43 protein-coding genes (1 of these 43 running past the window's edge) are annotated in these 57,671 nt (G+C 35.4%); 26 read left to right on the forward strand and 17 right to left on the reverse strand.

What is annotated here, in order from left to right; genetic code table 11:
• Positions 1-357: 357 nt before the first annotated feature.
• Together BLP44_RS10350 and BLP44_RS10355 are read right to left on the reverse strand one after the other, a co-directional pair.
• Complete coding sequence (locus BLP44_RS10350; protein WP_008463328.1) at positions 358-744, reverse strand: DoxX family protein; 387 nt, start codon at positions 742-744, stop codon at positions 358-360.
• Positions 745-888: 144 nt separating this feature from the next.
• Positions 889-1,902: a zinc-binding alcohol dehydrogenase family protein gene (locus BLP44_RS10355; protein WP_091132551.1), complete on the reverse strand. Its 1,014-nt coding sequence runs from the start codon at positions 1,900-1,902 to the stop codon at positions 889-891.
• A 231-nt stretch (positions 1,903-2,133) separates the two neighbouring features.
• Here BLP44_RS10355 and BLP44_RS10360 point away from each other — a divergent pair, with 231 nt between their 5' ends.
• The 7 genes from BLP44_RS10360 to BLP44_RS10390 all read left to right on the forward strand — a co-directional run bounded on the left by BLP44_RS10360 (position 2,134) and on the right by BLP44_RS10390 (position 8,146).
• Entirely contained in the window at positions 2,134-2,694 is a 561-nt protein-coding gene (locus tag BLP44_RS10360; RefSeq protein ID WP_091132555.1) for a GNAT family N-acetyltransferase, read from the forward strand.
• Between the two features lie 51 nt (positions 2,695-2,745).
• Positions 2,746-3,618, forward strand: a complete 873-nt coding sequence (locus BLP44_RS10365) for a helix-turn-helix domain-containing protein (protein ID WP_091132558.1) — start codon at positions 2,746-2,748, stop codon at positions 3,616-3,618.
• A gap of 78 nt (positions 3,619-3,696) precedes the next feature.
• Positions 3,697-4,746, forward strand: coding sequence for an alpha/beta hydrolase (locus BLP44_RS10370; RefSeq protein WP_170830227.1), 1,050 nt, complete (start codon positions 3,697-3,699; stop codon positions 4,744-4,746).
• Positions 4,747-5,150: 404 nt separating this feature from the next.
• The gene (locus tag BLP44_RS10375) at positions 5,151-5,585 is read left to right on the forward strand and encodes a DoxX family membrane protein (protein ID WP_091132562.1); all 435 of its coding nucleotides are present in this window, start codon (positions 5,151-5,153) and stop codon (positions 5,583-5,585) included.
• A gap of 199 nt (positions 5,586-5,784) precedes the next feature.
• Positions 5,785-6,621: a sulfite exporter TauE/SafE family protein gene (locus BLP44_RS10380; protein ID WP_091132566.1), complete on the forward strand. Its 837-nt coding sequence runs from the start codon at positions 5,785-5,787 to the stop codon at positions 6,619-6,621.
• Entirely contained in the window at positions 6,608-7,015 is a 408-nt protein-coding gene (locus BLP44_RS10385; RefSeq protein ID WP_091132570.1) for a DUF1634 domain-containing protein, read from the forward strand. The genes BLP44_RS10380 and BLP44_RS10385 overlap by 14 nt, the downstream gene beginning before the upstream one ends.
• Before the next feature lie 108 nt (positions 7,016-7,123).
• The gene (locus BLP44_RS10390) at positions 7,124-8,146 is read left to right on the forward strand and encodes an LLM class flavin-dependent oxidoreductase (RefSeq protein WP_091132916.1); all 1,023 of its coding nucleotides are present in this window, start codon (positions 7,124-7,126) and stop codon (positions 8,144-8,146) included.
• Between the two features lie 265 nt (positions 8,147-8,411).
• Here BLP44_RS10390 and BLP44_RS10395 read toward each other — a convergent pair whose 3' ends face one another.
• Positions 8,412-10,850: a TonB-dependent receptor gene (locus tag BLP44_RS10395; RefSeq protein ID WP_091132575.1), complete on the reverse strand. Its 2,439-nt coding sequence runs from the start codon at positions 10,848-10,850 to the stop codon at positions 8,412-8,414.
• 238 nt (positions 10,851-11,088) lie between these two features.
• Here BLP44_RS10395 and BLP44_RS10400 point away from each other — a divergent pair, with 238 nt between their 5' ends.
• The 4 genes from BLP44_RS10400 to BLP44_RS10415 all read left to right on the forward strand — a co-directional run bounded on the left by BLP44_RS10400 (position 11,089) and on the right by BLP44_RS10415 (position 18,457).
• The gene (locus tag BLP44_RS10400) at positions 11,089-12,366 is read left to right on the forward strand and encodes an acetyl-CoA C-acetyltransferase (RefSeq protein WP_091132578.1); all 1,278 of its coding nucleotides are present in this window, start codon (positions 11,089-11,091) and stop codon (positions 12,364-12,366) included.
• A 341-nt stretch (positions 12,367-12,707) separates the two neighbouring features.
• On the forward strand, positions 12,708-15,623 hold the full coding sequence (locus tag BLP44_RS10405) for a PQQ-dependent sugar dehydrogenase (protein ID WP_091132581.1): 2,916 nt from the start codon (positions 12,708-12,710) through the stop codon (positions 15,621-15,623).
• Between the two features lie 91 nt (positions 15,624-15,714).
• Positions 15,715-17,625: a fumarate reductase/succinate dehydrogenase flavoprotein subunit gene (locus tag BLP44_RS10410; RefSeq protein WP_091132583.1), complete on the forward strand. Its 1,911-nt coding sequence runs from the start codon at positions 15,715-15,717 to the stop codon at positions 17,623-17,625.
• An 85-nt stretch (positions 17,626-17,710) separates the two neighbouring features.
• On the forward strand, positions 17,711-18,457 hold the full coding sequence (locus tag BLP44_RS10415; protein WP_066034940.1) for a succinate dehydrogenase/fumarate reductase iron-sulfur subunit: 747 nt from the start codon (positions 17,711-17,713) through the stop codon (positions 18,455-18,457).
• A gap of 211 nt (positions 18,458-18,668) precedes the next feature.
• Here BLP44_RS10415 and BLP44_RS10420 read toward each other — a convergent pair whose 3' ends face one another.
• On the reverse strand, positions 18,669-19,418 hold the full coding sequence (locus BLP44_RS10420) for a 4-hydroxy-tetrahydrodipicolinate reductase (protein WP_066035249.1): 750 nt from the start codon (positions 19,416-19,418) through the stop codon (positions 18,669-18,671).
• A 361-nt stretch (positions 19,419-19,779) separates the two neighbouring features.
• On the opposite strand from BLP44_RS10420, the gene BLP44_RS10425 reads away from it, so the two are divergent.
• The 10 genes from BLP44_RS10425 to BLP44_RS10470 all read left to right on the forward strand — a co-directional run bounded on the left by BLP44_RS10425 (position 19,780) and on the right by BLP44_RS10470 (position 33,743).
• Complete coding sequence (locus tag BLP44_RS10425) at positions 19,780-20,211, forward strand: DUF1810 domain-containing protein (protein WP_091132586.1); 432 nt, start codon at positions 19,780-19,782, stop codon at positions 20,209-20,211.
• Between the two features lie 320 nt (positions 20,212-20,531).
• Positions 20,532-21,131: an RNA polymerase sigma-70 factor gene (locus BLP44_RS10430; protein WP_091132590.1), complete on the forward strand. Its 600-nt coding sequence runs from the start codon at positions 20,532-20,534 to the stop codon at positions 21,129-21,131.
• Between the two features lie 67 nt (positions 21,132-21,198).
• Entirely contained in the window at positions 21,199-22,302 is a 1,104-nt protein-coding gene (locus BLP44_RS10435) for a FecR family protein (RefSeq protein WP_091132594.1), read from the forward strand.
• A gap of 10 nt (positions 22,303-22,312) precedes the next feature.
• A complete protein-coding gene (locus BLP44_RS10440) occupies positions 22,313-25,672 on the forward strand; it encodes a SusC/RagA family TonB-linked outer membrane protein (protein WP_091132597.1) in 3,360 nt (1,119 codons plus the stop codon).
• 4 nt (positions 25,673-25,676) lie between these two features.
• The gene (locus BLP44_RS10445; RefSeq protein WP_244511743.1) at positions 25,677-27,137 is read left to right on the forward strand and encodes a RagB/SusD family nutrient uptake outer membrane protein; all 1,461 of its coding nucleotides are present in this window, start codon (positions 25,677-25,679) and stop codon (positions 27,135-27,137) included.
• Complete coding sequence (locus BLP44_RS10450) at positions 27,124-28,587, forward strand: hypothetical protein (RefSeq protein WP_091132605.1); 1,464 nt, start codon at positions 27,124-27,126, stop codon at positions 28,585-28,587. The genes BLP44_RS10445 and BLP44_RS10450 overlap by 14 nt, the downstream gene beginning before the upstream one ends.
• Before the next feature lie 134 nt (positions 28,588-28,721).
• Positions 28,722-29,864 carry a cytochrome-c peroxidase gene (locus tag BLP44_RS10455; RefSeq protein WP_170830228.1) on the forward strand — a complete coding sequence of 381 codons (1,143 nt, stop codon included), beginning with the start codon at positions 28,722-28,724 and terminating at the stop codon, positions 29,862-29,864.
• 163 nt (positions 29,865-30,027) lie between these two features.
• Positions 30,028-31,482: a sulfatase family protein gene (locus BLP44_RS10460; protein ID WP_091132608.1), complete on the forward strand. Its 1,455-nt coding sequence runs from the start codon at positions 30,028-30,030 to the stop codon at positions 31,480-31,482.
• 264 nt (positions 31,483-31,746) lie between these two features.
• The gene (locus BLP44_RS10465) at positions 31,747-32,397 is read left to right on the forward strand and encodes a VOC family protein (RefSeq protein WP_091132611.1); all 651 of its coding nucleotides are present in this window, start codon (positions 31,747-31,749) and stop codon (positions 32,395-32,397) included.
• A 62-nt stretch (positions 32,398-32,459) separates the two neighbouring features.
• The gene (locus BLP44_RS10470; RefSeq protein ID WP_066034949.1) at positions 32,460-33,743 is read left to right on the forward strand and encodes a DUF6624 domain-containing protein; all 1,284 of its coding nucleotides are present in this window, start codon (positions 32,460-32,462) and stop codon (positions 33,741-33,743) included.
• A gap of 4 nt (positions 33,744-33,747) precedes the next feature.
• Here the strand turns inward: BLP44_RS10470 and BLP44_RS10475 are convergent, their stop codons facing one another.
• The 5 genes from BLP44_RS10475 to BLP44_RS10495 all read right to left on the reverse strand — a co-directional run bounded on the left by BLP44_RS10475 (position 33,748) and on the right by BLP44_RS10495 (position 42,253).
• On the reverse strand, positions 33,748-35,748 hold the full coding sequence (locus BLP44_RS10475) for a heavy metal translocating P-type ATPase (protein ID WP_211516879.1): 2,001 nt from the start codon (positions 35,746-35,748) through the stop codon (positions 33,748-33,750).
• Positions 35,749-36,023: 275 nt separating this feature from the next.
• Positions 36,024-37,301, reverse strand: a complete 1,278-nt coding sequence (locus BLP44_RS10480; protein WP_091132618.1) for an efflux RND transporter periplasmic adaptor subunit — start codon at positions 37,299-37,301, stop codon at positions 36,024-36,026.
• A gap of 2 nt (positions 37,302-37,303) precedes the next feature.
• Positions 37,304-38,545, reverse strand: coding sequence for a TolC family protein (locus tag BLP44_RS10485; RefSeq protein WP_091132923.1), 1,242 nt, complete (start codon positions 38,543-38,545; stop codon positions 37,304-37,306).
• A 145-nt stretch (positions 38,546-38,690) separates the two neighbouring features.
• A complete protein-coding gene (locus BLP44_RS10490) occupies positions 38,691-41,810 on the reverse strand; it encodes an efflux RND transporter permease subunit (protein WP_091132622.1) in 3,120 nt (1,039 codons plus the stop codon).
• A gap of 119 nt (positions 41,811-41,929) precedes the next feature.
• Positions 41,930-42,253: a DUF6660 family protein gene (locus tag BLP44_RS10495; RefSeq protein WP_123907014.1), complete on the reverse strand. Its 324-nt coding sequence runs from the start codon at positions 42,251-42,253 to the stop codon at positions 41,930-41,932.
• Between the two features lie 306 nt (positions 42,254-42,559).
• On the opposite strand from BLP44_RS10495, the gene BLP44_RS10500 reads away from it, so the two are divergent.
• Together BLP44_RS10500 and BLP44_RS10505 are read left to right on the forward strand one after the other, a co-directional pair.
• Positions 42,560-43,681, forward strand: coding sequence for a hypothetical protein (locus BLP44_RS10500; RefSeq protein ID WP_008463216.1), 1,122 nt, complete (start codon positions 42,560-42,562; stop codon positions 43,679-43,681).
• A 10-nt stretch (positions 43,682-43,691) separates the two neighbouring features.
• Positions 43,692-44,456: a porin family protein gene (locus BLP44_RS10505; protein WP_008463215.1), complete on the forward strand. Its 765-nt coding sequence runs from the start codon at positions 43,692-43,694 to the stop codon at positions 44,454-44,456.
• Positions 44,457-44,524: 68 nt separating this feature from the next.
• Here BLP44_RS10505 and BLP44_RS10510 read toward each other — a convergent pair whose 3' ends face one another.
• The 5 genes from BLP44_RS10510 to BLP44_RS10530 are packed head-to-tail and all read right to left on the reverse strand — an operon-like array spanning position 44,525 to position 51,095.
• Positions 44,525-45,118, reverse strand: coding sequence for a chemotaxis protein CheB (locus BLP44_RS10510; RefSeq protein ID WP_008463214.1), 594 nt, complete (start codon positions 45,116-45,118; stop codon positions 44,525-44,527).
• Positions 45,097-45,909 (reverse strand): CheR family methyltransferase, encoded by an 813-nt coding sequence (locus BLP44_RS10515; RefSeq protein WP_008463213.1) that lies wholly within the window; start codon positions 45,907-45,909, stop codon positions 45,097-45,099. The genes BLP44_RS10510 and BLP44_RS10515 overlap by 22 nt, the downstream gene beginning before the upstream one ends.
• Entirely contained in the window at positions 45,906-46,283 is a 378-nt protein-coding gene (locus BLP44_RS10520; protein ID WP_008463212.1) for a response regulator, read from the reverse strand. The genes BLP44_RS10515 and BLP44_RS10520 overlap by 4 nt, the downstream gene beginning before the upstream one ends.
• A gap of 17 nt (positions 46,284-46,300) precedes the next feature.
• Positions 46,301-49,864 (reverse strand): response regulator, encoded by a 3,564-nt coding sequence (locus BLP44_RS10525; protein WP_091132626.1) that lies wholly within the window; start codon positions 49,862-49,864, stop codon positions 46,301-46,303.
• 16 nt (positions 49,865-49,880) lie between these two features.
• The gene (locus tag BLP44_RS10530; RefSeq protein ID WP_008463209.1) at positions 49,881-51,095 is read right to left on the reverse strand and encodes a hybrid sensor histidine kinase/response regulator; all 1,215 of its coding nucleotides are present in this window, start codon (positions 51,093-51,095) and stop codon (positions 49,881-49,883) included.
• A gap of 389 nt (positions 51,096-51,484) precedes the next feature.
• On the opposite strand from BLP44_RS10530, the gene BLP44_RS10535 reads away from it, so the two are divergent.
• Together BLP44_RS10535 and BLP44_RS10540 are read left to right on the forward strand one after the other, a co-directional pair.
• Positions 51,485-52,330, forward strand: a complete 846-nt coding sequence (locus tag BLP44_RS10535; protein WP_008463207.1) for an SDR family oxidoreductase — start codon at positions 51,485-51,487, stop codon at positions 52,328-52,330.
• A 174-nt stretch (positions 52,331-52,504) separates the two neighbouring features.
• Positions 52,505-52,768 carry a SemiSWEET family sugar transporter gene (locus tag BLP44_RS10540; RefSeq protein ID WP_008463204.1) on the forward strand — a complete coding sequence of 88 codons (264 nt, stop codon included), beginning with the start codon at positions 52,505-52,507 and terminating at the stop codon, positions 52,766-52,768.
• Between the two features lie 71 nt (positions 52,769-52,839).
• On the opposite strand, the gene BLP44_RS10545 is transcribed toward BLP44_RS10540, so the two are convergent.
• A complete protein-coding gene (locus BLP44_RS10545; RefSeq protein WP_091132630.1) occupies positions 52,840-53,664 on the reverse strand; it encodes a hypothetical protein in 825 nt (274 codons plus the stop codon).
• A 375-nt stretch (positions 53,665-54,039) separates the two neighbouring features.
• Positions 54,040-54,381 (reverse strand): hypothetical protein, encoded by a 342-nt coding sequence (locus BLP44_RS10550; protein ID WP_091132634.1) that lies wholly within the window; start codon positions 54,379-54,381, stop codon positions 54,040-54,042.
• A 199-nt stretch (positions 54,382-54,580) separates the two neighbouring features.
• Between BLP44_RS10550 and BLP44_RS10555 the strand changes: the two genes are divergently transcribed.
• Positions 54,581-57,403 (forward strand): PAS domain-containing sensor histidine kinase, encoded by a 2,823-nt coding sequence (locus tag BLP44_RS10555; protein ID WP_091132637.1) that lies wholly within the window; start codon positions 54,581-54,583, stop codon positions 57,401-57,403.
• Here the strand turns inward: BLP44_RS10555 and BLP44_RS10560 are convergent.
• Positions 57,393-57,671, reverse strand: partial view of a response regulator gene (locus BLP44_RS10560; RefSeq protein ID WP_008463197.1) — the 3' portion only. It continues 153 nt past the right edge of the window; 279 of the gene's 432 nt are visible here — the last part of the coding sequence; its start codon lies beyond the right edge, outside the window; its stop codon occupies positions 57,393-57,395. The two genes, BLP44_RS10555 and BLP44_RS10560, sit on opposite strands and share 11 nt — an antisense overlap.

Here is a 57,671-nt window from a genome sequence, read left to right on the forward strand (position 1 = left end):
AAGAACAACCGTAAATACCATTAAGTTGACGAATCGATCTTTGTTTCGTCTAGATTTATTTGAAAAATACGTTTTTGTGATTTCTTTATTTCTTTTGTTACTTGTTTTCATATTCTTTACATGTTTTACAATTAAGGGCTTGTTTAATAATCCTCAACATAAAAACAAAAGGCGTGCCACAGCAACTCATTATATAATAAACCATTCATTATAAAACAAATAATAAAAAATAAGTTTGAGTTAATTTAGAAATGGCTATCAAAATGATACGATGATTTTCAAAATGAAAGGGATTTAAACAAAAAAAGCCCTAAATCGAAATTTAGAGCTTTCTTTAATTTATATAGTTGCTTGTAATTAATCCCACTGATTGTTTTTAGAAACGGCAAATTTACCTGCTCCAGTAAAAAACAATGCAAGAGCGCCTAAAAAATACAGCATTAATAATTCTAAAGCATATCCTCCATGCTCACTAATTGAGAAAATTTCCTGACTGTGCATTGTTGCAACTGCCACCACACAAGTTATTGCCAAAAGAACTGCTGCAATTCTAGTTCTGAATCCTAATAAAATGGCAATTGGCGCCAAAACTTCTCCGATGTAAACCGCATATCCAAATGCACCCAAGTTTTCTACAAGGAACGAAACTCCATGAATCACTTTAGAAACACCGTGAAAAAGCATTAATCCGCCAGTGCTAATACGCAACAGTAATAATCCAAGGTCTGTGTTTTTTGAAATCATAAATAATTTTGTTTTAGGTTAAAAATTTATACTCAATTGGGTTTGTAAGCCGACTAAAATACAAAAATTTCTTATTTAAAAACAATATTATTTAAAACTGTTCCAAATAACCATTCTAAGCTATCAGAATGCCCATTTTATGTTTTAGAACTTAATCGCAATTTTTCCAATTGTCTTTCCTGATTCTAAAAGTTCATGTGCTTTTTTAAGATTTTCGGCTGTAAGTCCGTTTAAAGTTGTGTTCAATGTAGTTTTCAGAATGCCGTCGTCTAACAAGTCTGCTACAATATTTAAGATATTATGCTGTTCAATCATATCTTCCGTCTGATACATTGATCGAGTGTACATTAATTCCCAAGAAAAAGAAACACTTTTGCTTTTCAGTTTATTCAAAACTACAGGCTCAGCGCTTCCGGTGATCGAAGCGATATGTCCCTGCGGTTTAATCAATTCAACCATCGTGTCCCAATAAGCATTGGTGTCTACGAAATCTAGAATAAAGTCAACATGTTCAAAGCCAGCTTCACGAACAGAAGAAATCAGATTTTTATGATCTACCACAAAATCAGCTCCTTGCTGTTTGCACCATTCAATTGTTTCAGGACGAGAAGCTGTTGCAATAACAGTTAAACCTGCAATTTTCTTGGCCAATTGAATGGCAATCGAACCTACTCCGCCAGCACCGCCAATAATTAGAATCGATTTCCCTTTGTCTTTGTCAGCATTAATTCTGATTCTGTCAAATAAAATTTCCCAAGCCGTTAAAGCAGTCAACGGAATCACGGCCGATTCTTCAATGCTTAATGATTTTGGCTTTCTGCCGACAATTCGCTCGTCAATAATCTGATATTCGGCATTGCTTCCTTGTTTGGTAATATCTCCAGCGTAATAGACAGGATCGCCTACTTCAAACAAAGTAACGTCTTGTCCAACAGCCTGCACAATTCCTACAGCATCCCAGCCAATGATTTTTGGGGTATTCAAAACGGTTTCTTTTGCCGAACTCTGACGAATTTTAAAATCGACGGGGTTGACTGAAATCGCGTCAATTTTAACTAATAAATCGTGTGGCCCAGGAATTGGTTTTACAGCTTCAAATTCGATAAAACTTTCTGGGTTTTCTATGGGTAATGATGTTTTAAATCCTATTGCTTTCATTGTTTTAATGTTTAAATTAAAATTGTTATACAAATATAAGGCGAGTTAAAATCTCCTGATTGGTATATATTGAGCGTATATTTGTACATTTTTTTCAAAGATTCTAAGTGTCTTTCTCCCGCAGATTTAGCGAATTATGCAGATATTTCAAATATTAATCTGCTAAATCTGCAGAATCTGCGAGAGAAAATATTTAAATGAAGTAAATTTGTTTGTACTAAAATCTTCCACATGAATATCAGAAAAGCCGAAAAATCAGACTCAAAATATATTGCTCCTATATTATTATTAGCAATGGAAGATATTATCTACAAATTTATTGCTAAGAATGATTACGCTTCCGCGAAAGACTTTCTGGAATATTTCGTTGAAAGAGAAAACAACCAATATTCGTATCAAAACTGTTTTGTGGCTGAGGAAAATGGAGAAATCATAGGCGCAGTTAATATTTACAATGGTTCTGATATAGAAGCTTTACGAAATCCGATTGTGGAATATGTTAGAGCACATTATAATCCAGAATTTGATCCCGAGTTTGAAACACGTGCTGGAGAATTTTACATTGATTCATTAGGCGTAAATCCAAATCATCAAGGAAAAGGAATTGGTTCTAAACTGTTGTTTTTTCTAATTAACGAATATGTTCATCAAAACAAACAGACATTAGGTTTATTGGTGGAAGAAGAAAATCCGCTGGCGAAGAATCTTTATTTAAAACTCGGATTTAAAATTGTGGGCGAAAAAACTTTGGTTGGCAAAAAACTGGAACATCTTCAAATTGGCAATGAATAGTACTGCTTTCGCTAAAGAAAATCATTAATTTTAAATCCAAAACAAACCGCAATGAACCTTAATAATGTATTTGAATCAAATTATAAAAAACTGGGATTTCTGGTTCTGAATCAGGAAACTGTAGAAGCAATAAACAGCGACGAATACAAAGCTTATATTAAGGTATTATATCTTCCGGAAGATTATCAGGTTACTATTGATTTTAAACAATATCAAACCAAAAGCCCTTCTCTGTTTTTTATCAACAGCAATCAATATCTGCAGATTAATAAGGAAGGGAAAAAGCAGGGGTATTTTATGTATTACAATCGTGATTTTTACTGTGTGCAGATTCACGATGCCGAAGTAGCCTGCGACGGATTGCTATTCAATAATATATTTGAAATGCCAATGACCACTTTGCCCGATCAAGAGGTTTTGTTTATTGAAGGCATTTTCAATCAGATTCAGGAAGAGTTTGTTTCTCCCGATTCGTCTCAGGAAGAAATGATTCGAACGTATTTGAAACAGCTTATTATTAAAGCGACGCGAATCTGGAAAATTCAGCAATTAGGTGTTTTAAATGAAGAGCCTTCTAAAGAAATGGATTTCTTTAGGGATTTCAGCCGTTTGGTCGAAATTCATTTCAGAACCAAACATACAGTTGCCGATTACGCTGATATTTTGGGTGTTGCTCCTAAAACGCTTTCTAATAAATTCAATCGTTTAGAACTGACACAGCCAAACGATATTATAAAAGACCGCATTATTCTGGAAGCTAAAAGACTTTTGGGTTATTCATCATTAAGCGTAAAAGAGATTGCATATCAGCTCGGATATGAAGATCCAGCTTATTTTAACCGACTTTTTACCAATAAAGTTGGCGACACTCCATCTAATTTCAAGAAAAAATACCTTCAAGGGAAAAATGTACAATTAGAATAGACTTTTATCCATTTTCAGAGCTTTACTAGCGCCATATCTTTGTCCTATCAAATTATAAATAATTAAAACATAAAAGATATGAAAACTATTAAAGTATTACAGCAAAGTTTATTTATTGCAACATTATTAATCGTAAATACAGTTGCTTCAGCACAAGAAAGACCTTATAAAGGGCAAAATGACCCAGAAATCTTTACAGAGGTTCGCAGCTTTTTAAATGCATTAAATTCAGGTGACGGAAAACCATTAGAACAATTATCTGTTACAGATGCAAGAAACGTTTTAGTAGGTGCTCAAAAATCGGTTCAAGTAGATTATTCTGGTATCGAAGAAACTGAAAAAGTAATTTCACAAAACGGCTTAAAAGTAAAAATTCATATTACTAAACCTAAAGGAGCAAAAGCAAATGCGCCGGTATTTATCTTTATTCACGGTGGCGGATGGGTTTTAGGAGATTATCCTACTCATAGAAGATTAGTGAGAGATCTGGTTGTAGAAAGTGGTGCTGTTGCAGTTTTCCCAGATTATACCCCATCTCCTGAAGCCAAATATCCAGTAGCGATTAACGAAATTTACGCTGCAACACAATGGGTTTCTGAAAACGGAAAAGAAATTGGCGTAGACGGTAAAAACCTTGCTGTTGTGGGAAACAGTGTGGGCGGAAATATGACTGCAGCTATTACTTTAATGGCTAAAGATAAAAAAGGGCCGCATATTAAATTACAAGTTTTATTATGGCCTGTAACGGATGCTAATTTTGAAACTGAATCTTATAATTTATATGCCAACGGACGTTTCTTAACTAAAAATATGATGAAATGGTTCTGGGATAATTACTTGCCTGATACTGCAAAAAGAACTGAAAAATATGCATCTCCATTGCAAGCTAGTTTAGCAGAATTGAAAGGCTTACCTCCTGCTCTAGTACAAACTGCTGAAAATGATGTTTTAAGAGACGAAGGTGAAGCTTATGCCAGAAAGCTTAATGAAGCTGGAGTTCCTGTAACCTTAACAAGATACAACGGTTTGATTCACGATTACGGACTTTTAAATCCGATTGCCAATGTACCTGCTATTCAAACAGCTGTACAACAAGCAGCAATTGTAATCAAAACGACATTGAAATAAGAATTTCAAAACAAAAAAAGCTTTCCTTTTTGGAAAGCTTTTTTTTTAAGCTTCAGAGAAGCGGCATATTTATAGAAAAGAATAAACGGTTACAATATAAAGCTCCGGAGGAGCGACATATATTATAGAAATATGTTGCTCCTCCGGAGCTTTTACCATATGTTACATTGAAATTCTATAAATATTGTGCCCCGCTGGGCTTTACCAATAAAATAATTTTCGTTCCCAACATCCATTCAAAAAAGCTATTCTTTTAAAACAACCCCTTTTTTATGCATTTTGTCGTTTATTTTAAACAATTTGACGATGATTCTGTCGTTATTAAAAAAAAACAGTTCGACAATTTTTGTCTTTTTTGAGATAAAATTTGCAGAATGAAATTGCAATAAAAATTAATAATCAGAATGAAAAACATAACCATATTAGAAGCAGGTTTAATTTTAAGAATAGTTTTAGCCATCACAATGCTTTCAGCTGTAGCTGATCGATTTGGAATCTGGGGAGCTCCAGGCTCAAACGGAGTCGCATGGGGAAATTGGGAGAACTTTGTAGTTTACACTAACACTTTAAATCCTTACGCAAATAAAGCAACAGCAGAAATTTTAGGCGCGATTGCCACTTTCTTTGAAGTTGTGTTGAGTCTGCTATTATTGTTTGGCTTTAAAACCAGACTTGCCGCTTTAGGAACTGCTTTTTTATTGTTCTTTTTTGGATTTGCAATGGCCGTTTCGGTTTCAGTAAAAGCGCCTTTCGATTATTCGGTTTGGACAAGTGCGGCGGCGGCTTTATTATTGGCCAATATCGGGAAAACAGCTTTTGCTGTTGACAATAGGATATAGTTTTTGGTTGATGGTTGATAGTTACGGCTCTCTATAGCTTTGACAAAACTATAAACTTCAAAAAGTCAAAACAAAAAACACTAAAACAAACAACCAACCAAAAACTACAAACCATCAACTATAAACATTTTTAAGGTATATTTAAGTTCGTGAACAAATTTGTATTCGTAAATTAGCAAATACAAAAACACATCACTAAATGACAATACTTACCTTTACGCTTATAATGATTCTGGGTGCTTTTTTAGCAGGTTTTATCGGTTCATTATCAGGCTTAGGAGGCGGTATCATTATTATTCCGCTTCTTACTATTATTCTCGGTGTCGATATTCATTATGCCATTGGAGCCGCTTTGGTCTCTGTTATTGCTACTTCTTCTGGCTCTGCCGCAGCTTATGTAAAAGAAGGGATCACCAACATGAGAATGGGAATTTTTCTCGAAATCGCCACTACTATCGGAGCGGTTTGCGGTGCCTTGCTTTCTACAATTGCCCCTACTTCTTTTATAGCGGTTTTATTCGGTTTAACGCTGATTTTTTCTGCAATTAATTCGTTACGAAAAAAAGAAGAACACATTGTCTTGGAGTCTAGTTCGCTGGCAAAAAAACTAAAATTAGACGGAACTTATCCTTCTCACGATGGTGAGATCATAAAATACGGAACTAAAAACGTGCTTGGCGGCTTCAGCATGATGGGAGTTGCCGGAATGATGTCTGGTCTTCTCGGAATTGGTTCTGGCGCTTTTAAAGTGATTGCAATGGACAATATCATGCGCGTTCCCTTTAAAGTTTCCACCACAACCAGTAATTTTATGATGGGAGTTACAGCAATGGCGAGTTCTGTCATTTATATTCAAAAAGGATATATCGAACCTGGAATCTGTATGCCGGTTGTAATTGGAGTTTTGTTTGGTGCCATGGCTGGAGCCAAGATCTTAGTACGAACAAATCCGAAGAAGTTGAGAATATTTTTTGCCTGCCTGATTTTTGTTTTGGCAATAAACATGATTTATAACGGACTAAATGGAAAAATCTAATATGGTACAGGAAGAAAAATTTGGAGAAAAAGATTTTCAAACCATTATAGGAAACCTGCTTCGTTACGGAGTTTGGATTTCACTGTCAGTAGCCTTTATCGGCGGAATTGTATATTTGATTCACAACGGAAATCAGATTGAAGATTATTCTGTTTTTAAAGAAAATGATAGAAATATATTTGAAGTAATTGCGGCTGTTTACAATGGTGCAATTCAAGGAAATGGTGAATCCTTAATATTTACTGGTATTATTTTGCTTTTCCTTACGCCAGTTTTACGTGTTTTGCTTTCGCTATTTTCGTTTTTATTAGAAAAAGATTATTTATATGTCGCCATTACATTAATTGTTATTGCGATTATTATTATCAGTATTTCATTTGGATTCTCACACTAGATAATTGTAGATTTTAGATTTCAGATTTCAGATTTTAGATTTTGAAATTTGGAATTTGGAATTTCTCAATATTGGAATTTCTCAATATTGGAATTTAAAATTAAGCTTATGGAAATAGGAATAGACAGTTTTGCTTCGGCAATGTACGGCGATAACAATACACTGAGCAGTGTTGATGCCATGGAACAGCTATTGCAGAGAATTGAATTTGCAGATCAGGCTGGTCTAGATGTTTTCGGAATTGGTGAACATCACAAAAAAGAATTTTTAGATTCTGCTACAGCTGTTATTTTGAGTGCAGCGGCGGCAAGGACAAAAAATATTCGACTCTCAAGTGCTGTAACCGTTTTAAGTGCAGCAGATCCTGTTAGAGTTTATCAGAGTTTTGCGACTTTAGATTTAATTTCAAAAGGAAGAACTGAAATTGTTGTAGGTAGAGGATCTGCCATTGAAGCTTATCCCCTTTTTGGATATGATTTGAGAGATTATGATGCTCTTTTTAAAGAAAAACTCGAGCTATTGCTTCAAATCAGAGACAATGAATTTGTTACTTGGGAAGGAAAATTTCGTCCTGCGCTAAATAATTTACCGGTTTACCCAAGAGCTTTACAGGAAAAATTGCCTATTTGGCTTGGCGTTGGCGGAACACCTGAATCTTTTATTAGAGCAGGTTCGTTGGGACTTCCCTTAATGGTTGCCATAATTGGCGGGCAAACACATCGTTTCAGACCTTTAATCGATTTATACCGAGAAGCTGGAAAAGCTGCAGGATATAAACCTAACGAATTAAAAGTTGGTTTACATTCGCCTGGTTATGTTGGCACTACCACAGAAAAAGCAATTGAAGAATACTATCCTGGATATGCTGAATTATGGACCAAATTAGGCTATGAAAGAGGTTGGCCTCCTGTAACAAGAGGAAAATTTGACGGGTTAATTGATGATTTAGGCGTTTTAATCGTTGGAGGTCCAGAAAGAACTGCAGAGAAAATCCTTCGTCACAGCGAAGCACTGGGCGGTGTTGACCGATTTACTTTTCAGATGGACAATGCTGGATTGACACACAAACAATTAATGAATGCCATTGAATTGATTGGTACAAAATTGATTCCGTTGATTAAGAAGGCATAATTATATTCTCGCAATCCCGATAAATATCGGGAGCAAAGACGCAAAGATTTTTTTTAAGCCACTCCCGATAGCTATCGGGACACACAGATTAAAAGGATTTTTTATAAATTAAATAGCGTCCAGCTTTAGCTGGATGAAATTATAAAATAAAATTAAAGGCTTTAGACAAACATCTCTAGTTTGTCTAAAGCCTTTATTCCTTTATTCCTTTGTTACTTTGTTACTATAATCCTCAGAATCTTAGTCCCTCAGAACCTTAGCCCCTTTAAAACTTATAAGTAACCCCAACTCTAAAATTTCTTGGAGCTTCAGCCTGCCAGTAATAAGCATTTAACCAACTGTAGAATGAACCGCTATATAAATATTTATCTAAGATGTTGAATACGTTTGCAGTAACTTTGACTTTACCAGTTTCATAAGATAAACCTCCATCCAATTTAAAGTAAGAAGGTAATTTTTGAAGACCTTCACTCCAAGTATCTGTTTGGCGTCCGTCAAGGAAAGTTCCTCCAAGAGAAGCACCAAAACCTTTTAATTTTCCATGCTGAAGCGTGTAATTTAACCATGCATTTGCAGTGTGTTTTGCATAACCAGGCACAATATCTCCAACCTTAATACCATTAGCTTGAGAAACAGCTGGATCAACTTTAGTTACCGTTGATTCTGTAAAGGCATAATTTGCAATAAGATTTAAACCATCAAAGATTTTTCCTCTAACATCAAATTCAACACCGCGAGCTCTTTTTTCTCCCAAAACAATTTTATACTGTTCGTTTGGCTGATTACTAGGATCTGCTGTTAACTCATTCTTCTTTAAGATATTGTAAACCGATACACTTGTATTCCAAGAACCGTCAAACCAATCTTTTTTAAGTCCAAATTCAACATTATTTCCAGTAAGAGGTTTTACATCGCCACTTCTCACTACACCAGATTGAGGTGTAAAAGCTTGATCATATAACCCGTAAATAGCAAAATCATCAGTAATAGAATAACTTAAACCAGCACGAGGCGTAATATGGCTATCCTCAATTGGTTCTGCCTCGTAGCTGCTAGTTTGACTAATCCAAGTATATCTTGCAGCAAGGGTCAATCTTAATCTATTTTCTAAAAAGCCAAGCTCATCTTGAACATAACCTGCCGCATATTTCGAACCGTAAAGTCCGCCAGCTCTTTGGCTTAAAGGAGTATCGTGATCAAATTGCGGTAAACCATTTGATGGCGTACCATAATTTGGATTATAAACATTAAACGGATTATCAACTGTATCTAAATCATGAGATTGTCCCCAATCTGCCATATAATCTTTGTTTCCTAAATCTACTCCACCCAATACTTTATGAGAAACATTTCCTGTATTGAATTTTCCGTTTACGAAAATCTGTCCTAAATACATATTACTTTCTGCATCCCAAATACCAACATTTCTGATAATCTCACCAGCAGCAAGGTTTCCTTCCGGAATGCCATCAAAATTTCTATCAACTGGTCCAGGACCAACAACACCCGGCCAAGAGCTATATCCCTGCTGAATGTATTTAAAATAAGACGTTTGCGCTGTAAGTTTCCAGTTTTCGTCAAACTTATGTTCGAACTGTAGATAACCACTATGATCTTGAATGTTTGTGTCTGGCAATCCTGGCTGTGTCATTGTAAAATTGCGAGGTAAGGTTGCATAACCTCCTGCTTGTGGTCCAAAAACATAGTAAGAACCTACTTCGGTCATATTTGCATATTGAAAGTTGTATTCAAATGTCAATTTTGTTTTATCATCAATCTGATAAGAAATTACAGGAGCAATTACGTAACGGTCGTTATGCTCAAACGGACGGAATGATCCTTTCTTTTGTGCTGCTCCGTTAAAACGGTATAATAATTTTCCTTTTTTATCTAGTTTTCCATCAAGATCAAGACTTACTCTGTAAAAATCGTAGCTTCCGCCAAGTACACTTACTTCGCCTTTTGTTACTCCCGTAGGCTTTTTAGTCACCACGTTGTATAATCCGCTTGGATCGCCGCTTGAAAGCATGAAACCAGCAGGACCTTTTACAAACTCGATATGATCTACAAAACTCATATCTTCTGTTAATGGTCCCCAAAACGAAGAAACCACGTTAAATCCGTTTCTAAAAGCTTGAATTTGAGAACCTCTCATTGTAATATTCGTATACAAATCTCCCCAATGCTCCAAACGTACAGCACCACTCACGTTACGGATTACACCGTCACTCATGCTCGTAATCTGCTGGTCTTTTAAAGTCTGTCCGCTTACAATTTGTATGTTTTGAGGAATTTCTAATACTGGAGTCTGAAGACGCAATGACAATGAAGGCTTGTCTTGTTTGTATTTATTCTTTTTAATTACCACTTCTTCCAGATCTTCTTGGCTTTCAGAAAGAGAAAAATTCTTAGTTGTGGTTTGTTTTGAATTGACTAAAATTTTATCCTCAACAGGCTGAATTCCAACACCTTTTAATACAATGGTATATGTTCCTGGCTTTACATTTTTAATTTCATAATATCCTGAAACACTAGTAATATCTGAATATTTTGTTCCTTTTAAAGCTACAGCTATATTTTCTGCTGGTTTATTGCCACTCAAAGAAACTTTCCCGTTTACAGTTCCAAGCTGTTGTGCCATTAGATTTAATGAGCTCAAGAACAGCACGAAAAGATAAACTTTCGGGTTAAAAATTATTTTCATTTGGTTTTGATTTTAAATTGAGCGACAAAAGTATGCGCAAATCTTAACTTTTCCAAATTATTTTAATTCATTCTAAATAAATAAAACAAATTATGCTAAATCAGTCAGAATAAATTTAAAAACCATAATTTTTAAGTTATTTCCTGACAATATTAATCTACATTAAGTCCCGAACCAAAATCTATTTCTATCTTTATACTTCGAAATTTCTAAAACCAAAAACAAATAACTTCCTGATATGAAATCAAATACAATAAGAAAAGTCGCCATTGTAGGTTATAACAGAATTCCTTTTGCGAGAGCCAATACAGCTTATTCTAACGTAGGAAACAAAGAAATGATGACCGCATCGCTCAATGGTCTTATTGACAAATACAATCTAAAAGGAAAATTATTGGGAGAAGTTGCCGGAGGTGCCGTAATCAAACATACTTACGACAATAATTTGATTCGCGAATGTGTCATGCAAACCAGTCTTGACCCCGCTACTCCTGCTTGCGATTTACAGCAAGCCTGCGATACAGGGATTGAAAGCGCTATTTACATTGCCAATAAAATTGCTCTCGGACAAATCGATTCTGGAATTGCGGGCGGTGTAGATTCTATCAGTGATATGCCGATTGCTGTGAGCGAGAAACTTCGAAAAATATTGCTAGATGCCCGAAAAGCAAAATCATTGGGTGAAAAAATCAAAACCTTTCTAAAACTTCGTCCGAAAGATTTATCTCCATTAGTTCCTCGAAATGAAGAATCACAAACGGGACTTTCTATGGGCGGACATACTGAAATTACTGCAAAATATTATAAAATATCACGCGAAGAACAAGATGAGTTTGCCTTAAAAAGCCATTTGAATATGGCAAAGGCTTATGACGAAGGTTTTTTTGCTGATATGATAACTCCTTTCAACGGATTAGACAAAGATAATAACCTAAGAAGAGACAGTACAATTGAAAAATTAGCAAAACTAAGTCCTGCTTTTGATAAAATAAACGGTACTTTGACCGCAGGAAATTCAACTCCGCTAACAGACGGTGCTTCTTGTGTTCTTTTGGCTAGCGAAGAATGGGCAAAAGAACAGGGACTTCCTATTTTGGCTTATATCACTTTCGCAGAAATTGCTGCAATTGAGTATGTCAAAAATCAGCAAAATCTTTTGTTAGCGCCTTTGTTTGCTGCTTCTAGAATGTTGGAAAAAGCAGAATTAAACCTGCAAGATTTTGACTATTATGAGATTCATGAAGCTTTTGCAGCGCAGGTTTTAGCTACTTTAAAAATTTGGGAAAGTCCAGAATTGAGTGCCGAAATTGGCTTAAAGAAAACTTTAGGCGCTATTGCTCGAAATAAATTGAATGTAAAAGGCAGCAGTTTGGCGGCAGCGCATCCTTTTGCTGCAACTGGAGGAAGAATTATTGGTGTAATGGCAAAACTGCTTAACGAAAAAGGTTCTGGAAGAGGGTTAATTTCTATTTGTGCCGCGGGCGGACAAGGAGTAACGATGATAATTGAGAAATAATTCCTCTTTCACAATTTAATTTTATAATCTGCTAAATCTGCGGGAAAAGAAACCACGCAGATTTAGCTTTTTTTTTAAAATATCCCTAAAATGAATGATATAAAATTTGGAAGGAAGAGATTATTCATCAGAAAAAAATGCAAAATAAATCTTCTTCAGTAGTTTTTTCCAACAATTCAAAACACTACAAAAACTTTACAAAATAATTCTAACAGTCAAGTATTCCTAATCCAAATCAGGCTGTTATTCTGTCTAAAGAAAACATAACATTAGAATCTTAAATAATTATACAGAAAAGGGGTAAATTTGAGTACCCAAACCTATAAAATTTCTGAATAATTATGAGAAAAAATCTACTATTTAAAATTCAAAAGCGATTTAGGCAATTCTTATCTATTGCTGTATTATTTATTTACTCCCTATCCTATTCGCAGTACATTACCCAAAACCTTGCTCCAACAGCTGTAATAAAAGAAGGACTTGCGCTGGAACAATCTTCTGACGGAAGAATTTTCATAGCAGAAAGAGCGGGTATTGTAAAAGTATTCCAGAACAATGCAGTGTCTACTGTTTTTACCGTAACAACTGTTACAGATAACGAACAAGGTTTACTCGGATTAACCTTGCATCCGAACTTTGCTACAAATGGTTACGTTTATGTTTTTTATTCTATAAATGACGCAAATGTAATTCGACATAGAATTGAAAGAATTAAGATTGATGCCAACAACCAAGTAATCAACAGGCAAGAAATTTTGCTTTTGGAACCTATTGGAGGCGGTTTTCATAATGGTGGCGACCTGAAATTTTTTAACGGCTATCTTTATGTAACAGTCGGTGATAGTCAGCTGAATACAAATTCACAGGATTTGGATACCTACAAAGGAAAAATTCTCCGTTTGACTGAAGACGGACAGCCAGCGCCAGGAAATCCCTATTATGGAAGCGGTTCTATACAAAGACAAAGCATTTGGGTGTACGGTTTTAGAAACCCATGGAGATTAGTTGCCAACGAAACTGCCAACAAACTATTTGTCTTAGATGTTGGAACTTCATGGGAAGAAGTAAACGAAATCAGTAATCCGACAATACGCAATTATGCGTGGGGTCATCCTCAAGGAGGCGACGGAAAACAAACCGAAACCAACTTATTTACCAATCCAATCTTTACATATGCTACTGGAAGTATCGGAAATGCTTTGACTAATGGCGTACTTTATAATCCTGCCATATCTCGTTATCCAAATCTTCAAGGAAAATTTATAATTAAAGATTTTGTACGAACAGAAATTAGGTCTTTTGATCCAAACGTTGCCGATCCTGTTTCGACGGTCTTTTTTACCGCTCCGCAACAGCAGGCTCTTGGAATGATGTTAGGCAATGACGGTTATATTTATTATTGCGCTTATGGAAATAATGGTTCGCTGATTAAGCTGGATTATATAGAAACTGCAGCACCAACAATAGTAAATCATCCACTTTCACAATCTATAATGGAAACCAAACCTGTAACTTTTACAGTTTCGGCAAGTGGAACAGGTTTAACCTATCAATGGCAATATAATAATGCCAATATAAACGGGGCAACTGGTGCAAGTTATACTATTCCAAACGTAACAACGGCAAATGCCGGAAATTATAGAGTAATAGTCACCAATACCGCGGGAAATGTAACCAGTAATCAAGCAGTATTAACTGTAACGCCATTTAGCAATGCACCTACGGTTTCTATTGTTTCTCCATTACCAACATTAAAATGGAATGCTGACGATGTTATTTATTTCGAAGCCACAGCAAACGATGTTGAAGACGGAGCACTACCTGCAAGTGCTTTTTCGTGGAGCATGGATCTTTTTCACGAAGACGTTCCAGGAGCAGGACATTCGCATCCAGGAGCAAGTCCGCAGGGTGTAAAATCAGGCAATTTTATGGCTTCTAACCAAGGCGAAAAAACACCAAATGTTTGGTATCGCTTTACGGTAAAAGTAACCGATAGCAACGGATTGACAGCAACAAGTTTTGTAGACATTAAACCGAATTTGGTTGACGTTACGGCAGCAAGTTCGCCAGTACCCCTTAATTTAGAATTCAACCAAAAACCAGTTACTGCACCTTCTACAAAACAAGTTGTAGCCAATGCTGCTTTACAGACTCTAAACGCTCCAACACCACAGTATGTAGGCAATATCCGCTATGATTTTGATCATTGGAGTCAAGGCGGAACGGCCAATCAAACCTTTAAGGCTCCAGCCTCAGGAGCAATTACCTATACCGCATTTTATACCCCAACTACACTTCAAAATGCACCTTATCAGGGAATAATTGCGCAAATACCTGGAACTATAGAAGCAGAAAATTATGATATTGGCCCAGAAGCTATTTTCGATATCAATGCTGGCGGAGATACGGCTTACAGACCAGGCGACCGTGTTGGAACTGAAGCTTGTAACGAAGGCGGATTCAATTTGGCTTATGTCGTAAAAGATGAATGGCTGAAATATACCGCCAAAGTAAATACAACAGGAAATTACACGATAAATTTAAGAATTGCTACTCCTTACAACACCAGAAAACTACATTTAAAAGTAGATGGCGCAAACCTAACTGGAACTGTCAATATACCTAATACAGGAGGTTTTCAGAACTGGCAGACTGTCGCAATTCCTAATATAGCTTTGACACAAGGAACTCATGTGATCACTTTATATTTTGAAGAAAATGATATCAATGTCAATAAAATGGAATTTGTCCTTTCAGGAAGCACCACTGCTCCTATTGCCGATTTTGAATATAGTCCGCAAATGGGATGTTTGAATACTGCTGTCACCTTTACTTCAGTTTCTGTAGGCACTGTTGATTCTTATTCATGGAATTTTGGCGCTGGGGCACAACCGCAAACTGCAACTGGAATTGGTCCGCATTCTGTTATTTTTTCTACAGAAGGAGATCGAGAAATTTCTTTAACCGTTACTAATTCAAATGGAAGCAATACAAAAAAAGTTACTTATGACGTCCATAATTGTAATCTTGGAGTAGAAAATCCAGATGCAGAATCCAATAAAATTATCGTTTATCCAAACCCGTCAAAAGGAATATTTCATTTGTCAAAAGAGCTAGAATGGACTATCTATTCAGTTACAGGAAGTAAAATTAAACAAGGAGCAGGAAATATTATTTCGATCTCCGAATATCCTTCAGGCATTTATTTCATAAAATCTAACACAACGAGTAAAGCCATGATAATCAGTAAACAATAATTTCATTTTATAAGATTTTTATAGTATATTGGAGTCCCTAAAGTATAGTTGCTTTTAAAGTTTTGCATCAATTCATTTTAAAACAATAAAAATGATGGAATCAAAAATACCCGAAGGACCACTTTCAGAAAAATGGAGTACTTATAAATCGAAAGCTAAGCTGGTAAATCCAGCAAATCGGAAAAAACTTAATATTATAATCGTGGGTACAGGTCTTGCAGGAGCTTCATGCGCTGCATCGCTGGCAGAACAAGGCTATAATATTAAGTCTTTTTGTTTTCAGGACTCTCCTAGACGTGCGCATTCTGTTGCTGCACAAGGTGGCGTAAATGCTGCCAAAAACTACAAAAATGATGGCGACAGTACTTTCAGAATGTTTTACGACACTATAAAAGGCGGCGATTTTAGATCTCGTGAGGCCAATGTTTATCGCTTGGCCGAATGTTCTGCTGCTTTAATTGACCATGCTGTCGCACAAGGAGTTCCTTTTGCCCGTGAATATGCTGGTTATCTAAACAACAGATCTTTTGGAGGCGTTCAGGTTTCTCGAACTTTTTATGCTAGAGGACAGACAGGACAACAGCTTTTATTAGGAGCTTATCAAGCCTTGGAACGTCAGGCAGCTTTGGGAAAAGTATCTTTGTACACCCGTCACGAAATGCTCGAACTTGTGGTCATTGATGGCAAAGCCAAAGGCATAATTGCACGAAATCTTGAAACTGGCAAATTGGAACGCCATGCTGCAGATGCTGTTGTTCTGGCTTCTGGCGGTTACGGAAAAGTATATTATCTGTCTACTTTAGCTATGGGCTGTAACAGTTCTGCCATTTGGCGCGCGCACAAAAAAGGCGCATTTATGGCTGGTGTAAGCTGGATTCAATTTCATCCTACTTCATTGCCGCAGCATGGTGAAAATCAATCCAAACTGACTTTAATGTCTGAATCGCTTCGAAATGACGGACGAATCTGGGTTCCAAAAAAAGCCGCAGATGACCGAAATGCAAATGCCATTCCCGAAGAAGAGCGTGATTATTATTTAGAGCGCCGTTATCCTTCATTTGGAAATCTGGCTCCAAGAGATATTTCGTCAAGAGCCGCAAAAGAAAGAATTGATGCCGGCCATGGCGTTGGACCTATGAAAAATGCCATCTATCTCGATTTCTCAGATGCCATAAAAGCGCAGGGAAAAGATAAAATAGAAGCCAAATACAGTAATCTTTTTGCTATGTACGAAAAGATTACAGGCATAAACGCTTACAAAGAACCGATGCTGATTTCGCCTTCGGCTCATTTTACCATGGGTGGACTTTGGGTCGATTATGAGCTTATGACTACGATTCCAGGCTTGTTTGCTTTAGGTGAAGCTAATTTTGCGGACCATGGAGCAAATCGTCTTGGGGCAAATTCACTGCTTCAAGCTTGTGTCGATGGTTATTTTATTGCTCCCTACACTATTCCGAACTATTTGGCAGGCGAATTGAATTTGCCTAAACCTGATATTTCGCATCCCGCATTTGAAGAAGCTGAAAAAACAGTGAGAAGACAGCTGGATCGTTTTTTACATACCAACGGAACACTTTCTGCAGATTATTTCCATAAAAAAATCGGACGTCTTTTGTACGAAAAATGCGGTCTTTCGCGAAGCAGAGAAAAACTAGAAGAAGCAATAGTCGAAATTCGAGAACTCAAAGCTTCATTTGAAAAAGATCTCAGAATTACTGGCGATAACACTTTAAACAGCGAACTTGAAAAAGCGGGACGAATTGCAGATTATATAGAATTGGCCGAATTAATGTGTTACGATGCCTTACAGCGTGAAGAATCCTGTGGGGCTCATTTTAGAGAAGAATATCAAACCGTTGATGGAGAAGCTGTCCGTAACGACGATGAATTCTGTTATGTATCGGCTTGGGAATGGAAAGGAGTAAATAATGAACCTGAACTCCATAAAGAACCTTTAACCTTTGAATCGGTAGAACTTACAGTGAGAAGCTATAAATAAAATGGTGAATTGTTAATTGTAAATTATTAATTAACAACTCATAATTCATAATTCATAATTCATAATTCATAACTCGTAATTATCTATGAAACTTTATCTAAAAATATGGCGACAGTTTAATTCTTCTACAAAAGGAGAAATGACCGATTATGAAATTGATGGAGTATCAGAACATATGTCGTTTCTAGAAATGCTGGATCTTTTAAATGAGTCTCTTATTCAACAGGGAGAACGCGTGATAGAGTTTGATCATGATTGCCGTGAAGGAATCTGCGGACAATGTGGGGTCATGATTAACGGCCGTGCTCACGGACCTCTTAAAAACACTACAACCTGCCAGCTTCACATGAGAAGTTTTAAAGATGGAGATACTATTTATATTGAACCGTTTCGAGCAAAAGCTTTTCCCGTTTTACGCGATTTGAAAATTGACCGCAAAGCTTTTGATTCCATTATTGCTTCAGGAGGTTTTATTGGCGCTTCGACGGGTCAGGCGCCCGAAGCCAACAGCATTCCGATTTCGTATGAAACCGCTGAAGCTGCTTTTGACGCTGCTGCCTGCATCGGATGCGGAGCCTGTGTTGCTTCATGCAAAAATGCTAGCGCAGCTTTATTTGTTGGCGCCAAAATAACGCATCTAGCGCTTTTACCGCAAGGAAAATTAGAAGCTCCTAAACGCGCTGTTTCAATGGTAAAACAAATGGATGAAGAAGGATTTGGAGCGTGTTCGGATACTAGAGCCTGCGAAATCGAATGTCCGCAAGGAATTTCGGTACTTTCAATTGCTAAAATGAATTTGGAGTATATGAAGGCTTTGACTTTTAGGAAGTAAGTTTTTTTGTCGCAAAGGCACAAAGCCGCAAAGCTTTTCTTTTTTTAGTTTTTTAAATTTTAAAAACTTTGCGCCTCTGCTTCCGATAGCTATCGGGATTGTGAGATTCAATTGTACTTTAAATACATTGCGCTTATCCTTCGACTCCGCTTCAGGAAGACAAAAAAATCCGTATAAAAAAAACTTTGTGCCTTAGCGTCTTCGTGGCAAACTACACCGTAAAATAAGGCGTCAGGATATCTTCAAAATTATATAATCCTTTTTCTTTCTCTTTAAGATTTTCGGCCACAAAAATAACTCCGTTTCCAAAAGCTTCTCTGGAAATCGATTCGTGAATTAAACGCACGGTTTGAAAAGGAAAACCAAAAATAACTTCATGTTTACCTACAATTCCTCCTGCCCTAACCGAATTAATATTTTCTTTATCTACATCAAGCGCTTCTGCTATTTTTACTGCTGTTCCAGATGTTCCTTGTTTCGTTTTAAAATGTTCTTCATTCACTTCAATATCGACCCAAGGTGCAATTTTCTTTAAAAACTTGGCTGCAAACAATAAATAGTTCACTCCCAAAGTAATATTTGGTGACCAAAATACAGTAGTTTTTTTCGAAAGCTTTTTCAGGAAAGCCAACTCTTTATCTTTATAATGTGAAATAGCAGAAATAATTTTCACTTGCTTTTTTGCAGCTACTTCTCCATATGTATATATGCCTTGATGTGACGAAAAATCGATAATGACATCAACAGGATGTTTTTCTAATAATTCTTCTATAGAAGTTTTAGAACTAGAATAGATTAAGCCGGGTTCTTCTGACTGCACTCCAAAAAATTCTGGAACCGATCTGTGTTCTAAAACCGTACTTTGGCGTAAAACCCATTCTAAACAGAATTTTTTATTTTCTAATAATATTGAAGCTACTGATTTTCCAGTTTTTCCGAATCCGATTAATCCTATTTTCATAAGCATTTATTTTTTTATGGGCGAAGCTTGCCCGGTTGAAAATATTGATATTGTAAGATGGCCAATATCAAGTCTAATTTATTTTTTTCGGACAGTTTTTAAACCGTCTGTTTATAAAAATAGAAAAATCATAACAGAACCACCAATTAAAAATGCTTTTTATAACAATTAAAAAATTAATTAACACAACTTTATCTGTTAATGTACTATAAAAGCATAAAATTTTACAGCAAATTGCTTTTTTAAATTATCTCATTTAAAATGTTAAAAATTGGCTTTAAAAAATAAGTTTCGCGCTATACAAGTAAACATATTTTGACTAGATTTATGACCTGATATCCCCAAATTAATATCGTAAATAATGGCTTACAATAACAATGGATTACTTCGTTTTTTAGATGCTCAAAACAAATTGTACTTAACAGCTCTAGACGAAATTAAAAATGGCAAAAAAGAGTCTCCTTGGATGTGGTTTATTTTTCCTCAAATAAAAGGAATGGGCTCGAGCGATACATCTAAATTTTACGAAATCAAAAATGCCGACGAAGCAATTGCTTTTCTTGAACATCCCATTTTAGGAAAACATCTTTTAGAAATTACTTCTGAATTAATTAAAAAAGAAGAAAACGTATCAGATATTTTTGAAAGCATAGATGTAGAAAATCTTCAATCTTGTATGACTTTATTTGCCAGCGTTCAAAATACAGAACCTATTTTTCAGGAAGTGCTTTATAAATACTTTGACGGTTCATCCGATTTTCATACACTACAATTATTATATAGCAATCTTTGATATTTAACCGCAAAGAGCGAAATCCCGATAGCTATCGGGATATGCAAAGAACGCAAAGTTTTTTTTTGCCAAAGCTTTGCGAACTTTGCGTTTTAATTAAGCATTACATAGAATAAACCATTGCGCACTTTGCGGTTAAAATAAGCGGTTAAACAGTACATAAATAAACCTATTCTGAATAATTTTTTCAAGAAACATCTTTATTTTTATTTTATTTAGAATTAATATAAATAAACTTTTATATTTGCCGCTTTCTGAGCAAAATTGAGTTGTTTATAAAATTTACTTAATATTGTTTTCTCCAAAGTAAATTTCGTTTAATGAATAAGAATGTCCGTTTCGAATTAGATCTTTTCCATTCCTTTAAGGAAGGCGACGAAACTGCATTCAAGTTTTTTTACGATAAATATTTTAAGAGAATCCAGTCTTTCAGCATTCAGTTTATTTATGATCAGGACGAAGCTGAAAATCTGGCTCAGGAAGCCTTACTACACCTATGGCAAAGCAGAGAAAATGTGGAGTCTTTAAACGGAATCCAAGCTTTCTTGTTTACTTATGCCAAATCAAAATGCTTGAATTTGATCCGCCACAACAAAGTGAAGAACAAATTCAAAAATGACCTCTTAAACCACAAAGAAAGAGAATTGAATATTGAAGTTTTAAATTCAATTCAGTTCGACCCTCTAGAATTAACCGAACTAGAACGCATTATTCACGAATCTATCAGCTATCTTCCTCCAAAAACCAGAGAAGTTTTTATTAAAAAACGCTTTGAAAATAAAAAAAATGCAGAAATCGCCGAAGAATTGGGAGTCTCGCTAAAAGCCGTAGAAGCCCACATGACAAAGGCTTTAAAAATTCTAAAGACCAGATTGTCTGATTATTTGTTCTTGATTTTTATCCTTATTTATAATAATTAAGAATAAAAAGATAGGGTATTTTAATTCTGAGGTGTACTTACAATGTGAGAAGTTTAAAAAAGCAGACATGACATCTGAAATAATAAGCAAATACCTTTCAAATGAAGCTTCGGAACAAGAAGTTCAGGCACTTTTTGACTGGATCGAGGCATCTGACGAAAACAAAAATCAATTTATAAAGGCTAAGAAGATCTGGGCATTAACCACTCTTTCTTCTGATTTATCTATTGAAACCGCTCCGGTAATCCAGATGCAACCCAAAAATAAAATCAGACAGTATGTACAGTACGCTGCGATATTTTTAGTATTTCTGGGCTTAGGAACGACTATTTTCTTATTGAACAAAACAACTGAAAATCCAAAAGAAATTGTTCTGGAATTGGGCGACGGCCGTCTGGAATATTTATCTGGAAAAGCTCAGACTGCTTTGCTAAATGATAAAGGCGAATTGATTGCCAAAAAATTTCCGAATGAAATTGTTTATTTTGGTAAAGTCGCAGATCAAAAAGTGATTTACAATACTCTCTCTGTTCCGTACGGAAAACGTTTCAAACTTAAACTCTCAGATGGTACTATTGTGAGTTTAAATTCCGGAACAAGTTTACGTTATCCAGAACAGTTTGGTCTAAATGGAAACCGAGATGTATACTTAACCGGTGAAGCATTTTTTGAAGTGGCAAAAGATAAAATGCATCCGTTTATCGTTCATGCAAATCAGGCAGATATTGAAGTTCTCGGGACTACCTTTAATGTGAGCGCATATCCTGAAAACCCTACAGTTAATAGTACATTAATTGAGGGAAGCATTCGAATGTCTGAAGCTGCTAATTCTACCAACGTTATTCTGTTAGAACCAAATCAAATGGCAACATGGCAGAATAACTCGAAAAAACTGGCTGTAAAAGAAGTCGATCCAGCCTTTTATGTTGCCTGGACAAAAGGTGAGCTTGCTTTTAAAGACACGCCATTTTCTATAATCGCTAAAATTATTCAGCGTACTTATGATGTTGAAATTATCAACGAAAATTCTGATTTGGCCAAACAGAATTTCACAGGTACAATTAAAATTAGCGAATCTAGTGTCGAGAACATTTTAGACCTCCTAAAACGTGACACGCCTTTTAATTATTCAATTGACCAAAAAACCATTACAATTACCAATCCGCGATAAATACATAACCATGACATTTACGATACTGCCCTTTTTAAGAAAAATTCTGTTTTTCTTAGCCATTCTCTTATCTGGATTTAAAGGATTTTCTCAGAATAAACTCATAACATTACACGTAAAAAATAAACCTATAAGCCTAATTATCAAATCTATTGAAGAACAAAGTGATTTTAGAATCATTTATAATGCAAAAAAAATAGATACCGATCAATTAGCTGATTTAGATGTCAATAATGCCACCTTAGAAACAGCTTTAAAGAAGTTGCTGAAAGGCACGAATATCTCCTACTACATTCAGAAAAAGCAAGTTTTATTGACAGATGCGACTCGAGTTGATAAATCTAATTCTGGTAACCAGGAAACTGAACGGATGATTAAAGGAACAGTTTACAGCGCAAAAGACAAACAGCCTCTTCCTGGTGCCACTATTCGCGTAAATGGAACTGGAATGGGTGCCATAACCGATTCAAATGGAAAATTTGCTTATGAACTAAAAGGCGAAAACATTAAGGATCAGATTCTTGAAGTTGCTTATTTAGGAATGGAACCACAATCGCAAACAGCGGGTTACAAAAAAGAATTTGTTTTTTATCTTCAAGAAGTTACAGATGAATTGAATCCTGTTATCATTACTTCTTCTTATGGAACTACAAAATTAAAAGAAGAAATTGTCGGAAGTATTTCGACTTTACAGGCAAAAGACATCGCAGTTGAACAGGCTTCTGAAAGTTTTGACAAAATGATTACAGGACAAATTGCAGGGGTTTTGGTCGAAAATACTTCTGGTGTTGGCGGACCAGTTAAAATCAATATTCGCGGGCAAGGAACTTTATCTTCTTTAAGCGGTGCCATTTCAGGAACTTCTTCTCAGCCTCTCTTTATTGTTGACGGTGTTGTAATGAGTGAGGAATATGCTATTGACAGCGCCAATTTTAACGGAAGTGGTGATTTTGCCGAAAATCTGGCAAATCCTTTAATGAAAATTGCACCAGAAAATATCGAAACTATTTCTGTTTTAAAAGATGCCGCAGCAGTTGGAATTTATGGGGCTGATGGAGCTAATGGCGTGATTTTGATTACAACTAAAAAGGGTAAAAAAGGAAAAACACAATTTGGTTTTTCAAATCAGCTTGGAGTTTCTTCTGCCATTAATCAGATTAAATATTTAAGCGGAGAGCAATACACAGAACTGCGAAATGAGTTTATGAAGAATACTACACCTGGTTATGTTCCCGTTTCTTACAACGGCATTAACACAGATTGGTTCAATATATTAAACCGCGCAGGAATATACAATAAGTACAATTTTAATGTTTCGGGTTCTACTTCTAAATTTTCGTACCGTACAAACATAAGCTATACAAAAATTGACGAACCGCAGGTCGGAAATGAAACCAAACAGCTAAATGCTGGAATAAACTTAGGTTATAATTCTGATAAATGGGATATTAATTTGATGCTGAACCCAAGTTTTGTACAAAAAGATGCTCCAAACATCTTTTATAGTTTTGCCTACCTTCCAACCCTTGCCGTTTATAATGCTGATGGCTCTTATGCCGATTTGGGCGTAAGCGGTTCTACTAGGGGAAATCCTTTGGCAGCAATTGAGCAAAACAAAAACGAAGCGCAAACTTTTGGTCTTTTAGGAAGTCTGAATTTATCTTATAAACTTAATAAAAACATTAGATTCTCTACTCTTTTTGGTATGGATTATACCGATAAAGAACAGGATCGATACTTCTCTGCAGCAAATGAAAGCGGACAGTACAATGGCACTTTTATGTTGGATGGAATTTCACGTCCAGCTTGGGGGCGCCGTCTTATCAATCAGAGAAATTCTACAAAATGGAACTGGCAAGGACAAGCTTTATTCAATAAACAATGGAACGAAACTCATGAAATTGATGGTATAATTGGTTTTGAACTTGCTGAAGATAAAACCGATTTCAATTACAAATCTGGAGTTGGATTTTTGAATCCAGAATATATTCATAAAGTGTCTGAAGCAATAAGAGACGACAATCCTGATACACCTGAAGATGAATCTACAAGCGGACAAAGCTACCGAAGCGAAATAAGCTATAACTCCAGAGTTTCTTTGTTTTCACAGTTAAATTACAATTACAAAAAACGTTATTTCTTATTGGCCAATTATCGTCGCGATCAGAGTTCTGTTTTTGGAGATGATACTGATGTGGCTCATAACGGAGGTTTAGGCGCAGGATGGATTATTAGCAACGAGAACTTTTTAAGCTCTAATTCTTGGATCGATTTCTTAAAATTAAAAGCAAGTTATGGTACAACAGGAAATTCAAAAATTGGTTCGTACAGATCTAAAGGATTATACAATGTAAGTCAAAACGGATACAATGGCGGTACTGAAGCCACGCCCGGAGCAGCGCCGAACGGAAGATTAAGCTGGGAAAAAAACACAAAATTCAACGCTGGATTTGATTTTAATGTTTTCAAAAGAGTCGAGTTGACTTTAGAATATTACTATGACAATAAAAGCAATTTGATTACAGCTAGAGATATTCCTACCGAAACGGGTTATGGTTCTATACAATTAAATGCTGCGAGCATGTACAACAAAGGTTTTGAACTTACTACAAGAATTAAATGGGTAAAAAGCAACGCCTTTAAATGGACAACGGCATTTAATATTTCTACAGTAGACAGCAAAGTAACCGACTTAAAAGGTTTGGGAAGCGACTATTCTGCATCAAATCTCGCATTGGCACAAAAAATTGGCTACAGCACTACAACACTATGGGGAGTCAAATGGGTAGGTGTAGATCCAGCTACAGGAAGAGATCTTATTCAAAAAAATGGTCAGGTTTACGATGCGAAAACGTATGGCGAATTATATACGATTGCCGACTGGGAACCCATTGGAGACAAACAGGCAGATGCCTATGGTGGTTTTTATAATAATTTCACTTTCTACAATAATCTAACTTTATCTATTAGAGGTGATTATCAAATTGGCGGTGATCTTTTAGCATCAAATGTTCTTATAGATCAATATAACGTAACATCAAATAGAAACCTTTCTGTAAATGCCTACGATTACTGGAGAAATCCTGGTGACAACGTTACACAATCTGCTGTGACGCTTTCTCCAATAATAACCAACTTAAGCAAGTATGTTTATGATGCTACTTACATCAGAATCAGCAATATTAATTTAAGTTATAATGTGCCGTTAAAAAAGACTTTTCTGGATGCACTTTCTGTATTTGCTGATGCTACAAATGTGGCGTATTGGTACAAAGAAAAAAGTCCAAAAGGATTGAACGGCGTACGAGAGTATAGTTTTATTTATCCGCAGGCAAGAACAATTTCTCTAGGGGTTAATGCTAAATTTTAAGAAAATGAAATATTCAAAATACTTATCAATATTCTTTCTATTCCTTTCATTGCAAAGCTGCAGTGACTTTTTAGAACAAGAACCTGGAACACAAACTTCTATTGACGAACTTTTGCAGAATAAAACAGGTGTTTTACAAGCGCTTAGAGGACTTTATTCTTCGTTGGAAGCCAATGTTCGAACAGAACGATACGCCGTTTATGCTGATTTACAAGGCGGAAACATCAAGTTTACGCCAATTGCAACAGGAAGTCTTAGAGGACAAGTTTCGACTCCCTCAAATGTTGAACAGGTTTATTCTTTTGATGATCAGGCGCTGACCAGTAATTTCAAACTATTTTACGATGATAGTTATGATATCATAAATCAGGCAAATCTAATTTTAGAATACACTCCTTCCCTAACCGACGCTACTGATGCAGAGAAAAATCAGATAAAAGCAGAAGCCTTGGCCATAAGAGCTTATACGCATTTTCTTTTATCGCTGGTTTACAGTCAGGATTATAACTATACTGCCGACGCTTCACATCTAGGAATCGTTTACAGCACTGCATCTATAAAAGGAGGCGTGCAATATCCAGCAAGAAAAACTGCTGCAGAAACGTATGCTTTAATTATTAATGATTTACAGACAGCTATAGCCAATTATTCAGATAGTTCTTTGCTTTCTGGTGCTTCGTATTCTTTTTTTAACCAAAAAAATACAAAAGCTTTATTGGCTAGAGTTTATCTTCAAAAAGGAGATTGGACAAATGCTTACGAAACAGCAAATGATGTTATTACCAATTCTGGAGCTGTATTGACCAGCAAAGAAAGTTTAATTGCAGAATGGGAAAAACCAGACCTTCCTATTTCAGAAATTTTGCTTGAATTTGCTATTCCTAAGGATAATGAAAACAATGTTGCAGGATCAATGTCAAAAGTTTTTGGCTACAATACAGATCAAAGTTTTGAAAAATATACGGCTTCAAATGATTTGATTAATTTATATGAAAGCTCAGATTTAAGAAAACAATTATTCTTGACAAAACCGCTTTTTACATTGGTTGAAGGCGTACAAACTTACGTGAATTACAGCTTTACAAAAAAATTTCAAGATAATGCTGGTTATGTAGCATTTAGACTTAGCGAAATGTATCTAATTCGTGCCGAAGCCGCTTTAGAAACCAACAGAGCAGATTTGGCAATGGCGGACATCAATACGATTCGCGCCCGCGCAAATGCTTCATTATTAACCAATACAACAAGTCTAAAAGAAAATATCTTTTTAGAAAGAAGGAAAGAATTATGCTTTGAAGGCTTTTTATTCTTTGATATTGCGAGAAACCATAAAAACGTTTCAAGAACTGACGGCTGTCTTGCAAATGTGTGCAGTTTGACGTATCCGTCTCTAAAATACGTATTGCCAATACCAACATTCAACACAAATCTTAACCCAAACTTGCAGCAAAATGACTCGTATTAAGATATTCAGCCTATTATTAACAGCGCTATTATACATTTCGTGCTCAAAAGATGATTATAAATTAGGTTCTGATATAGATCCCTATATAAGATTCAACTTTTTGGTTAAAGCAGATAACACTCCTTTAGAATATCCAACTATAAACGGAAGTTTAGTCCCGCAATCTACTTATGAAAACAAGTCTGTAAAAACATTAAAAGTCCCTGTAACCTTAACGACACGTTCGTTAAAAGAAACGGTAACGGCTAATTTCAGCGCTGAAACATCAGGCGTGAGCGATAGCTTTAGTGTAAATCCAGTAAATCAGCTTTCGTTTCAAGGCAGTAAATTAACAGATACCATTTATGTTTCTTTTGATAAAAGATGGGCTGCAAACCAAAGCATCAATCTAAAACTCGAAACGGTTTCTGATCCTGATATTCATATAGGAAATTTAAACACAGCATATCCAAACAATACTTTCAAAATTGATTTGGGAACAATTGCAACTAACTACACTTTTCCTGTAACGCAGTATAATGTCAAAGGCGAAGTAGGCGAAACAATTGATTTTGAAGTGAACTTCCCTAATGGCTTTTTCCCTGAAGAAATTAAAAATGCTAATTTTTTCAAATTTCAAAACGGTTTTGAATATTCTTTAACGCGCGATGATTTTGGCGATAACAGAAGTTCTGTAACATATCATTTAACTCTTTTAGAAGATCTGCAAAATGATGATGCCCGTTACGAATCAAAAATTACTTTAATAAATATTCCTAATTACACTGCTACAGGAAACACCAATCTGACAATTGTAAAACCGATAAAATCTCTAAGAGATATTCAGGCAAATCCAGCATCAAAATTTACCGATCCTACAAATGCGTTTTATTTGACTTATGGAGAACATTGGTTTAGCAACGGAACCACTTGTACTTGGCAAACTTTCAACGCTCTGACTTTTCCTGTTGTAGTTACAAAAGATGATCCGAATGCTATATTATATAGCGACAAAGGAACAACAAATCCTAATGACGATGTGTATCACGATGCTTTCAAAATCGGATTTAATGTTGCGAGCGGAACCAATACAGTAAATTCTTTTGGTTTAAAAAGATGGTTTTCTAACGAAAGCAACTCAGCTGCAATTTCTCCTGGATTCAATATTAAATCTGCTTTGGAATTTTTCCCTGCAAACGGAAACAGCAAAACTGAAGGAACTGTTTTAGTAATTCCACAAGACATTACAATCGGATCAAGTGCAACAAATACTCATGTTATTGCCATTTCTGGCGAAGGAACATACAAAGAAATCAGCAATGGCTTATATGAAATCTCATTTGAATTAAAACTGACAAATGATAAACTATTTGGAGGAACAGTGTCAACACAATACAGAATGTATAACAATAGAACATATCCAAAACCAACGGCATTGAGCATTCCGTGTCCTAAAGAAGTTACGTTGTAAGTATGAATTGTCAGTTATAAATTATGAATGTTTTACCTAGTGAACTTTGTCAAAATTTAAAACTTTAACAAAGTTCCATGACAACTTGAAACCTGCCCTGATAGCTATCGGGATGAAACAAAAACCAAAAAGAATTGAAAAAGCTAATCTTCCCTCTCCTATTCCTGCTATGCTTGACGGCATACAAAAGCGTGGAAAATCCTGATTACATTGATATTCAGGAATTACGAAAAATCTATTCCAGCGGAGACTCATCAAAATGGCCTGCTGCAGAATTACACGAAAGTGTAGACAAATCTAAATTTCAGGATATTGGCGTTTTACCCGCTGTTCCTTATCCTGCTTATAATCCGTATTCGAAAGAAAAAGAAAATTTGGGAAAAATTTTGTTTTTTGATCCAAGATTATCGCGAAGCGGACAAATTGCATGCGCTTCGTGCCACAATTCTGAACTGGGCTGGACAGATAATTTAACGCGTTCATTTGGCCACGACAGGCAAACCGGAAAACGCAATTCGATGACCATTTTAAATTCGGCGTATGCCACTTCCCTGTTTTGGGATGGACGTGCGTCAAGTCTTGAAGATCAAGCGCAGTTTCCTGTTCAGGATCCTTTAGAAATGAATGAAAAATTGACGATTGCTGTTGACAAGATTGCAAAAATAAAAGGTTACAATTCTTTATTCACGGAGGCTTTTGGAGACAAAAAAGTGACTTTAGAGCGAATTCAATACGCTATTGCTACTTTCGAAAGATCGATTAATAGTCCGAAAAGTAAATTTGATCAGTTTGTAAGCGGAAAATCAGACATTTATACCGATCAGCAAGTAAATGGAATGCATTTGTTCAGAACCAAAGCACAATGTATCAACTGCCACAATACGCCTTATTTCAGCGACAATCAGTTTCATAATGACGGGCAGACTTTATTCGGAACCAAAAATGAAGATTTCGGACGTTACAACGTTACTAAAGATGTAAAAGATATTGGCAAATTTAGAACCCCAACTCTTCGCGAAGTTGTAAACACAAGACCATGGATGCATCATGGACATTTTCCAACTTTATTGGACGTGGTCGAATTATACAATTTAGGAAATCCTTCTCCTGTGCAGAAAAAATATCTAGGAACTGCTCGCGATTCTTTGATTCCAAAAGTGGACCCTGCACTTAAAAAATTAAACTTAAGCAAAGAAGAAATAAGTGATTTACTAGCTTTTATTGAAACTCTAAGCACACCAACAAGAAGAATTATAATTCCAGAAATGCCAAAATAAGTTAGTTGATGATTTGCATTTGCCCCAAAAACTGCAAATCCTCCAAGCCTGTTTCTTTATGAAACGGGCTTTTTTTGTTTTTAAACTTCATCTTTTGAATATATTTGTGCTCAACCAAACTTATACGCCATGCAATTATTAATTATTCCAAAAACCACAAGTTATGAAAAGAAGTTTCTTCTTGCTCTTTCTTTCGGCAATTACCTCTTTAGGCATTGCTCAAAGTAAAAACTCAAACTCTAAACCCAATATCATTATCATTAACATGGATGATATGGGTTATGGCGACACAGAACCATACGGAATGACGGGAGTTAATACTCCGCATTTCAATCAAATTGCCGAAGAAGGCATGCGTTTAACCAATTTTAATGCTGGACAAGCTATTTGTACAGCTTCTCGAGCTGCCTTACTAACAGGCTGTTATCCTAATAGAATTGGTATGTCGGGCGTATTGCTTCCAGGAGCTAAACACGCTTTGAATCCGAATGAAGAAACGATTGCATCGCTTTTAAAGAAAAACGGTTACAAAACTGCCAATTATGGCAAATGGCATTTAGGTAATGTATTGCCTTACTGGCCTACCAATTATGGTTTTGATGAATTTTTCGGGATTCCATATTCGCACGATGTATGGCCAATTGATTATGACGGCTACTCAAAAGTTACCGATTCTAAAGATATGCGTTCGAGCTTTCCTCCGCTTCCTTTAATCAGTAATACAACCGTTATTGACACGATTGAAAACATCAAAGATGCTTCAAAACTAACCACGCTTTTTACCGAAAAAGCTATTGGTTTTATCAAAAAAAACAAAAAAGATCTTTTCTTTTTATATCTTACTCATCCTCTGCCTCACGCTCCTTTGGCGGTTTCAGACAAATTTAAAGGCAAAAGCGATTTAGGCCTTTTTGGTGATGTTATTATGGAACTGGATTGGTCTATTGGCGAAATTATAAATGCGCTAGATAAAGAAGGAATTGCTAAAAACACCGTTTTAATCATCACCAGCGACAATGGGCCTTGGCTTGTTTTTGGTGATAATGCAGGTTCTTCGGGAGGTTTTAGAGAAGGAAAATCTACCACTTGGGAAGGCGGCACAAGAGTTCCTTTCCTGATTCGTTGGCCTGGCAAAATAAAAGGCGGTTCTGTAAACAGTTCGCTTATGACCAATATGGATTTATTACCTACAATTGCCACAATAACAGGAGCTTCTTTACCTAAAAATCAAATTGACGGTTTAAATTTTCTTCCTGTCTTAACTGGAAAAACAGCTTCTGGTCCGAGAGAAATTTTTTATTATTATTTTGGAGTTGGAAGCAATAATCTAGAAGCTATTCGCTACAAACACTGGAAATTGGTTTTTCCGCACAAAGGCATAACCTACAACAAAAAGCTACAAGGAAAAGATGGATATCGCGGTGAAGGTGCGTCTGCAGAATTTCCTATGGCACTTTACGATTTAGCGCACGATCCGGGAGAAGTGCGTGATGTGCAGCAATTATATCCCGAAATTGTAGCCGAAATTCAGAAAATTGCAGATACTGCAAGAGAAGATCTTGGTGATGATTTAAATCAAAAGGTTGGAAAAAATATTAGAAAACCTGCTACATATTAAAATATAAGAGCCCGACCACAATCGGGCTTTTTAATTGAAAAATCAATTATAAGATGAAAGTTTTTTCGATAATCTTACAACAATTGGTATCTATCTTTTTGTAGCTTTATAGATTATTTAAAAATGCCATTAAGCGCCAATCCATAATTTTTTACTATCTTTTTATTGATACATAAAATACCTCTTCAACCTTGAAATTATTGGCATTTCTTAAATTTGACTAGAACTCAAAAGAAGCTTTTTCTTTTATAAAAATTTACTGCCATGAGAATAGATCAGATACAAATTAAAACAAACGATATTCAAAAAACGAAAGCATTTTATCAGAACATTTTTGGACTTTTCATTCTAGAAAATGATCAAAAATCGATAACATTTCAAGCAGGAACTTCTATTTTAAAATTTGTTGAAGATTCAGATTTTAATTCCATATATCATTTTGCTTTCAATATTCCCGAAAACCAACTTGAAGAAGCTATTCAATGGTGCAAGGACAAAGTTGATTTAATTGTTCTGGAAGATAAAAGCGTCGTTACCAATTTCGAAAATTGGAATGCACATTCTATATATTTCTTCGATCACAACGGAAATTTACTCGAATTCATTGCTCGACATGACCTTAATAATGAACAAGTTGGCGAGTTTAATTCTGCTTCGATTTTAAACATAAGCGAAATCGGAATTGTTACGGAAAGTCCATTACAATTAGGAAATCAGTTAATCGAAGAACACGGATTGCATTTCTTTTCTCAAAATACAAATACCGATAAATTTGCTGCAATTGGCGATCATGAAGGTTTATTGATTCTGGTACAGCCTACTAGAAATTGGTATCCAACTCAAATTCCTTCTGAAAGTAATCCGGTGAAAATAACTTTGGAAAATAATGACAACATAATTGAATTGTTTTTTTAAAACACTTTGTTTCAAACATATAAAAATATAATTTGTATTTTCATCTTTCAAAAAGCTGAAAAATGATTTTAAAATATCTGAAACCATTTGGACTTGTCTTGCTGTTATTTAGTTTTTATACTTCTAAAGGACAAAACAATCTGAGTAACGAAGCTTTGCTTGCAGAAGCTTCGTTATTGCATCTTCAAAAAGATTATAAAAATGCTATTCTGAAACTGGAGAAAGCATTTTCAATCCAAAAGCCAGATGCTTTGAATGCCTACAAAGCGGCTGGAATGTATTCGCTTGACGAAAATAAAACTAAAGCTTTACAGTATTTAAACTTATCGCTAGATAAAGGCTGGACAGAAGCCGATCAATTACTGATCGATCCATATTTTGATTTCATTAGAAATAATTATTCTGAAGAATGGAAAATCATTGTGCAAAAAGCGCATTTAAAAGAACAAGAATATGAAAAGACACTGAAACTGCCAGAACTTCGAAAACAAATTAACGCAATGGGAATTGAAGACCAGAAAGTCAGGTATTCTAAAATTCAAACTTCAGATCCCGAAAAATTGAATGCTTTACAGCAGAAAATTAACGAACTGGATTATAAAAATCTTTCTACGGCAAAAGAGATTCTAAGAAGCAACGGCTGGCCAAAAATATCTCAAATAGGAAAAGATGGCGCTCATAATTTCTGGCTTATTGTCCAGCACTCAGATCAAGATATTTTGTTCCAAAAAAAGGCTTTGGAAGAAATGGAAAAATTAAAAGGGACAAAAGAACTTGAAATTGAAAATTATGCATTTTTGTATGACAGAGTTCAATGCAATTTAAATTACAAACAAGTTTACGGAACACAAGTAAATTGGACGCAAAATGGAGAAGCTTCGAGTTTTCGAAGTATCATCAAAGAAAATGAAACCGATAAAAGAAGAGCCTCTTTAGAACTTCTTCCTTTAAGAATTTATGCTTTGAATTATGGTTTTAAATACATTCTTCCAACAGCAGCAATTGCTTCAAAAAAGGATCAAAAAGACAAAGAAGATACTTTAAGTCTCATCAACTCCGCTAAAAAATATTATGAATCAAAAGAATTTCAGAATGTCTATGAAAATTATAATAACGCTTCAATGATTTTAGGAGGAATGACTAGCGCTCAAAATTTTGAAGCAGCAGAACTTTTTGCGAAAATTTACAATCAAACGAACGAAGAGCAATATCGAAGTATTGCTTTAGATTTTTTAAGTTTAAACCATCTTAGAGGCGATTTAAACTTAAAATCATTATTGTCGAATGCTGCATTTCAAAAATTCTATTCTGAAAATAGATGGAAAGATATTGTCGGCAGTTTATAATCTCTTAAAACCTCATCCTCTGAATCCTAACCGCATTCAAAATCGCTAAAAGTGCTACTCCCACATCTGCAAAAACAGCTTCCCACATGGTTGCAAGTCCGCCCGCGCCAAGAATTAAGACAAAAGCTTTAACTACGAATGCCAAAGTAATATTCTGCCAGACAATCTTTTTGGTTTGTTTCCCAATATTGATTGCCATTGCAATTTTGCTAGGTTTATCATCTTGAATAACCACATCGGCAGTTTCTATTGCAGCATCGCTTCCTAAACCTCCCATCGCAATTCCAACCGTACTTAAAGCAATTACAGGCGCATCATTGACGCCATCGCCCACAAAGGCAATTGTTTCGTTTTTGGCTTTAATTTCATTGACTTTATTGACTTTATCTTCTGGAAGCAAATCACCAAAAGCTTTTGTGATTCCCAATTTATCAGCAACAAATTGAACCACATTGGTTTTATCTCCGCTCAACATGGTCAATTTTACTCCTAAAGATTTTAGTTTAGAAACCGTTTCTTTAGCATCTGCTTTAATTTCATCTGCAATAGTTAAGTAACCAGCGAATTTACTTTCGTAAGCGATAGCAATTGTCGTATAAACGATTGAAGATGGATCAATGTCATACGAAATCGAATATTTATCCAAGAGTTTAAAATTCCCAACAAACAATTCTTTTCCGTTGTGAGTTGCTTTTAGTCCATGCCCTGAAATTTCTTCGATTTCTTTTAATTCTACCGAAGAATCAATTGGTCCAACATGATTGTGAATAGCTGTAGCCACGGGATGCGTGCTTCTATTTTCAAGAGCATTGACTAATCTTAAGATTTCATCTTTATCAAATTCAGGTTTTATGATGACTTCTTGAACTTTAAAAACACCTTCGGTCATAGTTCCTGTTTTGTCTACCACAACATTCTGAATCGTCGAAATACTGTCAAGGAAATTACTTCCTTTAAACAGAATTCCGTTTCTGCTCGCAGCGCCGATTCCGCCAAAATATCCCAACGGAATACTGATAACCAAAGCACAAGGACAGGAAATAACCAAGAAAACCAAAGCTCTGTACAACCAATCAGTAAAAACATAATCATCAACAAAAACCATCGGAATCAAACAAATTCCAATGGCGAGAAATACCACAATTGGCGTATAAATTTTCGCAAACTTTCTGATAAACAATTCCGCTGGTGCTTTTTTGGTTGTGGCATTTTGTACGAGTTCCAGAATTTTAGACAATTTACTGTCGCTGTAAGCGGTTGTTACTTTTACTTCGGCAATCGTATTGCCATTTATCATTCCTGCCAAAACAGTTTCGCCTTTCTTCTTAGTATCGGGTTTACTTTCTCCCGTTAAAGCAGCTGTATTGAATGAAGCCGAATCAGATAATAATTCGCCATCCAAACCTAATTTTTCTCCAGCTTTAAGCTGAATAATCGCTCCAATCTGTACCTCTTTAGCTTTTACTTTTACTGCGACATTGTTTTCTAATATGTGAACCTCATCGGGACGCTGATCCAGCAGACTTTTAATACTCGATTTTGCTCTGTTAACCGCCATTCCCTGAAAAGTTTCTCCAATCGTATAAAACAGCATAACGGCAACACCTTCTGGATATTCTCCGATGGCAAAAGCTCCGATTGTAGCAATGCACATGAGGAAAAACTCAGAGAAAATGTCTCCTTTTACAATACTTTCATAAGCTTCTTTTAAAACAGGAAGCCCGACTGGAAGATACGCAATTGCATACAACGCAATTCTAACATATCCTGTAAACCAATCTTGCGGAAAATAATTATCTAAACCAATTCCGAAAATCAGTAAAATAAAGGATACAATCGAAGGCAAAAATAGTTTAAACCAACTGCCACTTGCATTGTGTTCATGATCATGTCCATCGTGATCATGTGCCTCATTATCAGAATGCACGGGTTCATCATGCGAACAGCAGCAGGAAGATTTGGCTTTATTTGTAGCGTTTTTTACTTCTTTATCTTGATGTATCATTTTTTTGAGTTTCATGCTTCAGGTTTCATGCTTTGAATGCCTGAAGGTATGTTTAAATAATGTTCTAAATTTAAGCATTTTGTGGGAAAGTTTATTGCCACAAAGGCACTAAGACGTTAAGTTTTTTTAGTCTGATGGAGTTAATCTCGCAATTCCGATAGCTATCAGGATTGTGAGCAAATTCTACTCCAACAAAAAACTTAGCCCCTTAGTATCTTAGCAACTTAGCATCTTAAAAAAAACTTTGTGCCTTAGCGTCTTCGTGGCAAAACTAGCTAGTGGGTGTGCTCTCCTCCGCCCTTCATGGCAGACAGCAGATAAAATGCGCCTTTTGTGACAATTCTAGCATTGGCCGGAATATCATGTACGAGCTTCACTTCGGTAAAACCCAAATCGGTTGTTCCCGGCATAACTTCTATTGCTTTAAAATGAATTTCTTTTTCATGAGCTTCTTCCTTTTCTCCTGCTGAATGTTCATGTTTTTCTTCCGCATGCTCTTCTTCTTCAATGAAGACAAAATACTTATCGGCATTTTTGACAACCGCATCTTTTGGAAGAGCTGGGACAGTGGTGTTTGTAATATTGATATTTGCCGAAACATACATTCCCGGAATCAGCCCTTTGGCATCAGCAGGATCGATTTTAGCGTGAACAGCGACAGTTTTGCTTTCGTTGGAGAAAGATTTATTGATTCCGAAAATCTTCCCTTTAATCGATTTATTGGATTGATTCGTTAAGACAAAATCAATGACTTGACCAATCGAAATGGATCCCAAATCTTTCTCATACACATTCAAATCCAAATGCATCTGACTGTTGTCAACAACTTCAAAAAGCGAAACCCCTGTATTCGCAAAAGCGCCTTTCGCAATATTGATTTTTCCAACAAAACCATTTATCGGGGAAACAATTGGAACGACAGACGAACTTCCTTTTGTATTCACATGCAAAGCATCAAGTTTATTTTTTGCCGCTTGTGCGCGAGCTCTTTCTGCTGCTAATTTCGCTTTTACTTCTTGAAAAGTCTTTCTCGGATTCACATTTTCATCACTCAAGGTTTTCTGGCGGTTATATTCTAACTGTAAATATTCAACATTGGCAACAGCCGATTGGTAATCTTCCTGCATTCCAATAACTTCCAGATTTTGAATTGTGGCCAATACTTTTCCTTTGTTTACATACGTTCCTTCCAAAACAAAAATGTCTTTAACCGTTCCGCCAATCAAAGTCGAAACTTCAGCAGAATTTTGCGGGGGAACCGTCGTATAACCATTTGCTTTAATGACTTTATTTAGGTTTCGATCTTCCACAAATCCAGTTTCAATTCCCACTGTTTTGTATTGAGAAACTGTTAACGCCACTTCTGTAGTTGATTTTTCTTCTTCCTGTGGTTCTTCTGTCTTTTTTTCGCTACAACTAATTAAGGTAACCGCAAGGCACGCAATCCCGATAGCTATCGGGAGCAAAGCACGCAAGGAAATTAAACTTTGCGAACTTTGCGTTAAAATCTTTGCGCTCTTTGCGGTTAAATTATTTTCAGATATATTTTTCATTTTTAATTGTTTTTGATAGTTGGAAATTGAAGTTCGATGGCACTTTGATTATAGCTGTGCGTTGCCTCTGCAAATTGTTTTTTAATATCGATTGCTTGATTTAGAAAGCTTATGTACGACCAATAACTCATATCACCATTAGCATAACTTTTTTGAGCCGTTTCAATAATCTGATTAGCGTATTGCAAACCTTCATTTTTATAATAATTTAGGTTCTTCTGCTGTTTTTGAAAGTTGTTCTGCAATTCTTCTCGTTGCAGATTCAGCATCATTTTGTTTCTATCTAAAGCCAATTGAGACTGCGAAACACTAATTTCTGCTGCTTTTGCTTTAGTAGTATTAACACCTCCAAACAACGGAATCTGCAAACCTGCCGTAAATCCCTGAAACAAAGATTCAGTATTTATCGTCTGTGCAAAATATCCTAAACCAACTTTTGGCGTACGCAGCGCCTTAAGTGTTCCTGCCTCTTTCTGATATACTGAAATTTGCTGCTGATAAAAATCGGTCATTAGAACTTCTGCTTTTGTATTTTCCTGACTTTCTATAAAAGTGTATTGCAAAGCGGTATTTGAATCAGGAACTATATTTTCATCTGTCTGAATGAAAAACTGCAATTGTTTCTGATAAATCGCCAAATCGTATTCTAACTGTGCTTTCTGGGTTTCAATTTCTTTTACTTTTGCTTTCGCGCTGATGACTTCAATGTTTCCGCTTTCCCCTGTTTTAAAACGCAGTTCAGCATTTTTTAGAAATTTTGTATAAATATCATTCAATTCTGAATTGAGTTTCTGTATCGAAATGCCATACAAATATTGATAATACGCCAATGTAACCGCTTTTTCGATTTCATAAGAAGACAGCGCTTTTCTTTTCTCTGCTAATTTTGCCAATTCTTCCTGCAATTGTCGGTTGGCTTTTGTAATATTTCCTAGAGGAAAAAACTGCTGTACCGAAACATTATGGTCAAAATCGACACTATTGAACTGACCGCCCTGATACTGTACTTGCAAAGGATCTGGCTGAAAAGCTGCTTTTTTGAGAACGGTTTGTTTTTCGATTTCTTTATCGGCAATTTTTAAATCGATGTTGTTTGATTTTGCTAGTTCTATGGCTTTTTCCAGACTTATAGATTGTTGTGCAAATGCTACTGTAGTTGCCAATAGAAACGCAATTAACCGCAATCCTGGCAACCATCTGAAGCAGAGATTTTTCGATTGATTTTTATATTTTAAATTTTTCATTTTTATCATTTTTGTCTCCCGCAGATCTCGCAGATTAAGCAGATTTTTTCTTTTTAAATTAATCTGCCAGATCTGCTTAATCTGCGAGAAAAATTATTTTCTACACGTAGCAATAAATTATCTAATTATCAAATTTTCTCATTTACTAATTATCTCTGCGGTTAAATCTCTCCAACAATAAATACAAAATTGGCAAAACGATTAAGGTCAATAAAGTCGCTGAAATTAATCCGCCGATTACTACGGTTGCTAGCGGTTTTTGCACTTCTGCTCCGCCGCTTGTAGATAATGCCATTGGCAGAAATCCTAATGAAGCCACGGCTGCGGTCATTAAAACAGGACGCAAACGTGTTTTGGTTCCGATCAAGATTCTTTGAAACGGATCTGAAATACCTTCTGTTTTTAATTGATTGAAATACGAAATCAGTACAATTCCGTTTAGAACGGCAATTCCGAACAAAGCGATAAAACCAATTCCGGCAGAAATACTAAAGGGCATTCCTCTCAGCGAAAGCGCAAAAACACCTCCAATCGCCGATAACGGAATCGCACTAAAAATTAGCAACGCTTGTTTAGCGCTTTTAAAAGTAAAATACAGCAAGACTAAAATCAGTCCTAAAGCAATTGGCAAGGCTACAGAAAGTCGTTTGGATGCTTCAATCAGATTTTCAAATTGTCCTCCATAAGTCACATAATAACCAGCTGGAAGTTTGAAACTTTTGTCCAGTTTTGCTTGAATTTCTTCTACGACACTTTTAATGTCTCTTCCGCGAACATTTAATCCAACCGTTATTCTTCGTTTTCCGTCTTCGCGAATGACTTGTACAGGGCCTTGCTCATATTCAACAGAAGCCACTTGCGAAAGCGGCACTTGCTGGCCACTTGGCAGCGGAATAAACAAATTGCTCACATCTGTAATATTGCCACGATTGTTTTCGTCCATTCTCACCACAACATCAAACCTTTTGCTTTCGTCATAAATTTTTCCTGCCACTTCTCCCGCAAAAGACGAACGGATGATTTGGTTAATGTCTGAAATATTCAGCCCATACAGCGCAATTTTATCATAATCATATTTAATGGTAATCTGTGGCAATCCTGTTACTTTATCAGCTTTTAAATCTCCAATTCCATCAATTCCTTTTATTTTCGAAATCAATTCTGCTGCTTTGGCATCCAGTATTTCCAAATCGTCTCCAAAAATCTTGATCGCAATATCAGAACGGCTTCCTGTCATTAATTCATTAAAACGCATCTGAATGGGTTGCGAAATCTCGATATTCGCACCAGGAATAATTTCCATCTCCTTTTTCATGGCGTTGGCGATTTCTTCCCAATTTCGGTATTTGCTTCTCCATTCTTTCTTGTCTTTTAAAACAATAATCAAATCCCCACTTTCAATTGGCATGGGATCGGTTGGAATTTCACCGCTTCCTATTTTGGTCACAATAGTTTTGATTTCTGGGAATTTGGCTTTTAGAATCTGTTCATATTTAGTCGCAGTTTCAACCATCTGCGTAAGTGAACTTCCCGTCATAATAGTGGCATTGATTGCCAAATCGCCTTCTTCGATTGTTGGGATAAATTCGCCTCCCATGTTTTGGAAAACAATAAATGCAAAAGCAAAAAGTCCGACAGCGACTGAAAGCACCACTTTTTTAAACTCTAAAGCTTTTTTCAATAAAGGAGTATATAGGCTTTCTAACCATGCCATCATGCGGTCGCTGAAATTTTCTTTATGCTCTGTTTTTTTTGAAAGAAATAAAGCGCTCATCATCGGGATATAGGTCAGAGAAAGAATAAAAGCTCCGATAATGGCAAAACCAACAGTCATAGCCATTGGCTTGAACATTTTTCCTTCGGTTCCGATTAAAGCTAGGATTGGCAAATAGACTATTAAAATGATAATTTCGCCAAAAGCGGCGCTGTTTCTAATTTTTGAAGCTGAATTATAAACCTCAATGTCCATTTCTTCCTGCGTTAATTCTTTTTTGTTTTTGAATTTCTGGAGATGATGCATCGTGGCTTCCACGATAATAACGGCACCGTCGACTATGATTCCAAAATCTATAGCACCAAGGCTCATTAGGTTTCCGCTTACGCCAAAGGCATTCATTAAAATAACGGCAAACAGCATCGCCAGAGGAATTACTGAAGCGACAATGAGTCCTGCACGAAGATTTCCTAAAAATAAAATCAAGACAAAAATGACGATTAATGCTCCTTCTAATAAATTCTTTGCAACGGTACTAATAGAGTTATCTACGAGTTTTCCTCTATCAATAAAAGCTTCGGCAACCACTCCTTCTGGAAGGCTTTTGTTTATCTGCTCCATTTTTTCGTGAACACGGTTTACAACAGCGCTCGAATTTTCACCTTTCAGCATTAAAACCATTCCGGAAACAATTTCACCTTTTCCATCTTTGGTCGAAGCTCCATAACGTAATGCAATGCCTTCGCGAACCTGTGCTACATTTCGAACCAAAACAGGCGAACCATTTCGGTTTTTCACCACTACATTTTCAAGATCTTTTATGCCTTTAGCCATTCCGACACCGCGGATAAAATAGGTATACTGATCTTTTTCAATATAAGCGCCTCCTGTATTTTGATTGTTTTTTTCCAGCGCCTCAAAAATTTCGGTAATCGTAACGCCCAAACTATTGAGCATATTTGGGTTTACGGCAATTTCGAACTGTTTGAGTTTTCCTCCCCAAGAAGTTACCTCGGCAACGCCTTTAATTCCCTGCAATTGCGGAATAATAATCCAATCTTGAATAGTTCTCAATTCAATTGCACTGTATTTATTTTCGTAGCCTTTTTTGGCATAAACGTCATATTGGTAGATCTCACCCAATCCTGTCGAAATGGGCGCTAATTCAGGAGAATTTACATAATCGGGAATGTTTTCTTCGGCTTGTTTTAAGCGCTGGAATATCTGTTCACGAGCCCAATAAATGTCTACATCGTCTTCAAAAACAACAGTTACTACGGATAATCCGAAACGGGAAATACTGCGTAGTTCTATTACTTTTGGAACTGTTTTTACAGCTCTTTCTAAGGGATACGTAATTAATTGCTCGACTTCCTGACTTGCCAGTGTTGGCGAAGTTGTAATAATCTGAACCTGATTGTTGGTTACATCTGGCAGGGCATCGAGCGGTAACTTTTTAAGCGAATAACTTCCCCAAGCTATAAGCGCAAGGGTAAATAATAGTATTACGAATTTGTTTCGTATACTGAATTGAATGATTTTATCTAACATTTGGATATATAATGACGTGAGAAATTAGACAATAAATTGCCTGTAAATCTGTGAAAAGTCCACAACTCTCTCGCCCATTTCCGATTCCGATAACTATCGAAACTGAACAGGCATAATCATTATGCTATCTGAGGGGGCTGCCAAATACTTCCGTAGAAATTGGAAATAAAAACAGAATTATAATTGGGTAAAGCAATTGAAATTTGATTGTAAGCTTTAGGGAATTCAAAACTTACAGCAGAATGGTAACTTAAAACCTGTACACCGCAACAATTGCAGGCGCAAAACGGAGAACATAAATCGTTGGTTTTATCATGAGAATGATTATCTTCTGAAGCAAACTGAGCTGTTTTATGCATCGCACTGTTTACTTCCATATCAGCGCATGGCATATTAGACAACGCCAGCAGATAAATTGACAATATGATTCTTATCCATTTCACAGTTGTAAAAATACAATTTATTCTTTAATTTTTCATTTGGGCGAAATAATAATAGCAAAATAAAATATCGTCTAATGGTCTGAAAATTATTCCAATAGTTTTTTTATTTTATTTAAAAATTTTATGAGCGGTAAGAAAATTTCGTTAACTTTAACAATAATTTTAACACTTCTTTAAGTTCCTAATTTTAATTCTTTAAAAAATCATTTTTCTATAAGCCAAAAAAAATAACAAGAGATTCTCTACGCACATTAGTACAATTTTATTTTTCGCAGTCTAATTAATTAATTTTAAATATTCTAATCAATGAAATGTAAGACACTAATATCAGCCTCTTTATTATTTTTCAGCATGCAAATTTTCGGACAGGTTTATACCGATAAAATTGTAGGAGAAAAAAACCAGACATTAAAAGACAGTCTTAAAACAGAAAAATATCCTTACGCTCTTCCTATCTGGGGAGAAAAAGTAGCCCAAAAAGGATATAAACTTCCTTATTCAGCCGGTTTATCTGTAAACTGGTTTTGGCAGGAGTCTGATATTGTAATCAACAATCTGCAAATTGGCTTTAATCATGGACCACAATATAATCTAGATGAGATTGTACGATTTGACAAATCATCAGTTGAGGCTACCGCGTTAACTATCAGACCTGATATCTGGCTTCTTCCTTTTTTAAATATTTATGGAATTTTTGGAAAAGCTAATACTGCCACTAAAATTAATGCCGGAATCTGGATTCCAGATGCTGATAATAATTGGTCTGAAATAACTACTTTCAGCACCAGAGCCAATTTTAATGCCACAACATTTGGTCTGGGAATGACACCAACCATAGGTATTGGAGGCGGCTGGCTGGCTCTTGATATGAATATGGCTTGGACCGATATTAGTTCGCTTGACAAACCCGCCTTTTCTTATGTATTTGGACCTCGATTAGGAAAAACCTTTAAATTTAATAAACCAGACACAAATATTGCGGTTTGGGTGGGCGGATTTAGAGTTCATATTGCTGGAGATACAAACGGAGATCTGCCGTTATCTGATTTCATTAATTTAGAAGGAGCTCAAGAAAAAGTAGATAATGGTCTGGCTAAAGTGGCAGAAAACCAAACCAAAGTAGACAACTGGTGGGATGGTTTAACTCCTGCCGAACAAAAAAATCCTGCTAATATAGCGAAGCATAATACGGCAAATAGAGCTTTAGAAAGCGCTGGCAATATTTTAAATACATTAGACGGAGCGCTAAGTACAGCTGAAAATTCTTCTGTGCAATATTCTCTTCAAAAAAGACCAAAAGATATGTGGAACTTTATCATTGGATCTCAATATCAGTTCAACAAACATTTTATGTTTCGAGCAGAATGTGGCTTCTTAGGCTCTCGAACACAGGTATTAGGAAGTTTTCAATACCGTTTTGGACTTTAATTCAAATGGCATGAAAAAAGGTTTTCTAATCTTTATCACATTTTTTTGTATTACCACGGCACAATCACAAGTCTTAATTTCCTTAATATTTGGAGATAAACTCAATTCAGAGTTTTTGGAATTTGGTTTGGAGGGCGGTGCTAATTTTTCTACGATTTCTAATATGGGCTCCTCTGCTTTGAATCCGGGTTTTAACCTTGGCTTTTATTTTGATTTGAAATCTAGAAAAAACCCCGCTTGGATGATCAATACTGGCGTAATTGTAAAATCGCCTATGGGAGCTCAGGATATTCCGGTGTATTCTTTAAATGATGAAAATCTCGATAACACTTTTGCCGGCGGTCATGTGAATCGTGAAATCCGTTATTTTAATGTTCCGATATTAATTAAATATCAATTCAAAAACAATATTTACCTCAAAACAGGACCTCAATTTGGTTTATTGGCCAAAGCCTTTGATGAGTTTAAAAACGAAATCAATAATGATGATGTGGTCTACAAGAAAAACATTAGAGATCAGATTCATGTTATAGATGCCGGACTTGCTTTTGGTGCTGGCTATCATATGAATGTTGGAAACGGTTTGAATGTCACTGTTCAATATTATTACGGACTCGTTACTGTAATGAAAGGTGATGGCCCGAACAATCAATTCAACAGATCTTTGTATGTTACAGCAGGAATTCCGATTGGAAAAGGTAAAGCGGCACAAAAAAGAGCTCAGAAAGAGGCTGAACTCAACAAAGTGGTTCTTCCTGAAGATGAGAAAAATTAAGAGATTGAAGATTTTAGATTGAGGATTAACGATTTTTGATTTCTCCATCTGAAATCAAAAATCGTTAATCAAAAACCAGCAATATTAATTCCTTTTATAAATTCCAGAATTTCTTCGGTGCTTAAAACAAAGTCAGGAACTGTATGCAGAATGGCGTTATTGGGCATAAAAGGCATTTCTGCTGAAAGCGGATTCTGAACGACACTTATTCCGCCAGCAGCTTGAATTGCCCTCAATCCGATTGTTCCATCTGAATTGGAACCTGAAAGTAATATTCCAATCAAATGTTCACCATATATTTCTGCCGCAGACTCAAAAGAGACATCTATGCTTGGCCTGCTATAGTTAACTTTTTCTGAAGTATCTAACGAAAGCGTTTCGTTTTTCTCAAACAATAAATGATAATTGGAAGGTGCGATATAAACAAACCCAGATTCAAATTTTACTTTATCTTCTACTTCTTTTACAGTAATTTTAGATTTTAAAGCAATTAAACTTTCTAAGGTTTGTTCGTCTGAGTTTTTTCTGTGAACCACAATTACAATCGCAAATGAAATTGGTTTTTCTATAAAAGGCAAAATCTGCAATAATGCCTGTAAACTTCCTGCCGAGCCGCCAATTATTACTACTTTACAATTTGTTATTCTTTTATTTTTCTCCATATTTTCTCTTTAGCAAATTGTTTGTATTTGGTCTGAGATATAGAATATTTTATCGTTTCTTTTGTTCCGAGTGCTAAAAAACCCAAAACAGCGAGACTGTCATCAAATAAATTAACGACTCTTTTCTGCAGATTATTATCAAAATAAATTAAAACATTGCGGCACAAAATAAGATCAAACTCATTGAATGAAGTGTCTGAAACTAAGTTATGTTGCGAAAAAACCATTTTTTCAGAAAGACTTTCATTAAATTTTGCAAAGCCGTAATTGGCGATGTAATAGTCTGAAAAATCCTGCTGTCCGCCAGCATCGCGATAATTATCAGCGTAATCTTTTATCATTCGTAATGGAAAGATACCGCTTTTTGCTGTTTCTAATACCGAAGCATTTATGTCTGTGGCATACAATATAGATTTATGCAGCAATCCAGCTTCTTTCAGCATAATAGCCATCGAATAGACTTCTTCTCCTGTAGAACATCCTGCATGCCAAATACGGATAAAAGGTTTGGTTCCTAATAGCGGAAGGACTTCTTTTCTGAGTGTCAAATAAAATGATGGATCGCGAAACATCTCGGTTACGTTAACCGTAATTTCGTCAATCATTCTTTTACAATATTCGGGATCAGTACGGACTTTAGACAAAAAATCATGAAAATGCTTAAATCCGTCTAAATAGAAAACACGGCTTACACGTCTTTTAAGTGAGGCTCTGGAATAACTTCCAAAATCAAAACCGTAATATTCGTAAACATCATTTATAAGAGTTTCTAATTCAATATCTTCAATCATAATTCATTTAAATTTCCTCCCAAAATCTGAAGTAATTTATCAACATCTACAGGTTTTGAGATATAAGCATCTGCTCCGGCTTGTAAACATTTTTCTTTATCTCCTGCCATTGCCTGCGCTGTTACGGCAACCACCAATGTGGATTTTTGTGATGGAATTGCTTTTATAAGCGGAATTGCCTCATAACCATCCATTTCGGGCATCATCATATCTATCAAAACGACATCTATCGATGAGTCTTCTTTTAATATTCTTAATGCTTCTTCGGCACTTAGACAAGAGATACAATCATACGATTTTGCTTTTAAGGTATTCACCATAGCAAAAATATTTCTTGAATCATCATCTACAATCAACACACGTTTTTTTCCCATTTAAAGCATTTTAAAGATTAGATTTTATCATAAAGCCATACTCGCAGCAATGATAACAGCTGGTCAACATCTACAGGTTTTGTAATATAATCTGAGGCTCCCGCCTTAATACATTTCTCTCTATCGCCAGTCATTGCTTTGGCCGTTACTGCTATTACAGCTAAGTTAAGAAATTTAGGGTTGCTTCTTATCTTTTCTGCTGTTTCATAACCATCCATATTTGGCATCATCATATCCAGCAATACCACATCGGTATCTGGATTTTCATCTAAAATTTTAATCGCTTCTTTTCCGTCAAAAGCCGTAATGACATTCATTTTAAATGCTTCTAAAGCTTTTGAAAGCGAATATATATTTCGTACATCATCATCTACAATTAATACTTTTTTCTCGAACAGAATGTTGTTCAGCGAATTCAGTTTTTTGTAGTTTTCTTTATTATTTCCTTCTTTCTTTTCTTCTACCAAATGAAGGAAAAGTGAAACCTCATCGAGCATTCTTTGATACGAATGTGCCGTTTTTACAATAATCGAATCGGCGTACTTTCTGATTTTTAATTCTTCTTTTATCGATAAACTTTTTCCGGTAAAAACAATCACTGGCAGATTTTCTAATCCTGGACTTTTCTTTACCCCATCTAAAATATCATAAGCCTGTTTGTCTGGAATTCCCATATCTAGAATCACGCAGTCTACATCTTCTTTACTCAAAGCCGATAAACCTGCCGAAACTTCGCTTTTTATTTCAGAATTGATGCTATAAGTCTCCAAGAAATAAGCCAATGCCTTAGCGTGTTTCGGATTATCTTCAATAATTAAAACCTTTTGAGATTCTTTGTTTATGATATGTTCAATACGCATAAAGACTTCGGGAATTTTATCAAAAGCCACAGGTTTGTCTAAGAAATCCACGGCGCCTTTCAATAAACTTTCCTGCTTTAATTTGTGCGATGACATAATGTGCACCGAAATGTGCTTGGTTTGTGAATGATTTTTCAATTCTTCCAAAACTTGCCAACCGCTTTTTATTGGCAATTCGATATCCAATAAAATTCCGATTGGTTTGTAGATTAAGGCAAAATTTAAGGCATAATCACCTCTAACTGCTACTACACCTTTATATCCTTTTTTCTGCGTAAAAGCCAATAATGATTTGGCAAAACTTATGTCGTCTTCTACAATCAGAATTACTTTATCGCCTTCTACAATTGAATCTCTGTCATCTTCAATTTCTTCAGGAACGACTTCGCTGATATATTTTGGTTTTACCTCTTCGATTTCGGCAGTTTCTTCGACTTCTTCTACATGCGGAATTTTATCTGCTGTAACTTTATTGATCGCGAATCCAAAAACTGGAAGACACAACGTAAATGTACTACCTTCATTGACTTTACTATGCAGGATAATTTCTCCTCTCAATAGTTTAGCCAATTCACGGCTAATAGACAATCCTAGACCAGTTCCGCCATATTTACGTTTAGTCGAACCGTCTGCCTGCTGGAAAGCTTCGAAAATTAAAGGCTGTTTTTCTAACGGAATTCCGATTCCAGTATCTTTTACAATAAAGCAGATTATTTTATCATCGTCTGTATCTACTTTGATTTCAAGAGAAACAGTTCCTTTTTCGGTGAATTTAATGGCATTCGAAATCAAATTTTTCAAAATCTGCTCCAAACGCATTTTGTCTGTTTTAATAACGATTGGCGCTTCTTTGGCAATAATTTCAAAATTAATTCCCTTTTCTTTTGCCACCATATAAAACAGATTATGAAGGTTATCTGTAATTTCTTTGGTCGAAACATCTAAGAATTCCAGATCCATTTTACCCGCTTCAATCTTAGATAAATCAAGAATTTCATCAATTAATCCTAACAAACTGTTTCCTGAACTCTGAATTACTTTTGCAAATTCGATTTCTTCATTGTTCATCGTTTTATTGTTATTTTCAGACAATAGACGGCTCAACAATAAAATTGAATTCAGTGGTGTTCTCAATTCGTGAGACATATTGGCCAAAAACTCAGATTTGTAACGAGTCGTTAATTCTAAAGCTTCTGATTTTTTCTGAATTTCTGTATTTTTCTCTTCTAACAGAACGCTTCTTTCAGATAATTCTTCGTTGGTTTGCTCCAACTCTTCCTGTTGCACGCGGAGTTCTTCTTCCGAAGCTTGCAATTTTTCGGTTTGAGCTTCTAATTCTGCATTTATCGCTTCCAATTCGCTATGCTGAATCTGCAATTCTTCTGCCTGAGATTTCGTTTCTTCAAGCAGTTCCATAACTCTTTTACGGTTTTGCGTCGCTTTCAAAGCAATTCCGATATTATTGGCAACCATATTCAGGAACTCTAATTGCAGCACAGAAAAACCATAAATACTCGCCAATTCAACAGCACCTTCTACTTTAAAATCCATTAGCGGAAGCGCCACAATATGAGTAGGCTTAATTTCACCTAAAGCATAATTGATATGAATGTTATCTGGCGAAAGTGATTTTAATTCCAACATTTTACCCGAAACAATTGCTTGCCCGATCAGACCTTCACCCTTTTTAATGCGTTCTCTATTTTTACTCGGTATATAGCTATAACCTCCGGAAATTGCCATTTCTTCTCCATCTACAACATACAAAACCCCAGCACTGCTGTTGGTGTACTGGCATAAAAATTCGATAACATCCTTAGATAATTTCTGAATAGTCTTTTCGCCCAACATTTTGTCATTCAAAGCTGCGACTCCTGACTGAAGCCATTCTTTTTGAGATAATAATTCAAAAGAATTTTTTAAAGAATCTTTCATCTCATGAATAGAAACTCCAAGAGCTCCCAAAGTATCAGATTTTCTATCATCAATCTGAACGTCATAATTTCCTCTAGAAATTTGAGATGCGATACCGCTTATTACTTGAAGCCTTTCAGCAGTTTCTTTATCTTTTTTCTCCAACTCATGCTGCAGCAAAGATCTTTCGTTGTAATCTTTTAGAATTCTAATCATAAAAACGATAGAAATAAGAAAAGCAATAAAAAAGGCAACAACGATTAAAATCAAACTATAATTGCCGTAGCGTTCTGAGTTTAAATTGCGTTCTTCTAAAAGTTTTTGTTCTGTATTTTCTACTTTTCTGATGATTGCTCTTATCTCATTCATCATTTTCCTTCCTTCATTCAGGTCGAAAATAAGCGTTTGTTTGCTTAAACGTTTTTTTACAATTTGATTGTTTAAATACTTAAAGAAACCAGAACGTTTGGTTCGCAACTCTTCTAATAATTTTCTCTGCGAAGGATTGTCGGATGTGAGTTCATCTAATTTTTCGAAATATTCATTTGATTTATTTTCAGCATCATTAAATCGCTCCACAAACTGTTCGTCGCCTGTAAGCAAATATCCCCTCATGCTGGTTTGGGCTTCGGTAATAATCGATGAACCTTCATTTAGGTTATAAATTACATCTTGAGTATGATTGACCCAGAAATTACTATTTAGTAAACTTTTAATACTTATAAAAGAAGCAACCGAACTCACAGTAAGTACAAGCAGTGATACTAGTGAACTAATTAATAAATTTCTTTTAAAATTACCATTCATATATTCTAAGTTATTTTTATTCGTATTTTAAAGGAAGAACAATGATAAAACTTGCTCCTTCTCCCGGTTTACTTTTTGCAGTGATTAATCCGTTGTGTTTTTCTATGATTTTCTTCGCGATTGCCAATCCGATTCCAGTTCCTTCATAGGTTTGGCGGTCGTTTAGGCTTTGAAAGATAATGAAAATTCGATCCAGATACATTTCATCAAAACCGATTCCGTTGTCTCTTACTATTATTCTGCAAAATTTACCTTCTGGAGAAGTCGGACTTTCTATTGATTTCTCCAAAATGGTTTCTGAAGTGATTTCGATTACCGGCTTTTCTTCATTTCCAGAAAACTTCAAAGCATTTCCAATCAGATTTTGAAACACTTGGCGCATCTGACTCGGAATGCTGTCAACCGTTGGAAGTTCATTGGTTTTTATAATGGCATTTTTCCGTTCGATCAAATAATCAAAATCCCCCAATACTTCCTGCAAAACAACATTTAAATCTGTTTTTTCAGGCTTAACCTGTGCCGAAAGTCTCGAATAAGCCAAAAGATCGGTAATTAAAGTCTGCATTCTTTCTGCAGATTTTATAGTTCGATCAACATAATCTACCGCTTTATCATCTGCTTTTAAGTAAAGGTCTTTTATTATTTTGATGAAAATTTGAATTTTACGGATAGGTTCATTCAAATCGTGCGACACCACCCAAGAAAACTGCTGTAATTCATGATTTCGAAGTTCCAGTTCTTCATTTTTCTGAACCAGTTCTTTTGTCCTTTCTGCAATTTTAATTTCAAGATTGTCCTGCGCTTCTTTTCTAATTTTGATTTCTTTAGAAAGCAGGTCTTTCATAGCTTTAAGCTCGTTCTGCTGCTCGTAAATCTTAAGGAAAGTTTTTACTTTAAGTATCAGCAAATCAGAGTCTACAGGTTTTGTAATATACTCAACAGCGCCTGTTTCGTAACCTTTAAAAATATATTTTTTCTCGGTATTAAGAGCCGAAAGAAAAATTACGGGAATATCTTTGGTACGCTGATTTCCAGAAAGGATTTTTACCACTTCAAAGCCATCAAGTCCAGGCATTTGAACATCCATAATAATCAGACAGTAATCTGTTTTAAGGATTTTTTTTAGTGCCTCTTCTCCAGATTCAGCACTATCAACATCGATATTATGCAGCTCTAATGTCTTTTTTAGAGCGATAATATTCGCTCTTATATCGTCTACAATTAATACCATGTCGGAAAACTAAATCGGTTGTAAATCAAAACACTTAATTTTAAAATAAAATATAAAAATTTTCTTATTTCTTAAACAAATTGCAAAATTGTCTGTTAAAAAATGATGTGGAAATCTCAAATGTATAAAAAAAATAATGGGGACCTTTTTTATTTAAATCAAAAATCTTTACAAAATTCCCATCTTTTAACACTATTCTGAACGTTATATATGATTCCTAGCCTGTTAGAAATTCTTAATAAATGAACCTTTTTTAAAAACAGAAGTATTTTCATACGTGATTTACAATTTGTTTTTTATTGAGGTAAATAAAATTTCTTTTAAGACAAACAAAATTTTTGCTTAAAGCTAATTTTAAATAGCATATAATGTTTAAATACGCAGAAATCATGAAAAAGAAACAAACATTCCCCGAACAGAAACAAAATCTTCCTGGTAACGAATATATGATGACCCCCGAACCAGAAATTATACGAGAAAATTATACTGGAAGCGGCAAACTCTTAGGAAAAACCGCTTTTATTACGGGAGGCGACAGCGGAATTGGTCGAAGTGTTGCGGTACACTTTGCAAGAGAAGGCGCCAATATTGCCATTGTTTATTTAAAAGAAGACAAAGATGCTAAAGAAACGAAAGATCTAATTGAAAAGGAAGGCCAGCAATGTCTCTTAATAAGTGGTGATTTGAAGGATGAAAAATTTTGTCGTGCCGCCATCAAAAAATGTCATACGACTTTTAAAAATATCAATATTTTGGTAAATAATGCGGCGGTACATTTTCCTCAAAATGAATTGGAAAAGATAACAAATGTACAGCTCCATAAAACTTTTGAAACGAATATTTATCCGTTTTTCTATATTACCAAGGCCGCGCTTCCTTTTTTAAAAGAAGGCGATACCATTATTAATACGACTTCTGTAACAGCTTTTCGCGGAAGCGAACATTTAGCGGATTATGCTAGTACAAAAGGCGCCATTGTAAGTTTTACGCGTTCGCTTTCGAGCATGTTGGCAAAAAGGAAAATACGTGTCAATGGTGTAGCGCCAGGACCAATTTGGACACCTTTGATTGTAGCCAGCTTCGATAAATTATCTGAATTTGGAAAAGACAATCCGATGGAAAGAGCCGGACAACCTTCTGAGGTGGCACCTGCTTATGTTTTTCTAGCTTCTGAAGACAGTAGTTATATTACAGGGCAATTTATTCATGTAAATGGAGGTGAATTGGTAGGTTAAAAAAGATTCTAAACTTTTTCTTTTTTAACCACTATCAAAGCCAAGATTTTATGCTTTGCTCTCGGAAAGACGCAGAGTCGCAAAGTTTTGTTTCTATAACTTAATGAAAGACTTCACGACTCTGCGTCTTTGCGAGATTATTTTCTAACCAACTTAAAAACAAATCTTATAGAAATGAATTATATAGACATCATAGGACTTTTTGCTGGAGCGTGCGTTACAATATCGACAATTCCGCAAATTTTGAAGGTTTGGAAAACCAAAAAAGTGAAGCAGATTTCGCTTAAAATGTTTGGCACGCTTACTTTCGGAATCGCGGTGTGGGTTATTTACGGCATTCTGAAAAACGATTTGCCGATTATTATCACCAACAGCATTTCGCTGATTTTAAATCTTACTATGGTTTATTTTATTATTTATTTTGAAAAAGAGCAGTAGCCTATAAAAAGAAAAAAACAGCTCGATCGAAGCTGTTTTTTATTGAAAAGTGAAGGATATAATAATGCTTACTAGCTAGCTAATTTTTGGTTGTAAGGTTCTAATTCTAAATATTTTTCCTTTAGAATTTTTGATTGTAAATTTCTTTTTAAAGATAGCACTGGCGCTACAAAATGTCCGAAATTGATTTCTGATAGCTTTTTGATTTCTGTCAGCTGTTTAGACGCAAAATTTAAAACAGGTACAAACGGAGTCAGATAATTATAACTATGCTGAGCTATCTCTAACTGTACAATTTCGCGCAAAATGTTTTTCATTAGCAAATAACGAACCGTTCCTTGTTTCGGAATCGTTTTAAGTTCTTGAAACTTCTCTCCTATTTTTGAGCCCTCAGCTCCGATATAAATATAATTTCCAGATTCATGCGTAAATCTTTTTTTAATCTGAAAAGCAAAATCAGCATTTGCTGCATCATTTACATTTGTTGGTATTCCAATTAATGAAAACTGGATCTTTTTATGGCTTTCAAAGCACAATACGCTATTTATTGAAGACGAATTGCTCATAATACCCGATTGCTGCTCTTTTAAACGTTTAACAGCTCCATTTGCTCCAAAACGGTGCAATACGCTTCCTTTAACGCAATACACAAAAAATACAGGCAAATAAGGATTGGATTCAATACTTAAATTAACATCTTGATTGAAAGTCAAATCAAAATTGAGGTACGACATTTCTTTCTCAAAACGCACTCCAGAAATATTCCCAGTTGCCCATTTTGATTTTACCGCCAGTCTATATTCATTGGCTGTAATAGATAAGTCTCCGCCAAAGCTTTCTTTCAAATTATTAAAAACAGCGTCAAAGCTTCCAGTATTTATGTAAAGTTTTTTCATGTATTAGAATTTTGGTTTTTAATGAATCAGTTAGTAGTTATTTACGTACAAAAACTAACTTTGGTTTTTACTTCATTTCTATAATCCAAATTTCGTTTATATTGGAAGCTAAATCTTTATAGAATTTTGCGGAGAAATTTCATAATTTTTATTTCTAAGATTCTAAGGTTCTAAGATGCTGAGTTTCTAGGTTCATAGCATAGAAAATTTTACCCATCAAAGTCTTAGTTACTTAAAAGCTTTCAAAAAAAGCTGGAAAAATCTTAGCATCTTAGAACCTTAGGAACTTGAACCTAAAAAAAAAGCAGCTGCCTCAAATAAATTTGAAACAACTGCTCATCAGCAAAATAAAAATACCAATCTATTTTTATTCTTTTAAGTCAATTCGTTTATATCAGCATTTTTAGAATAATTGGCTTTCGGAATATCTTTAAAAAATTCGGCTTCTTCTAAATCGGCCATCGGACCATATCCTAATAAATGTGTTCCTTTTCTTTTATCTTTTGTTTCTATAATATACAAAATCGACATATCATCTGGATCGCTCATTCCTTCATATCGATGATGAGCTACAATAAATATATCTTCAGGTTTGTAGGCTTCTTTTGTTTCTGCATCTATTAAACGATCATTTTCGAATAGATAACTAGCAGTATAACCTTCATCCTGATATCTCTTTATATTGTCGGTTTCATGTTTTGAATCTTCTCGTTTCATATCTTTTAACTTTATCTGTTTATCAAATTTCCGTATAGAAACAAGATAAAATTAACTCAATTGATTTTAATGTTGCCTCATTCAAAAATCGCTTTTAAATGAATATTTATTTTTTCTTAATTTTAGCTAAGGCTAATTTGAAACACTAGAAAACATTGAAAAATTAGCTGATTTTGAGACCAATAAATACAACCCTTAAATGAGTAAAAATTATTCTTTTCTGGCAAATGGAGGAGAAATGGGACAACTAACCCGTGCTAAAGATTGGAGCAAAACGGCTGTTGGACCAGTAGAATTATGGCCACAAAGTCTGCGTACAACTTTAGGAATTCTGTTAAACTCCAAGTTCCCCATGTTTTTGTTTTGGGGGCCAGATCATATATGCTTTTATAATGACGCCTATCGTCCTAGTTTAGGAAATGGTGGCAAACATCCCGCTATTCTTGGCGAAAAAGGTGCCGATTACTGGCCAGAAATCTGGGATTTCATAAAACCTTTAATCGATCAAGTTTTTGATAAAGGCGAAGCGACATGGCATGAAGACCAATTGTTGCCGATTTACAGAAATGGTAAAATGGAAGATGTATACTGGACTTTTAGCTACAGTCCTGTGAATGATGAAAATGGAAAAACAAACGGTGTTTTGGTAATCTGCAATGAAACCACAGAACAAGTGCTTACACGCAAAAATCTGGAAGAAAGTGAAAGACGTTTTAGAAACACTGTAAAACAAATTCCGCTTGGCATCTGTATTTTAAAAGGACCAGAATTCATTGCTGAAATGGCTAATGCAACGTATCTTCATATTGCAGGCAAAGAAGAAAGTGATATTTTAAACCAACCCATTTTTGATTCGTTTCCTGAAACTAAAGAAGCTGTTTATCCCTTGCTAAAAAACGTCTTTGAAACTGGAATTCCTTATTCTCAAGATGAATTTGCTGTAACTTTAAATAGATATAACAAACAGGAATTAGCCTATTTCAATGTCGTTTTTTATCCTTTAAAAGAAGAAAACAATATTATAACAGGAATCATAGTAGTGGCTTATGAAGTAACAGAAGATGTAAAAGGAAGACATCTGCTCACAGAAAATGAAGTTGCGTTTCGCAATATTGTTATGGAATCTCCTATTGCAATGGCAATTTTTAGAGGAAAAGATTATGTAATCGAAATGGCCAATAAAGCCATGATGAAGGATATTTGGCAGAAAGAAGAAAAAGACTTTATTGGTCGTCCCTTATTGGAGGTTTTTCCAGAATTATACAATCAGAAATATCCTGAAATATTGCACGAAGTGCTCACAACTGGAAAAAAAATCAGCGAAAACGAAGCTGTTACCCATATTAATATTAAAGGAAAGCTTAAAAAATTCTACCTCGATTATGAATTTACGACGTTATATGAAAAAAATGGAAAAGCTTCTGGAATTATGTGCACCGTTTATGACGTAACTTCTAAAGTCAAAGCTCGAAAAAAAGTGGAGACTACAGAAGAAAGAGCACGTTTAGCAACTGAAATTGGAAAAATTGCTACTTGGGATTTAAATCTTAAAACCAAAAAGTTACTTTATAGCGATAACATTCTAGATATCTTTGGATTTGAAAAAGGCACTAAAATAATACATGAAGACGTTCGAAGCCGTATTCTTCCTAAAGACGAACATATTGTTAAAGAGGCTTTTGAAAAAGCGTTAAAGGAAGGCATTTACAAATATGAAGCTCGCATTTTAAAAGTAGACAATTCAATTGGATGGATTAAAATGCATGGCAAAATCTTTTTTGATGAAAATAATATTCCTTCAAAAATGATTGGAACTGTAATGGATGTAACTGTAGAAAAAAATATGCAGCATGTTCTAGTAAAAAGCGAGCAAAAGTTTCGACTCCTCGCCGATTCTATGCCCCAACTTATCTGGACAAGCGATACTTTGGGGAATCTAAATTATTTTAATGAAACCGTCTACAACTATTCTGGACTTTCTAAAGAAGAGATTGAAAAGAATGGCTGGCTTCAGATCGTGCACCCAGACGATCGAGAAGAAAATGTAAAACTCTGGATGGAATCAGTAAAAACGGGACATGATTTTCTTTTTATCCACCGATTTAAACGTTATGATGGCGAATACAGATGGCAGCTCAGCCGTGCCGTTGCCCAATTGGACGAATCTGGAAAAGTAACCATGTGGGTGGGAAGCAGTACCGATATAGAAGAACAAAAAAACTTTACCAATCAGTTGGAAGAACAGATTATTGAACGCACAACGCAACTGGAACTCAAAAACAGAGATCTGGTTAATATGAATATAGAACTGCAGTCATTTGCTTATATATCGAGTCATGATCTTCAGGAGCCTTTGCGTAAAATCCAGACTTTTGCTAGCCGATTGGCCGATTTGGATGAGCAGAATATTTCGGCGAATGCCAAAACCTATTTAAACAGGATTGAGTTTTCGGCTAAAAAAATGCAAAATTTAATACAGGATTTATTAACCTATTCCCGCGCCAATTCTGCCGATCGCATATTTACAAAAATTAAAATAGACGAAATCGCTGAAGAAGTAATCAGTGATTTTTCAGATCGCATTGAAGAAAAAAATGCCATTGTAGAATATCACGATTTGGGAGAAGCAACACTGATACAGTTCCAATTTAGACAGCTACTTCACAATCTGGTGGAAAATGCCCTAAAATTTTCACGTCCTGGCGTTCCTCCAAAAGTAAAAATATCAGTTAAAAAAGTTGATGGAAAATCGCTTCCAAATGCTGAATTTAAAGACAAAAAATACCACCATCTCCAAGTTTCGGATAACGGAATTGGTTTTGAGCTCGTTTATAAAGAAAAAATCTTTGAAGTTTTCCAGCGTTTAAACACCGAGAGCGAATATCGAGGAACAGGTATTGGCCTTGCAATTGTGAAAAAAATTGTAGAAAACCATAAAGGCTTTATCACCGTTGATAGTGAAAAAGGAAAAGGTTCTGTCTTTAATATTTATATTCCAGATTTATCTGAAATCAGTATTTAAATACAAAATTGGATTGGGTCGGGATAAACTTTTTCCAATCAATTTGTATTGCGTGTTCTATTGCTTTTATAATATCACTCATTAAAACGGGTTTGGTAATAAAGCAATTGGCTCCAAGTTTAAGACATTTTTCAATATTACCTGGCTCACTCGAAGTGGAATAAATGACTACTGGAATGTCTTTTTTGTCATCAGAACTTCTAAGTTCTTCCAAAACGTCAAATCCATTTTTTCCAGGCATATTTAAATCCAAGAAAATCACGGATGG

The organism is Flavobacterium anhuiense, assembly GCF_900101855.1.
Taxonomy (GTDB): domain Bacteria; phylum Bacteroidota; class Bacteroidia; order Flavobacteriales; family Flavobacteriaceae; genus Flavobacterium; species Flavobacterium anhuiense.

What these genes read in the sequence shown, in the direction of transcription:
- BLP44_RS10350 (WP_008463328.1), bottom strand. Translation starts at nt 744, where the DNA reads ATGATTTCAAAAAACACAGACCTTGGATTATTACTGTTGCGTATTAGC.
- BLP44_RS10355 (WP_091132551.1), bottom strand. Translation starts at nt 1,902, where the DNA reads ATGAAAGCAATAGGATTTAAAACATCATTACCCATAGAAAACCCAGAA.
- BLP44_RS10360 (WP_091132555.1), top strand. Translation starts at nt 2,134, where the DNA reads ATGAATATCAGAAAAGCCGAAAAATCAGACTCAAAATATATTGCTCCT.
- BLP44_RS10365 (WP_091132558.1), top strand. Translation starts at nt 2,746, where the DNA reads ATGAACCTTAATAATGTATTTGAATCAAATTATAAAAAACTGGGATTT.
- BLP44_RS10370 (WP_170830227.1), top strand. Translation starts at nt 3,697, where the DNA reads ATGAAAACTATTAAAGTATTACAGCAAAGTTTATTTATTGCAACATTA.
- BLP44_RS10375 (WP_091132562.1), top strand. Translation starts at nt 5,151, where the DNA reads ATGAAAAACATAACCATATTAGAAGCAGGTTTAATTTTAAGAATAGTT.
- BLP44_RS10380 (WP_091132566.1), top strand. Translation starts at nt 5,785, where the DNA reads ATGACAATACTTACCTTTACGCTTATAATGATTCTGGGTGCTTTTTTA.
- BLP44_RS10385 (WP_091132570.1), top strand. Translation starts at nt 6,608, where the DNA reads ATGGAAAAATCTAATATGGTACAGGAAGAAAAATTTGGAGAAAAAGAT.
- BLP44_RS10390 (WP_091132916.1), top strand. Translation starts at nt 7,124, where the DNA reads ATGGAAATAGGAATAGACAGTTTTGCTTCGGCAATGTACGGCGATAAC.
- BLP44_RS10395 (WP_091132575.1), bottom strand. Translation starts at nt 10,850, where the DNA reads ATGAAAATAATTTTTAACCCGAAAGTTTATCTTTTCGTGCTGTTCTTG.
- BLP44_RS10400 (WP_091132578.1), top strand. Translation starts at nt 11,089, where the DNA reads ATGAAATCAAATACAATAAGAAAAGTCGCCATTGTAGGTTATAACAGA.
- BLP44_RS10405 (WP_091132581.1), top strand. Translation starts at nt 12,708, where the DNA reads ATGAGAAAAAATCTACTATTTAAAATTCAAAAGCGATTTAGGCAATTC.
- BLP44_RS10410 (WP_091132583.1), top strand. Translation starts at nt 15,715, where the DNA reads ATGATGGAATCAAAAATACCCGAAGGACCACTTTCAGAAAAATGGAGT.
- BLP44_RS10415 (WP_066034940.1), top strand. Translation starts at nt 17,711, where the DNA reads ATGAAACTTTATCTAAAAATATGGCGACAGTTTAATTCTTCTACAAAA.
- BLP44_RS10420 (WP_066035249.1), bottom strand. Translation starts at nt 19,418, where the DNA reads ATGAAAATAGGATTAATCGGATTCGGAAAAACTGGAAAATCAGTAGCT.
- BLP44_RS10425 (WP_091132586.1), top strand. Translation starts at nt 19,780, where the DNA reads ATGGCTTACAATAACAATGGATTACTTCGTTTTTTAGATGCTCAAAAC.
- BLP44_RS10430 (WP_091132590.1), top strand. Translation starts at nt 20,532, where the DNA reads ATGAATAAGAATGTCCGTTTCGAATTAGATCTTTTCCATTCCTTTAAG.
- BLP44_RS10435 (WP_091132594.1), top strand. Translation starts at nt 21,199, where the DNA reads ATGACATCTGAAATAATAAGCAAATACCTTTCAAATGAAGCTTCGGAA.
- BLP44_RS10440 (WP_091132597.1), top strand. Translation starts at nt 22,313, where the DNA reads ATGACATTTACGATACTGCCCTTTTTAAGAAAAATTCTGTTTTTCTTA.
- BLP44_RS10445 (WP_244511743.1), top strand. Translation starts at nt 25,677, where the DNA reads ATGAAATATTCAAAATACTTATCAATATTCTTTCTATTCCTTTCATTG.
- BLP44_RS10450 (WP_091132605.1), top strand. Translation starts at nt 27,124, where the DNA reads ATGACTCGTATTAAGATATTCAGCCTATTATTAACAGCGCTATTATAC.
- BLP44_RS10460 (WP_091132608.1), top strand. Translation starts at nt 30,028, where the DNA reads ATGAAAAGAAGTTTCTTCTTGCTCTTTCTTTCGGCAATTACCTCTTTA.
- BLP44_RS10465 (WP_091132611.1), top strand. Translation starts at nt 31,747, where the DNA reads ATGAGAATAGATCAGATACAAATTAAAACAAACGATATTCAAAAAACG.
- BLP44_RS10470 (WP_066034949.1), top strand. Translation starts at nt 32,460, where the DNA reads ATGATTTTAAAATATCTGAAACCATTTGGACTTGTCTTGCTGTTATTT.
- BLP44_RS10475 (WP_211516879.1), bottom strand. Translation starts at nt 35,748, where the DNA reads ATGATACATCAAGATAAAGAAGTAAAAAACGCTACAAATAAAGCCAAA.
- BLP44_RS10480 (WP_091132618.1), bottom strand. Translation starts at nt 37,301, where the DNA reads ATGAAAAATATATCTGAAAATAATTTAACCGCAAAGAGCGCAAAGATT.
- BLP44_RS10485 (WP_091132923.1), bottom strand. Translation starts at nt 38,545, where the DNA reads ATGAAAAATTTAAAATATAAAAATCAATCGAAAAATCTCTGCTTCAGA.
- BLP44_RS10490 (WP_091132622.1), bottom strand. Translation starts at nt 41,810, where the DNA reads ATGTTAGATAAAATCATTCAATTCAGTATACGAAACAAATTCGTAATA.
- BLP44_RS10500 (WP_008463216.1), top strand. Translation starts at nt 42,560, where the DNA reads ATGAAATGTAAGACACTAATATCAGCCTCTTTATTATTTTTCAGCATG.
- BLP44_RS10505 (WP_008463215.1), top strand. Translation starts at nt 43,692, where the DNA reads ATGAAAAAAGGTTTTCTAATCTTTATCACATTTTTTTGTATTACCACG.
- BLP44_RS10510 (WP_008463214.1), bottom strand. Translation starts at nt 45,118, where the DNA reads ATGGAGAAAAATAAAAGAATAACAAATTGTAAAGTAGTAATAATTGGC.
- BLP44_RS10515 (WP_008463213.1), bottom strand. Translation starts at nt 45,909, where the DNA reads ATGATTGAAGATATTGAATTAGAAACTCTTATAAATGATGTTTACGAA.
- BLP44_RS10520 (WP_008463212.1), bottom strand. Translation starts at nt 46,283, where the DNA reads ATGGGAAAAAAACGTGTGTTGATTGTAGATGATGATTCAAGAAATATT.
- BLP44_RS10525 (WP_091132626.1), bottom strand. Translation starts at nt 49,864, where the DNA reads ATGAATGGTAATTTTAAAAGAAATTTATTAATTAGTTCACTAGTATCA.
- BLP44_RS10530 (WP_008463209.1), bottom strand. Translation starts at nt 51,095, where the DNA reads ATGGTATTAATTGTAGACGATATAAGAGCGAATATTATCGCTCTAAAA.
- BLP44_RS10535 (WP_008463207.1), top strand. Translation starts at nt 51,485, where the DNA reads ATGAAAAAGAAACAAACATTCCCCGAACAGAAACAAAATCTTCCTGGT.
- BLP44_RS10540 (WP_008463204.1), top strand. Translation starts at nt 52,505, where the DNA reads ATGAATTATATAGACATCATAGGACTTTTTGCTGGAGCGTGCGTTACA.
- BLP44_RS10545 (WP_091132630.1), bottom strand. Translation starts at nt 53,664, where the DNA reads ATGAAAAAACTTTACATAAATACTGGAAGCTTTGACGCTGTTTTTAAT.
- BLP44_RS10550 (WP_091132634.1), bottom strand. Translation starts at nt 54,381, where the DNA reads ATGAAACGAGAAGATTCAAAACATGAAACCGACAATATAAAGAGATAT.
- BLP44_RS10555 (WP_091132637.1), top strand. Translation starts at nt 54,581, where the DNA reads ATGAGTAAAAATTATTCTTTTCTGGCAAATGGAGGAGAAATGGGACAA.